This window comes from Actinoplanes sp. NPDC051346 (assembly GCF_040682215.1).
Taxonomy (GTDB): domain Bacteria; phylum Actinomycetota; class Actinomycetes; order Mycobacteriales; family Micromonosporaceae; genus Actinoplanes.
This window is the reverse complement of sequence record NZ_JBFBAJ010000011.1, coordinates 144,626-199,770: the sequence shown is the minus strand read 5'-3', so window position 1 is coordinate 199,770 and position 55,145 is coordinate 144,626. Positions and strand designations below refer to the sequence as shown.

Here is a 55,145-nt window from a genome sequence, read left to right as displayed (position 1 = left end):
GCGTCCCCATCGCTGTCGTCCCCATCGCTGTCGTCCCCATCGCTGTCGTCCCCATCGCTGTCGTCCCCATCGCTGTCGTCCCCATCGCTGTCGTCCCCATCGCTGTCGTCCACGCAGTCGTCGTCGCTGTCGTCCCCGTCGCCGTGGCCAACGCCGCTGGCGTCATCACAGCTGCCGCCGTCGCCACTATCGGAGCCGGGCTTGCCGTTCTCGTCGAGCGACCCGTCCTTCTCCGGTGGCCCGTTTGGACCGGAAGATCCGTTCTGGCCAGACGAGCGGCACTCACCGGCTGGGCCCTTCTCATGGTCTGTGCCAGCCGACGTGATGGCGGTGACAATGGAGGCCGCCCGAGCAGGACGGGACCTGACAGTCGTGGACCTGCCAAGGCACCTGGACGACGCGGCAACGGTCGCCCTCGGCGCGGCCGATCGCGCAATCCTGATCGTCCCCGCCGAGCTGCGCGCGACCGCCGCGGCGGCCCGGGTAGCAGCACGGGCCAGAATGCATTGCCCTCACCTGTCGGTCGTCGTGCGCGGCCCCGCACCAGGCCGGCTGAAGGCCCGGGAGATCGCCCGATCACTCGGACTGCCCCTGGCCGGCTCCCTGCGCCCGGAACAGTCGATCTGCCAAGGCATGGAACAGGGCGAACCCCCAACCGCCAGCGGCCGAGGCCCCCTCGCCGAGCTCTGCCAGCGCCTCATCGCCGAGCTGTCCTCAGCCGGAACGACGGAGCAGGCCTAACCACACCCGGGCGCGGCCTTGACTGGCTGGCACCCTCCCTTGCTCGCGCTCTGGCCGGCCGACACTCTCACCGGCTCGCGCTCTGTCTGGCCGGTACTCGCGCAGGCTCGCGCTTTGGCCGGCCGGCACCTCACCGGCTCGCGCTCTGTCTGGCCGGTACTCGCGCAGGCTCGCGCTTTGGCCGGCCGGCACCTCACCGGCTCGCGCTCTGTCCGGCTGGCACTCGCGCAGGCTCGCGCTTTGGCCGGCCGGCACCTCACCGGCTCGCGCTCTGTCCGGCTGGCGCTCTCACCGACCCGCGCTTTGGCGCGCTGGCACTCGCTGGCTCGTGCATGGCCGGCTGGCGCTCTCGCTGGCTCGCGCTCTTACGGCTAACACTCGCGCTAGGCCGCCTGGCGCCCCACTGGCTCGCGCTGAGGCCGGCTGGTACTCGCCTGGAGCCGGCGTCGCCATGCTGGTCATCACGCGAAGGCTCGACCGGACGCGGTCGACCTCGCCGCACTCGCCGCCGCGGCCTGCATGGCCGCCGGAATCGTGCGCAAGGCGGAGACGAGGCCGGCTCTTTGCCTCAGGGCGCGGCTCTTTGCCTCAGGGCACGGCGAGCGCTCAGAGTGAACAGCTAACCCGCACCTTCGGTACCCAAACTGAGCACCCACGAAGCAGTCTTCCAGACATCGTTGATCGAAGTGCGATATCCACAGAGGACCGGTTGTCCACAGGCTGGCGTTGGTCGGTTGAAGGCGGTTCGCCGTTCCGGCGATGGTGTGCGCATGTCCGTCAACTCCGTGCTTCCGGAGGGCGCCATGCCCGTTCAAGCTTTCATCTCACGTCGCTTTGGAAGGTTCCCTCAAGCTAAGTCTCGTGGTCGGTCCGTCGCCATCGACGCACTGTCCTTCAAAGACGCTGAGTGCTTCGATGCGTGACGTCATCGGCGGTACCGCACGGCCGGGCATCACCGAGAAGGTGCGGCGGAGGCTCGCGTTCGACGGCGTAGACCCCACGGCGGCCGCAGTGGTCACCGCGGTGCGGGAGGACCATTCGATCTCTCTGCTCGGCGATACTGCGGTGCGACGGCTCGCCGACCGTGTCCGCCAGCATCTGGTCGGTGCCGGCCCGTTGGCGTCGCTACTTGCCGACCCGGCGGTGACTGATGTTCTCGTCAACGGCACCGAGGTGTGGGTGGACCGCGGCGCCGGCCTGCACCGCACCACCTTGACGTTCACGGATCACGATGAGGTGCGCCGCCTCGCGCAGCGTCTCGCGGCCAGCTGTGGAAGGCGGCTGGACGACGGCCAGCCCTACGCTGACGCTCAACTGCCCGATGGCACTCGACTGCACGCGGTGTTGCCTCCGGTCGCCACCTTCGGGCCGTACCTATCATTGCGCACGTTCCGGCAGCGGCCATTTACCTTGAGCGACCTCATTCGGTGTGGAACGGTGCCGTCGGAGGCCGGCCCGCTGCTCGAAGCCGTGGTGGCGGCCCGGCTTGCCTATCTGGTCGTCGGTGGCACCGGTTCCGGCAAAACGACCTTGCTCGGCACGCTGCTCGGCCTCGTGCCTGCGACGGAACGGATCGTCCTCGTGGAGGACGCGGCCGAGTTGCGGCCCGCCCATCCGCACCTGGTGGCCCTGCAGACACGAACGTCGAACGTCGAGGGCGCGGGCGCGGTTCGGCTCACCGACCTGGTTCGGCAGGCGCTCCGCATGCGACCGGACCGACTGGTGGTGGGCGAGTGCCGAGGGGCCGAGGTAGCCGATCTGCTGGCCGCCCTGAACACAGGTCATGAGGGCGGCGCCGGCACTCTGCACGCTAATGCCCTGACCGACGTGCCGGCACGACTCGAGGCGCTGGGTCTCCTCGGCGGTCTACCCCGCGCAGCCCTGCATGCTCAAGCGGTCGCCGCGCTTCAAGTCATCATCCAGGTACGCCGCATCACCCGCGGCCGCGTCCTGGACTCGATCGGGGTGCTGCTACCGACGGGGGAGCAGCACCTCGCCACGGTGATCCCGGCCTGGCAAAGAGGGCGAGGCACCGGCCCAGGCGCACCCGCCCTCGCCCGCATGCTGACCGAGCGCGGCGTGGCAGTCCCTCCGCTCCTGAGCTCGGATGCGACTTCACCCACGCCATCGGCCGCGTTGCCGAGCTCCGCACCGTCGTCAAATAGGTCGTCGGTTTCGCCAGGTTCGTCGCGGGCCTCGACTGTGTTGTCCTGCCCACCCGGCTCATCGAGGGTGTTGTCTCGCTCACCCGGCTCATCGGGGGCGCCGACTGCGTTGTCCCGCTTACCCGGCTCATCGGGGGCGCCGACTGTGTTGTCCCGCTCATCCGGCTCGTCGGGGGCGTCGGCCGTGTTGTCCTGCCCGCCCGGCTCGCCGTGGTCATCTGCCCTGTCGTTCCCCGGGCTGGATCCGTCGACCGGTTCGTCGAGGACCGCCGGAGTGCAGTCATGACAGCGCCGGCGTGGCTTTCGGCCGTGTGGCTCTGGCTTGGTGTGGCGTGGCCATGGGCCCTGGCGGCAGTTTTGCTGACGGCCGCCGCAGTGGTCGCCGTGTGGCCCTTTAGGCGAGGCCTGAGCAGGCTGTCCGGCCGGCGACGCCGGACTTCGCCGGTCCCAGATCTTGCCGCCGTGGGTGCGCATGCGATCCGCTCGCCCCGGCTTTCGGTCAGCGCGGCAGCCGCGGCTGCCGCGGTATTCGGCATGGCCCTCGGGGGACCGGTAGGCGCATTCGTCGCCGGCATCTACGCAGCCCTGGCGGTCCGCGCGCTTATTCGCCGGGCCGTGCGTAGACACGCTGCCGAGGTGCGCGCTGAGACGCTCGACGAGCTCAGTGCCTTGGCCGCCGACCTGCGTGCCGGTCTGCCGCACCTTGGCGCGACATCTGCCAGTCTGCCCCGCCCGTCCGCAACCTCGGCTGGTCTGCCTCATCTGGCCGCTACCTCGGACGGCCTGTCTCGTCCGGCCACGCCATCGGCGGGTCTGTCCCGCCCGGCCGCAGCAAGGGCCGGCGGACGGCGCTCGATCGCATCCGTTGCCGGACTGGCGCGACCGGCCGGGCGTCCGGCCGAGCTTGCGGCGGCGGCCGTCCGCCTAGCCGAACGCACGGGTGCCCCCACCGCGGATCTCATCGAACGCATCGAAGCCGACGCCCGCGCCGCCGATCGGGCTCGCGCTACCGCTGCGGCGCAGGCGGCGGGCGCCAAGGCAACGGCCGTCCTGCTAGCCGCACTGCCGCTCGGCGGCGTCGCCCTCGGCTACGGCATCGGTGTCGACCCGCTGCGGGTCCTCCTACACACCCCGGCCGGTGCTGCCTGCGCGGTAGGCGCAACCCTGTTGCAGGTCGCTGGGCTGCTGTGGACTGACCGCCTCATCACGGGTCCGGCGGAACCCTCCGACGATCCGACGCTCGCACCCGGTGGTCCGCTGTCTCGCACCCTGCCTGCCGCAGTGGCGCCTTCCGCCGAGGCGGACCGGGACGCTGCCCTGGGCCGCCGGCCTGGCACCGTGGCTGGTTCTCCTATCGAGCCTTGGGATGCCGCTCCGGCTTGCTGGCCAACCAGCGTGAGCGGTTCTCCTGCCGTGGCTTGGGGCCCTCCTGCAACCGACGCGCCTGAGTCCGAGGCCGCGCGGTCGAGTGCCGCCGTGGTGCCTCCTGTCTATCGGTCGCGTCGTGAAGGGCCGCCGCGATGACCGCTTCCACTTGCGGCGCCGAATCGATCATTCGCAGGGGCGGCCCGGTGCGGATTCCCCTTCAGCCGTGCTGTGTTCTCGCGCTGCTTCGAGCCACGCGGATGCCGCGGCCGCCTATGTCCGTGGTCTGCCCGTCACGCGCTGGTCTGAACGCACTGATCGCCGCTGCCATCGGTGCTTCCGAAGGGGGCGCATGATGAGGCGCATCTTCATCGCCTTGGCCTGCGTGATGGCGGGCACCTGCTACGCCGGGCACTGGTGGGGAGTGCTGCCGGCGGTGGTCGCGGCGTACGGTATCGACCGCTGGCTGCGAAAGCAGGAGCCCGCCGCCGTGCGTGCCCAGCGCGCACGGGCTCAGGCGGACCTGCCGCTCGCCGCGGACCTTCTCGCCGCGGCGCTGCGTGCCGGCGCACCGGTCGACCGTGCGGCGTCCGCCGTGGCGGAAGCGCTCGGCGGTCCGCTGGGAGAACGCATCGACCGTGTCGGCCGCGCACTCCGTCTCGGCGCTGACGCGGAAGCCTGGACCCATCTAGCCGACGTGACGGGCTCGGCACGCCTGATCGCGGCTGCGATTCGGTCGAGCACCAGCGGCGGTGCGCTGGCGGGAGCCTTCACCCGCCTCGCCGACGACCTGCGGGCCGACCGCGCGGTCACGGCGGAATCGGCCGCCCGCCGCGCCGGCGTCCTGATCGTTCTACCGCTCGGGCTGTGCTTCCTCCCGGCTTTCCTGCTGGCCGGCCTGGCGCCGGTCGTGATCGCAGTTCTTGGCGACGTCCTGTGACGGCCGCCCGCTTTCGCCAGTCGCGGTCCGCTCGCCCGGCACGCCAGGGGTGGTGGCGTAAGCGTCAGGGGTGATGGCCCACGCAGAGCACCGAGCTGCTCGTTCTGCCGCTGGGCGGAATTGCTACTTACCGGCCTTCGGGCCGGTGCCAGTCGCCGGGAAGCGGCGACATCCACAACGAAGAGGAGTTCCCATGAATCGACTGATCGCCCGCCTCACCGGCCCGCGTGCCGACGAAGGAATGAACACGGCGGAATATGCTGTCGGCACCTTGGCAGCCGTGGCCTTCGCGGGCGTCCTGCTCAAGGTCCTGACGAGTCCGGCCGTCCAGCAGTCTCTCGCCAGGGTCATCAACGAGGCACTGAATTGAGATCGCGCCGGCAGCCTGGCTCGCCGCTGAGCCGTTTCCCAGCGGACGGTCTTTCGGCGGATGACCTTCCGATGGATGCTCGCTCGGGGGATGGTCTTCCGCGGGGGGAGACGTCGTTCCAGAGGGCGACCTCGACGGATGGTCTCCTGACGAGTGGTCTTGTGATGAGTGGTCTCCTGGCGGATGGCTCTCGCCGGGTTGACCTCAGATCTGGTGCTTCGTCGTCGACCGGCTCGCAACCAATCGTCCTGCTGGGTTCTGGCCGCGACGCCGCTGGCCGGGGACCGGCCGCTCCTGGTTGGTCCGCTGCCGCGATGACCGGCGGCAGAGCAGCCGGCGGCGGGCTGGCTGGCGGCAGAGCAGCCAGCGTCGGGATGGTGCGGGGCGTGATCGCCGGCAGCAGGACGGCAGCGCTGTCGTTCGAGCGTCGGCTGTCCCGCGACGGCGATCGGGGATCGTTCACCGCGGAACTCGCAGCCGGGCTGCCGGCGCTCATGCTTCTGTTGTTCGCCGGCCTTACCGCAGTCGGCGCGATGACCGCTCAGGGACGGTGTGTCGACGCCGCGCGTGAAGGTGCCCTCGCCGCGGCCCGCGGTGGCGCGGGCGCGGCTGAAGCGGCACGCATCGCTCCGTCGGAGGCACGCATCGAAGTCTTGGACGGCGTGGACACCGTGACGGTGACCGTCCGAGCTCCTCTGGAAGTCTTCGGCGGCCACCTCCCGATGATCGTTGTCGAGGCGACTGCCGTGGCCGCCCGGGAACAGGGCGGTCGGCCGTGAAATGGTCAGGCGGACGGCGCTGGAAATGGTCAGGCGGACGGCCCTGGAAATGGTCAGGCGGACGGTCCTGCGGGCGATCCTATGGCGGTCCAGTGGCGACCATGGAATCCCCGACTACGCCCAGCCGGTGCCCGCCGTCGGAAGGGAGCTCTCTGTGGGATCGGAGGCGTGATGTCCAGCTACGCGGTCACCCCTCGCGGGCGGCGGACCGTGGCGCCGCGTCGATCTTCGTGCTGGCGGTAGGGCTGGTCCTAGTTGCCGGTGGGGTTGCGGGGGCGGCGGTCGGCGCCGCGAGGGTTGGACGGCACGAGGCGCGGACAGCCGCCGACCTCGGTGCGCTCGCGGGCGCCATGCGGGCGATCGAGGGGAGGCAGGTGGCCTGCACGCGGGCCACCGAGCTTGTCACGGCCAATGACGGTCGTGTGACCTCCTGTCGCCTCGATGGCCTGGACGTCGTCATCGAGGTCGAGACGGACGTGACCCCGCTGCCGGGCCTCACGACCCACGCCTCGGCCACGGCGCGGGCAGGTCCGATCCGAGGCTGAACGAGTACACGTCGGTGGTCGCTCCGCCCACATCGTCGACGTGAAACGGCCACGGTCGGCCGGCTTTCCAGGAACCAAATCTGTCCAATAAGGAGGTAGCGATTAGGCGCTGAATTCGCCGTTCAACCGCCTCGGCGCGGATTGGTGCCCTACTTGTGCTGATCCTGGGCCGGTAACCGGGATGAGTCCCTCGTCGTGGCCGGTAGCGGTCAGTCGGCGGGAGTCCTGGTCCGACGAGTGCGCAGATCCGACCGAGAGAGATGCGTCCAGCTCAGGGCACCTATGGAGCGGATCGCTACCGTGTTTGCCATGACGTCGGACTTCACTGTTGCGCTGCGCGGCTACGACCGGGACCAGGTGGATCGGCTACTCGCCCAGACGGATGTGGCTCTCGCCTCATCGGATGAGGCACTGCGAGCATCGGCGCGGAATCTGCTGCAAAGTCCAGACTTGGTGGTAGTCCTACGCGGCTATGCGCGTGACCAGGTAGATGCCGCTATCCGGGATCGGTTGGGCCGGTTGGGTTTGGCAACCCCTGACAATCCGCCGCGTGGTTACGCGTCGTCCCCATTCGTCGTGGTGTTGCGTGGTTACGACATGGCGCAGGTGGATGACGCTCTCGGGCGGGTCGAGGCGGCTACACGGTCGGACGACGTATTCGCGCGGGCTGCGGCACGCGATGCGCTGCGTGTCGCCGACTTCAGGGTGCGGATTCGCGGCTACGACCGGGCCCAGGTTGACCGCGCCGTGCGAGAAGCGGTGAATCGGCTTTCGTGAGGCGTCAACAGGGACTTTCGTGAGGCCTCAAAAGGGGCCTTCGTGAGGAGGCAAGAAAGGCCCTCGTGAGGCGTCAAGAGGGAAATGGCCAGTCTCGAGTTCGTGGTCAGACCGCTGCCGCCCTCTTCCGGCGTGCGCCCATCAGCCCGTTGCGAGTCGTCCGTTCGCGTAGGCCGAGATCGGGTCCTGGCGTCAGGGGCGTGCGGCGGTGAGGGCTGCGTGGGCGGCGTCAGGGGCGTGCGGCGGTGAGGGCTGCGTGGGCGGCGTCAGGGGCGTGCGGCGGTGAGGGCTGCGTGGACGGCGTCAGGGGCGTGCGGCGGTGAGGGCAGCCTGGACGGCGTCCAGGACCGAGATCGCCTTTTCCTTGTCCAGCGGGTTGTTGCCGTTGCCGCATTTCGGGGACTGCACGCACGATGGGCATCCCGTCGTGCACCCGCAGGACGCGATCGCCTCGCGGGTGGCGCGGAGCCACTCCGTCGCCGTGCCGTACGCGCGTTCCGCGAAGCCCGCTCCGCCCGGGTGCCCGTCGTAGACGAACACCGTCGGGCATTCGGTGTCGGCGTGGTTCGCTGTCGACAGGCCGCCGATGTCCCAGCGGTCGCAGGTGGCGATCAGGGGGAGGAGGCCGATCGCCGCGTGTTCCGCGGCGTGCAGGGCGCCGGGGATGTCGGCCTGGGGCACGCCCGCGGTCTGGAGCTCGCGCGGTGAGATCGTGAACCAGACCGCCACCGTACGCAGCTCGCGCGGTGGCAGGTCCAGCGGGCGGGTGTCGATCACCTCGCCGGAGCCGAGGCGGCGGCGCTGGTACGAAACCACTTGGCTGGTCACGTCGACGTCGCCCAGGAACAGGCCCACCGGGCCGGCGTCGACGTATTCGCGGACCGCGACCACCGACAGGTCCGTCACGTCGCGGGCGTGGGTCGACCATTCCGGTTCCTCCGCGTGGACCAGCGCGACCGACTCGTCCAGGTCGAGGTCGTCGACCACATGGGAAGTCCCCTGATGGAGGTACACCGCGCCGGGGTGGAGCATGGCGTGAGAGGAGCCCTGGTCCACCGTGCCGAGCAGGCGTCCCGTCGCCGACTCCACCACCGCGACCGGCGCGCCGCCGGTGCCGCGCAGGTCGACGTCCGGGCGGCCTTGATGGGTCCAATACCAGCCGGTGGGGCGTTTGCGTAGGGCGCCCGACCGGGTCAAGGCCTCGACCGCCTCCCGGGCTGCCTCCGCGCCGAACAGGGACAAATCCGCCGGGCGCAGGGGAGCCTCCGCGGCGGCGCAGCAGAGCTGCGGCCCGAGCACGTACGGGTTGGTCGGGTCCAGCACCGTGGCCTCGACGGGCCGGCCGAACAGCGCCTCCGGGTGGTGCACCAGGTATGTGTCCAGGGGGTCGTCGCGGGCCACCAGCACCGCCAGCGCCTCGCCGCCCGCCCGGCCCGCGCGGCCCGCCTGCTGCCACAGTGACGCCCGGGTGCCGGGATAGCCGCAGATGAGCACCGCGTCCAGGCCGACCAGGTCCACGCCGAGCTCGAGCGCGTTGGTCGACGCCAGCGCGAGGAGGTCGCCCGACAGCAGCGCCTGCTCGATCGCGCGGCGGTCCTCCTTCAGGTATCCCGCCCGGTATGCCGCCACGCGGTCGCCGAGCCCCGGCACCGCCTCGTCCAGCGAGCGCCGGGCCATCGCCGCCACGACCTCCGCTCCTCGGCGTGAGCGGACGAAGGCCAACGTCCGGGTGCCAGCCACGACCGCGTCGGCGAGCAGGTCCGCCGTCTCGCTCAGCGCCGAGCGTCGGGTTCGTGTACCCGCCGCGTCGGCGAGCAGGTCCGCGTCACTCCGCCCGCAATGCAGCGACTGCCCGGAATGCAGCGACTGCCCGGAATGCAGCGACTGCCCGGAATGCAGCGACTGCCCCGAATGCAGGGTCTGCCCGGAACGCGGGGATTGCGCGCCTGCCGCCGCCTCGGCGAGCTGCTCCACGGTCTCCACCGCAGGAGGCAGCAACGGCGGCTCCCACAACGCGAACGTCACCGCCCCGCGAGGCGAGGCGTCCTCGGTCACCGCCGTCACCGGCAGCCCGGTCAGCCGCGCGGCCGCGTCAGCTGGATCGCCCGAGGTGGCCGAGGCCAGGATGAATGTCGGCGAGCTGCCGTACTGCGCGGCCAGGCGGCGGAGGCGGCGGAGCACGTGCGCCACGTGGGAGCCGAACACGCCCCGGTAGCTGTGGCATTCGTCGATCACGACGTACGCAAGGCGGCGGAGGAAGGGGGCCCACCTGGCGTGACCGGGTAGCAGAGCGTGGTGGAGCATGTCCGGATTGGTGAGCACGAAGCGTGAGTGTTGACGGACCCATTCGCGTTCCTCGCGGGGCGTGTCTCCGTCGTATGTGGCCGGCCGCACCCCGTCGATTCCGAGGCGGATGAGGGCCCGCAGCTGGTCCGCCGCGAGGGCCTTCGCGGGCGAGAGATACAGCACGGTCGCGCGTGGGTCGTCGAGCAAACGGCTCAATGCCGGCATTTGGTACGCGAGCGACTTGCCGGACGCCGTGCCCGTGGCGAGGACGACGTGCTGCCCGGCGTGGGCGAGTGACGCCGCGGTGGCCTGGTGTTCCCACGGCTGGAATCCATATGCGTCGCGTAACGGCTCCTGCACCCAGGGCGGCCACGGTACGGTACGCCCGGCGCGTGACGCGACGTGCTCGATGTGGGTGATCGGCGAGTCCTCGGCGGACGAGCCGCGCGCCCGCAACCGGTGCAGCAGTTCCGCAGGTCCGAGTGCGTCGATTGCGCCGCGCGCGGCCGGAATGCCCGGGACGGTCGTGGTCACGTACTGCACTCTGACATCGGTATGCCCGAACCTCAAACGGGTACGACGGTGGGTGCCCACGCGTCAGGGGATGACAGTCGGTGGTTAGATTCGCTGGGGAGATCGGCTGCCTGAGGGCTTGCCCGGAGGGAGGAGGACCGATGGAGCTTTCGCTGACGACCCGGACCGTCGGCGAGCACACGGTGCTCGACGTCGGCGGTGAGGTCGATGTGTATACCGCCCCGCGGCTGCGGGAACGCCTGGTCGAGCTGGTCGACGGCGGCTCCCGGCATGTGGTGGTGGATCTCGGCCGCGTCGAGTTCCTGGATTCCACCGGCCTCGGTGTGCTGGTCGGCGCGCTGAAGCGGCTGCGTGCCGCGCACGGCACCTTCGGCCTGGTCTGTGCCAAGGAGCCGTTGCTCAAGATTTTCCGGATCACCGCGCTCGATCAGGTGTTCCCTATCCACCCCTCGGTAGAGGCGGCCACCTCGACGTCGTCCGGCGATCGCGACGACAACCCCCCGGCAGCGTGATGGCCACGGTGCGGCTGTCGTTCTCCCCGGCGCCGGTGCACGTGCGTACGGCGCGGCTGGTCGGCGTGGCGGTGGCTCGGCGCGCGGGGGTCGCCGAGGACCTGCTTGATGAGGTACGTCTGGCCATCGGTGAGGCGTGCACGAGGGCAGTGGCTTTGCACAACCAGTACGGCCTGCCCGACCTCGTCATGGTGGAAATGTCCGACTCGGACTTGTATACGGTTCGGGTGATCGACCGTGCGCCGATCGAGGCGAGCGTCGGCCTGACCAAGCTGCCGCCGGACGAACTCGCCGACGAGTCGCTGACCGACGAGGCCCTGACCACCGGCGTGGGTTTCGCCCTGCTGGCCGGCTTTGTCGACGACCTCCAGGTGCGCCCGGTCGACGACGGCGCGGGCACCGAGGTCCGCATGGTCTGGCCCGTCACCCGCCGCTGACCACCAGCACCAACCCAGCACGCGGCAGCCAAGAGGTAAGAAGCCAAGAAGCTCGCCCATAGCGTCGCCGAAGCGCCCTGTGGCGCCGCAGAAGCAGCGTGCGCCACCGAGAAACAGCGCCCAAGGTATGCAAGCGCAAAGCCGGCGGCGCGCACAAGCGCGAAGCCAGCGGCCCCCGGAGGCACGCAAGCGCCAAGCCAGCGGCCCCGGGAGGAACGTAGGCGCAAAGCCGGCGGCCCCGGAGGAACGTAGACGCAAAGCCGGCGGTCCCAGAGGCGCGAGTGCAATGCAGTAGACCCAGAAGCGCACCGAAGCGCAAGAACCTGCTCGATCGGGCGAAGTACACGAACCGCGTTAGACGAACCGCGAAAGTCGACCGCAGAACAGCAACAACTCAAAAAACTCGGCCTGTCGCGCGCGAATCCCGCCCCGCCACGGCACAAAATGGACACACCCCGGCATGAGCGGCCGGGAAACCGCAGGTCTGTCGCGGTGGAGCCTAGAGGTTCATCAGCGTCGATGCCAACCGCTAACACAGCGGTAAACATCACCACGACACGGCCGGATGCAGGTGTGACCATTGCCACGTCTGGCCGCTACAGTACGCCGGTAATCAGCTACTGCTCCCCGGTTCCGCGCCCCGCGGGACCGGCTCTGTCGTCTCCCCGTTGCGGGGATGCGCCCGGCAGTCTCGTCCGCTACCGGGTGCGATCGGTCGTACAGGAGGACATTGATGTCCGGGACCTCTATGAGCCTCGCCGCGGAATCCGGCGGGGTATCCCTCAGCGGTGACAATGTCACATTTGTGGTTGTCGCAGTGGTGTTTGCGCTGGTCGCGCTGGCGTTCGCCGCGATGTTCGTGCAGTCGGTGCTCAAGGCCGGGCGCGGCACCACCAACATGCAGGAGATCGCCGGCGCGGTGCAGGAGGGCGCGTCGGCCTATCTCTTCCGGCAGTTCAAGACACTGGCGATCTTCGTCGTCATCGCGGTTGTGCTGCTGTATCTGCTTCCCGTGCACGGCTCCGGTGACAACGAGACCACGGTGAAGATCGGCCGGTCGCTGTTCTTCATCGTGGGTGCCGTCTTCAGCTCGTTCATCGGTGGCGCCGGCATGGCGCTGGCGACGCGGGCGAACCTGCGGGTGGCCGCGGCGGCCGGTGAGTCCGGTGGCCGGGAGAAGGCCATGGGCATCGCGTTCCGCACCGGCGGCGTGGTCGGCTTCCTCACGGTCGGTCTGGGCCTGTTCGGCGCCGCGCTGGTCGTGTGGATCTACCGCGGCGACGCGCCGACCGTCCTCGAGGGCTTCGGCTTCGGCGCCGCGCTGCTCGCCATGTTCATGCGCGTCGGCGGCGGCATCTTCACGAAGGCCGCGGACGTCGGCGCGGACCTGGTGGGCAAGGTCGAGCAGGGCATCCCCGAGGACGACCCGCGCAACGCCGCGACGATCGCGGACAACGTGGGCGACAACGTCGGCGACTGCGCCGGCATGGCCGCCGACCTCTTCGAGTCGTACGCGGTCACGCTGGTCGCGGCCCTGATCCTGGGCCAGGCGGCGTTCGGCCAGGACGGCCTGATCTTCCCGCTGATCGTCTCCACGATCGGTGTCGTCATCGCCATCGTCGGTGTCTTCATCACCCGGCTGCGCGCCTCGGACCGTAACGGCCTGACCGCCATCAACCGGGCGTTCTACATCTCCGCGGTGCTGTCGGCGATCATCGTGGCGATCGTCGCCTTCGTCTACCTGCCGAACACCTTCGCCGGGTTCGAGGACTCGACGCTGGACGCCGGTGTGCTCGCGAGCGGCCGCAACCCGCAGTTCGTGGCGATCGGCGCGGTCGTCATCGGCATCGTGCTGGCCGCTGCCATCCAGGCGCTGACGGGCTACTTCACCGAGGTCGAGCGGCGTCCGGTGCAGGACATCGGCAAGTCCTCGCAGACGGGCGCGGCCACGGTCGTGCTGGCCGGCATCAGCGTCGGCCTGGAGTCCGCCGTCTACTCGGCGCTGCTCATCGGCGCCGGCGTGTTCGGTGCGTTCCTGCTCGGCGGTTCGTCCATCACCCTGTCGCTCTTCGCGGTCGCGCTCGCCGGCACCGGCCTGCTCACCACGGTGGGTGTCATCGTGGCGATGGACACCTTCGGTCCGATCTCGGACAACGCGCAGGGCATCGCCGAGATGTCCGGTGACGTCGACGAGCGTGGCGCGCAGATCCTGACCGAGCTGGACGCGGTCGGCAACACCACGAAGGCGATCACCAAGGGCATCGCGATCGCCACCGCCGTGCTCGCCGCCACGGCGCTGTTCGGGTCGTACACGAACACGCTGTCGTCGTCGATGGCCGACGCCGGGGTCAGCGCGGACCGCATCGGCACGGAGATCCTCGGCCTGCTGAACATCTCCAACCCGCGCAACCTGGTCGGCCTGCTGATCGGCGCCGCGGTGGTCTTCCTCTTCTCCGGCCTCGCCATCAACGCGGTGTCCCGCTCGGCGGGCGCGGTCGTGATGGAGGTACGCCGTCAGTTCCGCGAGTTCCCCGGCATCATGGACCGCACCCAGCGGCCCGAGTACGGCCGGGTGGTCGACATCTGCACCCGGGACGCCCAGCGTGAGCTGCTCACCCCGGGCCTGCTGGCGATCATGGCTCCGATCGCGGTCGGTTTCGGGCTGGGCGCGGGTGCGCTGGCCTCCTACCTCGCCGGCGCGATCGGCGCGGGCACGCTCATGGCCGTCTTCCTGGCGAACTCCGGTGGTGCCTGGGACAACGCCAAGAAGCTGGTCGAGGACGGCGCGTACGGCGGCAAGGGCTCCGACGCCCACGCCGCGACGGTCATCGGCGACACGGTCGGCGACCCGTTCAAGGACACCGCCGGCCCGGCCATCAACCCGCTGCTCAAGGTGATGAACCTGGTGTCGCTCCTGATCGCCCCGGCGGTCGTGGCCTGGAGCATCGGCACCGAGCAGAACACCCCGCTGCGGGTCAGCATCGCGGTCGTCGCGGCGCTGATCATCGTGGCCGCGGTGATCTGGAGCAAGCGCAAGCCGATCTCCATGGGCGAGGAGGCCCCGGCCCCCGAGTCCACCCCCACGCGCGTCAGCGCCTGATCCGAAGTGGTCAAGAGGGCGCCCGGCACTCGCCGGGTGCCCTCCGCCGTGCGTTGGCCGTACGCTGCAATCCATGCGCACGGCCCGCACCATCCCCCTACTCATCGTCTGTTCGCTCTTCGTGACGCTGAGTGCTTGTTCGAGCGGCCCGGCTCCCCGCGCCTGGGCCGCATCCGTCTGCAAAGTGCTGTCCCCCTGGCGCACGGAGATCGGTACGCTCGCCACCCGCACCCAGCAGCAGATGACCGCCGCGACGACGCCCGCCCAGGCGAAGGAGAACCTCATGCGGCTCTTCGGCGGCGCCCAGGCGGCGAGCGAGAAGGCGAGAGCCGGGGTGCAGGACGCCGGCGTCCCGAATGTCGACGAGGGTAAACGCGTGGCGGAGAGCTTCACGGCCTCGCTGGGCGCGATGCGCGACGCGTACGGTCGGGCCAAGACCGGCATCGAGGCGCTCGCGACCAGCCCTTCGAAGGACTTCTACCACCGGGTCGGCACGGTCGTGGAGACGCTCAACACCGAATACAAGGCCAGCGAGCTGGATACCAGCAATCTGTCGTCGGTGGAGCTCAAGGAGGCGTTCGACGCCGTTCCGGAGTGCCACTGACCATGGCCGAGCCCGGGTGGCCGCTGATTCCGCGCGAGGTGCTGCCCGCGCCGGTCGAGCCCACCCGCCCGCGGCCGCGGCGGGCGGCCGCGACCACGCCAGCGGGGCGGCAGCTCTCGGTCTTCGGGGTCGAGGCCGTCGACCCGTCGCTGGCCGATCTGGCGGGTTTGCTCGCGGGCCCGGGACGGCTGGGCCGGATGGGGGGTACGGCGCGCGTCTCGGTGCGGGTCGACGCCGCCTGGCGGGTGCACGTCCTCGTGGGGGAGCTGGTCAGCCGCGGTCTGGTGGTCAACTGGCACCCGGTGCCGGAGGAGCCTCGGGAAGACCCGGTGGCGGAGCTCACGTTAGAACCGGTGGATGAGGAGCCGGTGAAGGCGCGGACGGTCGCCTTCGACGTGGCGACCGCGTACAGCAGCCGCCTGAACGGCCTGGCCCGGCGCTGGCCGCCGCCGGACGCAAGGATCTTCCTCGATGGGCCGAGGCTGCGGCTGTGGGCGGCCGCCGCCGGGGAACCCCGGCCGCAGGGCTACGCCCTCGGTCTGGATCCCGACGGGATTCTTGACAAGGCGGTCGACGAGGCATTGACGCGGATCGGTCTCGCCGGCACGGTCCAGGCCGGTCCGGCGTACGTGATCGCAGGTCGCAGGCGTCTCACCCGCCTCGCCGAAATTATCGGTGAACGGCCGGCCGCGGCACCCGAAAGACTGTGGCCGGGCGGCGCCGCTGCGTGATCTTCCCCGATTGTGTGCGACATGACGGCATGTTCCCGGTGTACGGTGTCGCCGTCGGACGCGTGCGGTGGCCGGGCCGTTACCATCCGACTTCTGTGTGCCCGGGGAATGCGAGCTAGTCCGGCGCGTTACGTTGAACGTCCGCGTGTCCGCCGTCCGCGACGGGCCGCGCCGAGTGAGTCCGATGTTTGGGAGTGCCGTGCCGAGCAACGCCAGGACGACCCGTCTGGTCATCGTCGAGTCCCCGTCGAAGGCCAAGACGATCGCCGGCTACCTGGGGCCCGACTATTTCGTCGAGGCCTCCTTCGGTCATGTCCGCGACCTGCCGAAGAACGCCGACGAGGTCCCCGAGAAGTACAAGGGTGAGTCCTGGGCGAGGCTCGGCGTCGACGTCGACAACGGCTTCCAGCCGCTCTACGTGGTCTCCAGCGACCGCAAGCAGCAGATCGCCAAGCTGAAGCAGCTCGCCAAAGAGGTCGACGAGATCTTCCTCGCCACCGATGAGGACCGCGAGGGCGAGGCCATCGCCTGGCACCTGGTCGAGACGATCAAGCCCAAGGTCCCGGTACGCCGGATGGTCTTCCACGAGATCACCCGGCCGGCGATCCAGGCGGCGGTCGCCAACCCGCGCGAGATCGACAAGGACCTGGTCGACGCCCAGGAGGCGCGCCGCATCCTCGACCGGCTGTACGGCTACGAGGTCAGCCCGGTGCTCTGGAAGAAGGTCATGCCGAAGCTGTCGGCGGGCCGGGTCCAGTCCGTGGCGACCCGCATCGTGGTCGAGCGGGAGCGCCAGCGGATGGCCTTCCGCACGGCCGAGTACTGGGACATCAACGCCCAGCTCGCCATCCAGGAGAAGGTCGAGGGGACGCGCTCGTTCTCGGCGACGCTGATCGCGCTGGGCGGCGACCGGGTCGCGACCGGTAAGGACTTCGAGCCGACCACCGGCCGGCTCAAGCCGGGTGCCGCGGTCGTGCACCTGGACGGCGACGGCGCCCGCGGGCTGGCCGCCCGTCTCGAGGACCGGCCGTTCACCGTTACCCGGGTCGAGGAGAAGCCGTACAGGCGCCGGCCGTACGCGCCGTTCATCACCTCGACGCTGCAGCAGGAGGCCGCCCGCAAGCTGCGGATGTCGTCGGCACAGACCATGCGCACCGCGCAGCGGCTGTACGAGAACGGTTACATCACCTATATGCGTACCGACTCGGTGAACCTGTCGGAGACGGCCATCGCGGCCGCCCGCCGGCAGATCGCCGAGCTCTACGGCGAGCGCAGCGTCCCGCCGGAGCCCCGCCGCTACACCGGCAAGGTCAAGAACGCGCAGGAGGCGCACGAGGCCATCCGCCCCGCCGGAGACACCTTCCGCGCCCCGGGCGAGCTGGCCAACGAGCTCTCCGGCGAGGAGTTCCGGCTCTACGAGCTGATCTGGCGGCGTACGGTCGCGTCGCAGATGACCGACGCGGTCGGCAACTCGATCTCCGTACGCATCCGGGCGGTCTCGACCGCGCAGGAGGAGGCGGACTTCGCCGCGACCGGCAAGACCATCACCGACCCCGGCTTCCTGCGCGCCTATGTCGAGTCGTCCGACGACGAGAACGCCGAGGCCGAGGACGCCGAGCGCCGCCTGCCCAACCTGGTCAAGGACCAGCCGCTGACCGCGGAGGAGCTCGCGGCCGTCGGTCACCACACCAGCCCGCCGGCCCGCTACACCGAGGCGTCGCTGGTCAAGGCCCTGGAAGAGCTGGGCATCGGGCGCCCGTCGACCTATTCGTCGATCATGCAGACCATCCAGGACCGCGGGTACGTGGAGAAGCGCGGCCAGGCCCTCATCCCGACCTTCATCGCGTTCGCGGTGATCGGCCTGATGGAGAAGCACTACCCCCGCCTGGTCGACTACAACTTCACCGCGGCGATGGAGAACGACCTCGACGGCATCGCCGGGGGCGAGAACGCCTCGCTGGACTTCCTCAGCGCCTTCTACTTCGGCAGCCAGAACGCCGACGCGGAGGACTCGATCGCCCAGGCGGGCGGGCTGCGCAAGCTGGTCACCGACAACCTCAGCGCCATCGACGCCCGGTCGATCAACTCGATCCCGCTCTTCGACGACGAGGACGGGCGGCTCATCGTGGTGCGGGTCGGCCGCTACGGGCCGTACCTGCAGCGACAGCAGCCGGAGGGCGCCGAGGAGTCGCCGAACGACCGCGCGTCGCTGCCGGAGGGCATCGCGCCCGACGAGCTCACCCCGGAGAAGGTCAACGAGCTCTTCCTGGGCGGCGGTGGCGAACGCAGCCTCGGCGACGACCCCGTGACCGGCGGCGCGGTGGTGCTCAAGTCCGGCCGCTTCGGTCCGTACGTGGAAAGTGGTGACCGTCGCTCGTCGCTCTTCCGCACCCAGTCGCCGGAGACGCTGACGCTCGAGCAGGCGTTGCAGCTGCTGAGCCTGCCCCGCGTGGTGGGCAAGGACGCCGAGGGCGCCGAGATCGTCGCCAAGAACGGCAAGTTCGGCCCGTACGTGCAGCGCGGCACCGACTCACGGTCGCTGCAGGGCGAGGATCAGCTCTTCACCATTACCCTGGACGAGGCGCTGGCACTGCTGGCCGCCCCGAAGATCCGCCAGCGCGGCGCGGCCAAGCCGCCGCTGCGTGAGATGGGCCCGGACCCGGCCACGCAGAAGCCGATGGTCATCAAGGACGGCCGGTTCGGCCCGTACGTGACCGACGGCGAATTCAACGCGTCGCTGCGCCGGGATCAGACGCCGGAGGAGCTGACGGTCGAGCAGGCGTCCGAGATGCTCGCGGAGAAGCGCGCCAAGGGCCCCGCCCCGAAGAAGAAGGCCGCCGCGAAGAAGGCCCCGGCGAAGAAGGCCGCCGACGGCGCCGAGCCCGCGAAGAAGACCGCCGCCAAGAAGGCCCCGGCGAAGAAGACGGCGGCCAAGAAGGCGACTCCGGCCAGGAAGGCCACCCCGGCCAAGAAAGCCACCCCGGCGAAGAAGGCGACCGCACGGAAGGCGGCCCCCGCGAAGGCGGCCGCCACCACCGAGTAGGACTCAGCTACCCAGCACGCGATCCAGGTAGGCGTTGGTGAAGACCCTGCCTGGATCGAGCTGGTCGCGCACCGCGAGGAAGTCGTCGAATTTCGGGTACGCCCGGCGCAACGACTCCGCATCCCGGTAGTGCATCTTGCCCCAGTGCGGGCGCCCGCCCAGCGACTCGCACACCGCCTCGAACGCCCGGAAGTAGGGCTCGTAGGGGCTGCCCGAGTACTGGTGGATCGCGATGTAGGCGGAGTCGCGCCCGTACCCGTGTGAGAGCCAGATGTCGTCGGGCCCGGTGAAGCGCACCTCGACCGGGAACTGCACCTTGAACGGCAGTCCCTCGATGATCCGCGGCAGTGCGGACAGCGCCTCGGTCACGCACTCGCGGGGGATCTCGTATTCCATCTCCACGAAGTGGACGCGGCGCGAGGTGCAGAACACCTTGTCGGACCGGTCGGTGAACGTGCGGGCCGTCAGGGCCCGCGCCGCGAGCGCGTTCATCGGCGCGACGGCCGACGGGAACCTCTGGCCCACCTTGCAGACGCCCTGGAACACGGTGTTGGACAGGAAATCCTCGTCCAGCCAGCTCCGGAACCTCGACAGCGGTCGGTCCGACGCCGGCACGTGGTTGTTGCGCTTGAGCTGCGCCCGGTCGGTGTAGGGATACCAGTAGAACTCGAAGTGGTCGTTGGCGGCGATGTGCTCGTCCAGGCCGGCGAGCACCTCCGCCAGCCGCACCGGCCGCTCGTCGGCGAGCAGGACGAAGGCCGGCACGCAGCGCAGCGTCACCTCGACGAGCACCCCGAGGGCGCCGATGCCGAGCCGGGCGGCCTGGAAGAGCTCGGACGACGAGTCGATGTGCAGGACCGCCCCGGAGCCGGTGACCAGGGTAACGGCTTCCACGCCGGAGGCCAGGGTGGAGTGTGCCCGACCGCTGCCGTGGGTACCTGTGGAGATGGCACCGGCGACCGTCTGGTGGTCGATGTCACCCAGATTGGGCATCGCCAGTCCGTGCTCGGCCAGCAGCTCGTTCAGCCGGAAGAGGGGCATACCAGCCTGAACCGTGACCAGATCACCAGCAACGGAGATCAGGTCGTTCAGCCGGTGCAGCACCAGCCGCTGGTCGTCGGCGACCGCGATGCCGGTGAAGGAATGGCCGCTGCCGACCGCCTTGACCCGGCGCCCGGCGGTCGCGGCCTCCTTGACCAGGGCCGCCACCTCCTCGGTGGTGCCGGGTGCGAGGACGTCGACGGCGACGGACTCTTGGTTACCGCCCCAGTTCCGCCAGCGACGGGAGGCGAGGGGAAGCATTTTGTCACTGGTCATTACGGTCCTGTCCTCCCGACGAGCGGACAGTCGCACAAAACCGGGGATGCCACGCGTCCCCCGCGTCCCGTCGATGCGCCTCGCTCGTTGATCCGAGTAACGTTCTTTTATCACTGCTGAGAGGGAGTGGCGACGCGTGTCGACACCAACCGTCACCACCGGACCGCTGCGGCGGGTGCCGGTGCAGGGCAGAAGCGTTGCCCGGGTCCAGCGCATGCTCGACGCCTGCGCCGAGCTGGTGGACGAGGTCGGGTACGAGGGCCTGACCACGACCCTGCTTGCCGAGCGGGCCGAGGTGGCCATCGGCTCGGTATACCAGTTCTTCCCGGACAAGCGGGCCATCGTCCAGGCGCTTGCGATGCGCAACATGGACGCGTATTTGCAGAGTCTGTCGGCGCGCTTCGGCAACGAGACCTTCGCCCACTGGTGGGACGGAGTCGACGCCGCGATAGACGTCTACATCCACATGCACCGCAGCGTGCCGGGATTCCGGACGCTGCACTTCGGTGACGTGGTCGACCTGCACCTGCTCGACGCCGAGCGGGACAACAACACGGTCATCGGCGACCGGATCGCCGAGCTCCTGGTGGACCAGTTCCAGCTGATGGACCTCGTGCGGCTGCGCTTCGCGCTGCTGATCGCGGTCGAGGCGGCGGACGCGCTGATCAAGCTCGCCTTCCGTCGCGACGCGGCCGGCGACGACGCCGTGCTGACCGAGGCGAAGGCGCTGATCCGCGAGTACCTGCACCGCCACGTCCCGGCCTGATTTTCTAGCCGAGGAACGCATGTCCCTCTCCCCGATACGTCGGGGCCGGCGTCGCGGTGTCGCCGTCGACGAGGTGCACCTCGTTGACGTGCTCGCACAGCTCGCCGGCCTTGGCGTGACGGAACCACACCCGGTCGCCCGGCCGGAGCTGGTCGGCGACCTCGCCGATCAGCGGCGTCTGCACCTCGCCGGCGCCCTCGTCGGAGCGGAATCGCAGCCCTTGCGGCAGCCACGGCGTCGGCTGCCGGGACGGCCCGGTCGGTCCCGAGGCGATCCAGCCGCCGCCGAGCACCGTGGCGATCCGCGGCGCCGGGCGCCTGACCACCGACAGGGCGAAGAACGCCGCCGGGGTCGGCCGCCAGGCCCGGTAGGCGTCGAACAGCGTGGGCCCGAACAGCCCCGAGCCCGCCGCGACCTCGGTCACCGACGGATCGGCGGCGGTGGCGGCCATGCTCCCGGTGCCGCCGCCGTTGACGAACTCCAGGTCGGCGTGCTCGCGTACCGCCCGGACCGCGGCCATCCGGCGCTTGAGCAGCTCCGGCAGGGCGCGGCGCTGGATGGCGCGGATCGCCCGCGCGCGCAGCGCCTGCCCGGGCGGGGCGTCACCCAGGCCGGCGATGTGTGCCTCGTACGCCATCATCGCGACCAGCGTGAAGCCCGGCCGCGCGACCAGCCGGCGGGCCAGCGCGCCCGCCTGCGCCGCGGAGTGCACGGGCGAGCGGCGTACGCCCACGTGCAGCGGGCCGGCGGGCCGCCATGAGGCGTCCAGCTCCAGGCAGATGCGTACCGGCGGGCGGCGGCCGGGGGCGGTGACCGCGTCCACCAGATCGAGGTGACCTGGGTCGTCGACCATGATCGTGATGGCGGCGGCGAGGGTCGGGTCGGCGGTCAGCTCGGCGATCGCCGTGCGGTCCACCGTCGGGTACGCGACCAGCACGTCGTCGCTGACTCCGGACCGGACCAGCCAGATCGCCTCGGGCAGCGTGTAGGCCATGACTCCCGACCAGCCCGGCCGCTGGAGCACCCGCTCGAGCAGGGCCCGGACCCGCACGGACTTGCTCGCCACCCGAATCGGCTTGCCGGCCGAGCGCACGCTCAGCGCCGCGGCGTTGGCGTCGAACGCGGCCAGGTCGACGGCGGCCACCGGCGTCTCGAGGTGGGCCGTGGCCCGGTCAAGACGTTTCTGTTGGGCGCTGCTCTCGGCGGTCACGCCAGCAACCTATCCGCTTGTCGGCCAATGCGAAATACCTTCATCTATTCGCCACCCGGACGAGCGCGCACGGTCATCGGGGTCCGCCCGTTAGAGTGCTTCGGGCAGTGACTACCGGGAGGTTAAGGGCCATCGACACCGAAGCCAGCACGGCACGCAAGGACGCCGGCCCCGTGGACCTCTCCGGGATCGCGGCGATGCGTTCCGTGCTGCAGATCCGCCCGTTCCGGCGGCTCTGGCTCGTCCTCAGCGCCGCCACGTTCGGCGACTGGATCGGCATCCTCGCCACCGCCCTCTTCGCCTCGCAGCAGGTCACCGGCAGCGTCGCGCAGGGAAGCGCGTTCAGCAGCACGATCGCCATCCGGCTCGTCCCGGCCCTGATCCTGGGTCCCATCGCGGGCCTGCTGGCCGACCGGTTCGACCGGCGCTACACCATGGTCATCTGCGACCTCCTGCGCTTTCTCGTGTACGGGTCGATCCCCGTCGTGGCCCTGGTCAGCGACTCCGGCGGCTTCATCGTGACCTGGGCGGTCATCGCGACCTTCCTCGGCGAGACGATCACCCTGATGTGGATCCCCGCCAAGGAAGCGGCGGTGCCCAACCTCATCCCCAAGGGGCGACTCGAGGCCTCCAACCAGCTCACGCTGATCACCACGTACGGCGTCACCCCGATCCTCGCCGCCCTGGTCCTCGCCAGCCTCGACGGGTTCCGCGGCTCCGTCGGCGGCCTGCCACCCTGGGCGTCGCCGGTCCAGATCGGCCTCTACATCAGCGCGCTCTCCCGGGCCGCCACCGCCGCGGTGGTGTTCTTCGGCATCAAGGAGATCAGCGCCGGCCGGCAGGAGCGCCAGCAGAAGAACGCCGAACAAAGCATGTTCCGGCAGTTCGTCGAGGGCTGGCGATACATCGGCAACACCCCGTTCGTCCGTGGCCTGGTGCTCGGCATGTTCGGCGCATTCGCCGGCGCCGGCATCGTCGTCGGCACGGCCCGCTTCTTCACCGCCTCGCTCGGCGCCGGCGACGCGGCCTTCTACCTGCTGTTCGCCACCCTGTTCATCGGCCTCGCGGTCGGCGTCGGGCTGGGCCCGACCATCGTCCGGGAGCTGTCCAGGCGCCGCTGGTTCGGCATCAGCCTGGTGCTGGCCAGCGGCGCGGTCGCCTTCCTCTCGGTCGCCTTCCACCTGTCCATGGCGCTGTTCGGGGCGCTGTTCGTCGGCGCCGGGGCGGGGATGGCCTTCCTCGCCGGTATCACCCTGCTCGGCGGCGAGGTCGACGACCAGATGCGCGGGCGGGTGTTCGCCGTCGTCCAGATCGGCGCGCGGCTCGTGCTGCTGCTCGCCATCTCCCTCGCCGGCGTCTTGGTCGGCCTCGGCAGCTCCCGCAAGGTCCAGCTCGGCGACCTCGACTTCGATATCTCGTCGACCCGCGTGCTGCTGCTCGTCGCCGGCATCATCGGCATCTGGACCGGAGTCAGCGCCTTCCGGCAGATGGACGACAAGCGCGGCGTGCCGGTCCTCGCCGACCTGCTCGGCGCGATCCGGGGACGTCCGCTCTCACCGGCCGAGCCGTTCACCCGTACGGGAATCTTCGTGGTCTTCGAAGGCGGCGAAGGCGCCGGCAAATCCACCCAGGTCACCCGCCTGTCCGAGGAACTGCTCGCGGCCGGGCACGACGTGGTGGTCACCCGCGAGCCCGGCGCGACCGCCATGGGGTCGCGGATCCGCAGCCTGGTCCTCTCCCACGGCGAGGTTGCCGACACCCCGTCCCCCCGTGCGGAGGCCCTGCTCTACGCCGCGGACCGGGCGCACCACGTGGCCACAGTCGTCCGCCCGGCGCTGGAACGGGGCGCGGTGGTGATCAGCGACCGGTATGTCGACTCGTCGCTGGCCTACCAGGGCGCCGGCCGTACGCTTCCGGTCCAGGAGATCTCCTGGTTGTCGTCGTGGGCGACCGGCGGTCTCAAGCCCGACCTGGTCGTCCTGCTCGACGTCGACCCGGGTGTCGGGCTGAGCCGGGTGGACAGCCGAGGCCAGGGCACCGACCGGCTGGAGAGCGAGTCGCGCGCCTTCCACGAGCGCGTGCGGTATGCGTTCCTCGACCTCGCCTCGGCGGATCCGAAACGCTACCTGGTCCTGGACGCGGCGCGACCGGCCGACGAGATCGCCGAGGCGGTGGCCGCACGATGCAGGACCCTGATGGGCGTCGGCGCCGACGACGCCGGACCGGAGTCCGATCCGTCCCGGACGATGGTGGTGTCCACCGGGGGTGACTCGTCGTCGACGATGGTGGTGTCGAGCGGGACGGATCCCGAGGAGACCATGGTTGTGCGGGTCGGTGCGAAGCCGGGCCCGGACGAGACGGTGGTCGTGCGGTCTGTGCGCGGCCCCGACGAGACCGCCGTCATCCTGCCCGCCGGAACGCCGACGTCCGCGTCCCCGCCTCCCTCGCCCGACGTCACTCAGGTGGTGACGGCGTCGGATGTGACTCAGATCGTGTCGCCGCCGGACGTGACCCAGGTCGTGTCGTCCTCGGACGCGACCCAGGTGGTGCCGCGAGCCGAGGATGAGCCGGGTGGGCGACCGCCGACCGGCGAGCGAGAATCGACGCCATGAGTGTGTTCGCCGACCTGGTCGGGCAGGACGAGGCCGTCGAGACGCTGAGCCGCGCCGCCGCGGCCGCCGCCCGGATCGTCGCCGGCGACACCGCCGGATCCGTCGGCGCGATGACCCACGCCTGGATCTTCACCGGCCCGCCGGGCTCCGGCCGCTCCGTCGCCGCCCGCGCCCTTGCGGCCGCTCTGCAATGCGAACGCGGCGGCATCGGGTGCGGAGAGTGCCACGGCTGCCACACCGCACTCGGCGGCACCCACGCCGACATCCGGTTCGTCGTGCCCGAGGGCCTGTCGATCGGCGTCAACGAGATGCGGGCGCTGGTCCTGCGCGCCGGCAGCGCCCCGTCCGGCGGACGCTGGCAGGCCGTCGTGATCGAGGACGCCGACCGGCTCACCGAGGCGGCCGGCAACGCGCTGCTCAAGGCGATCGAGGAGCCGCCGCCTAGGACGGTGTTCCTGCTCTGTACCCCGTCCACCCACCCCGACGACATCTCGGTGACGATCCGGTCGCGCTGTCGCGTCGTACCGTTGCGGCAGCCGTCGGCCGAGGCCGTCGCGGAAGCTTTGGTACGCCGGCACGGCATCGCCCCCGACGTCGCGGCCTGGGTCGCGGCGGCCGCCCAAGGTGACGTGGGTCGCGCCCGACGGCTCGCCACAGACCCCGACGCCCGCGACCGCCGGGAGGCGGTCCTCACCGTGCCGCGCAGGCTGACCGGCGTCGGCGCCTGCTTCGACGCGGCGTCGGCGCTGATCCAGGCGGCGGAGGCCGAAGCGGCGGCGGCCTACGCGGAGGCCGACAGCGCCGAGCGCGCCGCCCTCGAACAGGCCCTCGGCGCCGGAGGCACCGGCCGAGGAGCGGCGGGCGCGATGCGCGGGGCCGCGGGGCAGATCAAGGACCTCGAAAAGCGCCAGAAGTCCCGCTTCACCCGCTCCCAGCGGGACGCCCTCGACCGGGCCCTGGTCGATCTGGCCGGCTTCTACCGCGACGTCCTCATCACCAACCTGCGAGCGCCGGTCGGCGTGGTTCACACAGACACGGCCGCACAGTCGGCGGCAGCGGCGGGAAAGTGGACGCCCGAGAGCACGCTGCGACGCCTCGAGGCGATTCTCGCCTGCCGCGACGCCATCGAACAGAACGTCAAACCGAAGATCGCGGTGGAGGCGATGATGCTCAGCCTCTGGCGCGGCTAGGGGTTATCCACAGCGGACTCCACAGGGGATGCGTCGTGGTCGCCGGACCGGTACCTTCGGTGCCGTAACGCCACCAAGGCGCCACGCCCCGTAAGGAGCCGACGGATGCCGCGCGAGATCGACGAGACGTGGATCGACGAGGCGATAGAGCGATACCGCCGCCTCGACGTGCTTCGGGCGGAGTTCGACAAGGCCGTCGCGGCGCACGTCGTGACGGTCCACTCCCCGGACGACACGGTGGAGGTCCTGGTCACGGCGGCGGGCGACATCGCCGACGTCCGGATCAGGGGCGACCTGCGGCAGACGAACGCGACAGAGCTGGCACGAGAGGTGCAAGCGGTGGTCACCAACGCCAAGGAAGCGGCCCGCTGGGCGCGGGAGAAACTGCACGACGAGATCTTCGGCGCCTTCCGGACCGTGGGGGAGCGATGATGAAGCAGCTCGCGGAGAGCCTCGAGGCCACCGCAGACGCACTCACCACTGTGGAACGATCGCTGCCCCACCACGCGGTGTCCCCGGGAGCCTTCGGCGCGGACGACGCCGGCATGCCGGGTCGCCTCGGACAGCAGCTGCACGACCACTGGCGTGCGGTGCTCAGCGCCCGCTCCCGGGAGGCCGCGGACACAGCGAGGCGCCTGCTCGACATCGCGGCCGACATCCGCGCGACGGAGAAGACCTACGGCGAGACCGACGACGAGACGGCCCGCCGCATCCGACGGAGGACCTGATGGACCGGCTCGAACAGCTCCTCGCCACCGCAGGCCCCCTCCTGCGCCGCGTCGACGCGCTGCTCGCTGGCGGGGCGCCTCCCGACCATGAGGTGTGGCGGCAGCTCCGGCGCGTACGGCTGCTTCCCGGAGACGCCGCGCACGCGGTCGCCGCACTGCGCCCGGACGACCTGGGCGACGCGGCCCCGCAGTTGCGGGCGGAAGCCCGCACCTACGCGACCCTGGCGGCGTCGCTGCCCGCGCCGGAGGAATGGTCGGGCTCGGCGGCCGAGGCATACGACGAGGCCCGCAGGCGAACGGCCACCCACCTATCCGGCGGTGTGGACAGTTTGGACGATCGCCTTCACGCCTCGGCCGACCTGATCGACGCGCTCACCACCTGGATGCAATCAAGCCGAGAGTCGCTGGCACTGACCCTGGCCGAGACTCTGGGCTCCACGGAAGCAATTGCCCTGTCCGCGAACAACGGAGACATTCCGGCCCCCAGCGAGCTCGCGGCCGCGGCCGAGGTGGCGGAAACCGTCCTGCGAACCGTCGCTGACGCCTACGACCGCGGCGCCGATCTGCTGCATGCCTCATCGACGCTGGCCGAGCCGCTCGCCATGGCCCGCTAGCGTGACCTGCCGCGCGAGCCTGACCGGCCACGCGAGCCGAAGACGAGAGCGGCCGTACCGGCGATCAGCAGAGCCACACCGCTCAGCGCGATCACGTCCACTCGAGGTCCCGTGATCGGTAAACCCGCCCCACCCGCGGCGCCCGCGTCCGACACCCCGCCGGCTACCGATTCGGGTGCCACCGCGGCGGCCTCCATCACGCCCATGTCGAAGGCGAGCGCGACGCTGTCGCCGTACCCTGCCTTGGTGCGACCCTGGGATGAACCGTGCGTGACCGTCACCGATAGCGCGGTCGCTCTGGCCGCGATGGCGCGCCCGCGGGCGGCCTGCCGGACGTCGCCGAGAGAGATCCGCACCTTGGTTCCCGGCTCCGGGGTGGGTGTGATTTCCTGGTCCGGCTGGGGCACCTCGGGCACGCCCGGCACGTCTGGCAAGGGCAGCGATCCACCGGAACCCAGCACCTGACCGACGACCGGCAGCTTGCCGATCAGCCCGGTGATCCCGGGATCGTCCGCCTTCTGACCACCTGCGTCACCGTCCCGGGCATCCTCGCCCTCACTCTTGCTGTCGTTCTTGCTGTCGTTCTTGCTGTCGTTCTTGCTGTCGTCCTTGCTGTCGCTCTTGCTGTCGCTCTTGCCGTCTTCAACGTTGATCTCGATGGAGTCTCCGGCCGTGTCGAGCCGCTCGGTCTGGAAACCTCGCCCCGACACCTCAATCCGCGCCGGGATGTACCGGACCTCTCCACCATCCTTGATGGACATTCTTGCCCACAGCGAAGGCGCCTTGACGATCCTCACGCGCACCGCACCGTCCAGCAGCTCAAGGTCTCCGCCCCGCAAACCGGCCGCGGCCACGGTGGTCGCCGCCGCGCCGCGCCCCTCCAGCTTTGTCGTGCTCTCGCTCTCCACCTTTCCGGGTACGCGAACAAGCCCCGCACCACCCTCGGCGAGAATCCCGGCACCCCCCAGCCGCGCCGCGGCCCGGGTGACGTCCCCGTCCGCTGCACCGCAGGCCATGCCAGCGTCCCACTGCGCATGCGTGGTGAGCGATCCGTCGCCTAGGTTGATCGGCCCGACGTCAGCGGCCTTCGTTGCTCGCCGGTCAGCCTTCTTGTTGGTTGGCGGGGCCTGCTGATGCAAGATGTCGGACAGTCCCTTGGGCGCACCGCCACCCTCGACGTCAGTCATGCGTGCGACCGCCGCGGAACTGATCTGCGCCTGGGCGACCATCGCCGACTTGGCCTCGCCGACCCGCATCCCCTGGCCGCCAGCCCGCTTCGACCCGACGGCGAGGTGGGCGAGCCGCAGAATCTGGCTGCCGGACTGCGCCGAATACCGTTGCGCCTGCTCACAGGGAGCCGGCGCGGCACCCGCGGGCAGCGGCACAAACAGCAACCCGACAATGCCAGCCATACCGCCCGCGACAAGACTCCGTCGCCGTCCTGCGCCTGACTTGCCGCGAGAGCGCTCACTCAAGATCTCGTGTGCGCGGCCTTCTGGTTTGTCGCCGCTCGGTGCCGAGCGGGCGAGACCGTCGCTGGCCGGCGCTTCCCCGCCGACTCTTTCCTTGCCGACCGCCCGCGTGCCGGCGACTGCTCGCGTCTCCGCGACCGTGGGTATGTCGACTCGGGTGCCTGCGACTGTGCGTGTGCTGTCTCGGGTGCCTGCGACTGTGCGTGTGCTGTCTCGGGTGCCTGCGACTGTGCGTGCGCTGTCTCGGGTGCCTGCGACCGTGCGTGCGCCGTCTCGCCTTCCGGCGACTGTTCGCGCGACCGCTCGCGTCCCGGTGGTGGCCTGCGTCCTGGCGACCATTTCCGCATCAGTGGTCGTTTCCGCGCTACTGACCGCTTGCGTGCCGGCGATTGCCTCTCTGGCGGTGGTCGTTTGCCCGCCGATGATCAGCAGCTTTGCGGTGATCGCCGCCTTGCCGAGGGCTAGTTGGTCGTTGTCGGCGAACGCCTCGCCGCCAGCGGCCGAGCGCTGACCACCAGCGGTCGAGTGCTGACCACCAGCGGTCGAGTGCTGACCACCAGCGGTCGAGTGCTGACCGCCAGCGGTCGAGTGCTGACCGCCAGCGGCCGAGTGCTGACTGCCAATGGCTGGGTGCTGACTGCCGGCAGCTGGGCAGTGACCGCCCGCCGCCGAGTTCTCACCGCCAGCGGCTGAGCGTTCCGCGGCGGCCAATTTGCCGAGCTGCCACCCTCGGGTAAACGTGACGATGACGGGCGTTTCGGTCATCCAAGGTCGCGCGAAACGGGCAGGCCGAACAGGCTCCGCAAGATCATCCGGTACGGATATAGCGCGCATCAAAAGTCCTCCCCCAAGGATTGCCGCGGCGAGCGGCTCTACGGGACTGCCCAACGAGGTTCGATGCGGGAGGGTTGCGCAGATCTATGTAGTTCTGTGCCGTTTCGCACGCCCGGTCCGTCGCCGTAGGGTGGGTGCATGGGCATGCTGTGCGCGGTCAGCTTCACCCGATACGGGCGCCTCTACTACCTCGACCCTGGCGAGTTCTCGCCGCAGGTCGGCGACCGTGTGCTGGTCCCGACCGATGACGGTCCCGAGGTGGCGGAGTGCGTCTGGGCAGCGCAATGGGTCAGTGAGGACACCGAGGGTTTCCCCAAGGTCGCTGGTCTGGCCGACGAGCACGACCTGCGTCGGGACGACCTTCTGAGGAAACGAAAGGCCGAGGCGAAGGTCGCGGCCAAGAAACTGATCAAAGCCCATGAGCTGCCGATGAAGGTGGTCGCGGTGGACCACGTCTTCGAGCAGGGCGGGACGGGTGGAAACCGTACGACGATCTACTTCACGGCCCCGCACCGCGTCGACTTCCGCTCCCTGGTCCGCGACCTCGGCGCGACCCTGCACTGCCGCGTCGAGCTGCGTCAGCTCTCGGCCCGTGACTCGGCCCGCGTCCAGGGCGGCATCGGCTCCTGCGGCCGAGACCTCTGCTGCGCGACCTTCCTGACCGACTTCGAGCCGGTCACGATCCGCATGGCAAAGGACCAGGACCTCCCCCTCAACCCCCTACGCATCTCTGGCGCGTGCGGGCGGCTGATGTGCTGTCTCAAGTACGAGCATCCGCTGTATCAAAAGTTTCAGTCCTCAGCGCCGGCCGTCGGCACGCGAGTCACGACCCCGGACGGCGACGGCCGAGTGGTCGGCCACAGCGTCCCCAAGGACGCTGTCGTGGTGCGCCTGGACGCCGACGGATCGCGATGCTCCTGCAGCAGGGCATCGGTCTGTGGGCCGCGCCAGGCACACGACGAGCAGTACAACTGACAGATCCGCCGATCGCTCAGCGGCAAGCCCATGCACGGACCGCCTCGATCATGGCCAGTCCGTGTACGCGCAGGTTCACGGCGAAGGGGTCGAGACGCTGCGGTACGCGCCGCCGGTGCGACTCATCCGCCGCCACCTTTCAGCGCGAAACGTGAAGTGATTGGGTGGCGCGCTGTCCATGCCCGCAAGTTCGCCGAGACGCACGAGCACCCGCGCACTGGCGCACCTGCGAACCGCTAACCGGCGCACTCGCGCACTCGCGCACTCGCGCACCCGCGCACTCGCGCCCCCGCGCACTGGCGCACCTGCGCACCGCGAACCGCGAACCGGCGCATCTGCGCACTGGCGCACCCGCGCACCCGCCGTACAGGGTCGGTTGATCGCCGTCATCGCGTCGCTCGGGTGTCGCCTCTCGCTAGCGGGCTTCCGTCGTTGGTCCACTCGGCGCAGGTGCGTCCACCACGATCGGTGGTTCGATCGCGTGGACCCGCAGGGTCTCGGCCGGGTGGAACCAGGACGTGTCCGGTGCGCCATCGGGGTTCGGCTTCCACTTGTGGCAGATCTTGTCGACGCCCAGCGGGTGGATGGTGAGCGTGCCGTCGGCGGCGATGTGCATTCTCAGGAAGGACTTCGAGTCCTCGATGCCCTGTCCCGCGAACAGCTCGTTGACGTTTACGTCGAAGAGGCTGGCGATCAACAGGTACAACGCCAGGAGCTGGGTGGCCAGGAATGCGATCACCGGCCCGTACAGGATGGCCGCGACCACGAGCGGGCCCGGCCAGGACCAGTCGTGGAATGGCAGGCGCACCCACAGCCAGCTTCCCCCGGCAGCGAGGGCGATCTGGGCGAATCCGTGCAGCAGGCCCAGGATCCAGTGCCGGGCGTGTTTGTCCTGATTGGCGTCGGGCGGCTGGGCGAAGAGCACGGCGCCGAGCAGAATCAACACCATCATGAAGATCAACGGGATGCTGAACAGGCGCTGGAAGATCCCGGCCTGGCCGGCGGCGCCCGCCATCGCGAGCATGGTCAGGGTCTGGATGATGCCCAGCATGGTCGCGAAACCCGGGTTGCGGGCGGGGATCTTGCGGAAGGCTCCCCACGCCATCCGACGCGATTCGCCGGCACTCGGGAACCGGGTCGTCAGGTCGTAGTCCCTGCTGCGGCTCGCATTGCGGGTCAGCGTGTCCTTGGGCGGCACGGTCAGCTTCTCCGGCAAGTGGTGCGTCCCCAGCAGGTACGCCCCGCCGCCCCCGCAGGTGATGAGCTCGCGGTCTTCGCCGGAATAGCGGGCGTAGTGGTGCAGGTCGCCGGAGACGAGCACCCGCACCTGCGCCCCGGTCGGGGCCAGAATCGTCCGGATGAAGTAGTCGACGGAGTCGTACGCTCCGGGCTTCTTCGCGGACTTGACCCACGTCGGCGACGGCGTCATCAGAATGATCCGGTCCTCGGGCCCGAGCCCGACGGCCGCCTTCTCGAAGTAGACCAGCTGGGGATCGTCGATGTACGCCCCGAACTGCTCGTCGATCGCGAACAGCCACCAGTCCGCGGGCAACTCCACGGCAAAATACGACCGGCGCTGCTGGGTGCGCCACCCCCCGATGTTGCCATCCTTGCGGCGGGCGAAGAGACGCAGGAAAGCGGTCAACCCGTCGTACCAATCATGGTTGCCGGGTAGGGCGAAAAGCGCAGGTCGCGGACCGGTGGCCGGAGGCTCGGGAAGCGCGGCGCGGTAGGGGCCCTTCATTCGATTCTCATATCCGTCGCCGTTGGCGAGCGGATAGACCTGGTCGCCACCCATCACCAGCATGTGGCCGCGCGGCAGCGTCCGGCCGCCGACGTCGAGACCCGGCTGCGCCAGCAGGTACGCCACCGAGTACGTCGCGTCGAAACCGTCGCCGAGGTCCGACACGTAGTCCAGCCAGAGCTCGCCATAGGTGCCGGGCTGCTCGAACGACTCGCCGGGCAGAGCGTTCTGCAGCTCCCGCTTGTCGAGGTAGGCGCCGAAGAGAATCGCCATCAGCGTGCGCAGCCCGGTGTTGAGCAGCAGCAACGGCGCCAGCCACCCCACCGGCCGCTGTGGCGTGAAGCCGAGCTGCTGGGGATCCATGCTGACCGGACGACGCGCGGTCGAGGGCTCGGCCTCGGCGGACCGGCGCCGGGGGCGCGGGGCAGGCTCTGTGGTCACGCAGGAAGATTAGTCCCGCGGTGTGACAGGATCGGCCGGTTTCCGGCGCGTCTAGGAAGACCCCTCGCAGGAGGGGCGGTCGGCATACCGTACACTGACTGATCGTTGCCGCCTTAGCTCAGTCGGCTAGAGCGACGCACTCGTAATGCGTAGGTCGACGGTTCGATTCCGTCAGGCGGCTCAACTGGATAGTGGCAGTGACCAGGCGTTTCGCACTCTGTGCGGGCGCCTGGTTCTCGTTATGGGCAGGGTTGACTGGGCCCTTGTGAGCCCGAAGTGAGCCCGCCAACCCTCTGGCGGTCTGCCTAGGTACGAGTTGGGCTGCCGCTTCTGCTGCTGCGCGGGCTGCCTCCGGCAGGACGCTGGTGTAGGTGTCTGCCGTGAGCGACTGCGACAAATGGTCCCAACATATTCTGAATCACCTTCATGTCCGCGCCTGCTGCGTGGGCCGGGGTCGCGGCCCGTGCCGCAAGTTGTGTAGCCGGATCGGTGGTAGTCCCGTCGTCGAACTAGGCGCTCGAAGTGGTCGGAAAGCCACCCGGGCGCTACCCATGAGCCGTCCACGCGGGTGAGGACGCGACCGGTGTCGATCCATGCGTCGTTCGCGTCAAGCTGGGCCATGAGCTGTCGAGTGCGGTGCCACCGAAACGCCGTAACGGACTCCGCGTCGAGCGCGACGGATCGGCTACCCGCATCGCTCTTGGGCTCGCTCTCGTGGACTCCGCCCTCGTACTCGACAAGTTGCGTTGCCATGGTGATCGTGCGGGCGTCAAGGTCGACGTCTCCCATCGCAACCCGCATGCCTCGCCCCGGCACAAGCCACGGAACGTGATGAGGTGGAGGAGGCAGTACAGCGGGTTGCCGCTGATCGCATCCAAGAACCGGCAGATTCAGACAATCGATAGGAAACCCAGGTCGCGGTGTTCGAGGAGTGTTGGGGCTGGCGCTGCTGGGTCACCAGCCTGCACTGGTCACTTCATTCCGTCAGGGACACCGGCCTTGGGACGCCGAGGGGCGCCGCCACCTTCCGGAGCTCGCGGACGAGGTCGCGGACGGCCAGGGATTGACGGGTCGCCGCGGTGGTGACGTGCACGATACGACGGGTCGGTGGCCGTTCGCCCAACGGTACGGCCGTGACGCCGGCCGGCGGTGCCGTCAGGGTCAGACGCGGCAGGATTGCCATACCCAGACCCTGGGCCACCATGGACAGCACCACCCCGTCGTCGGCGACCTGCAGGGTGGCGGGCGGCAGCCAGTCCTGACGCGACCACCACTCACGGGTGTACGACGAGCAGTTCTCGGGCCAGTCGATCAGTGGCAGATTCCGCGACGACGGATGGCCGGCCGGGTAGACCAGTAGATAGGGCTCGATGAGCAGGGTGTCGGCGAGCAGCCCGGGCGGAGGGTCGGCGTCGTCGCCGAGGGTGGCGATCGCGAGGTCGGCGCGGCCCTCGGCGACCTCCCCGGCCGTCCCGGCGCCCAACTCGGGCACGATCATGACATGCGGGCTCAGGCCGGGATGCCGGGCGGTGAGCCGTTCCAGCGCGGCAGGCAGTAGGTGCAGGGCGACGCTGCGGAACGCCGCGATCGCCAGTGGCCCGCCGGTCGTGCCGGTAGCGGCGCCCTGAGCGTCGGCCCGCATCTGCTCCAGCTGGCGAAGAATATGTCCGGCGTGCACTAAGACACGCCGGCCCGCCGGGGTGGGGCGCGCACCCGCGCGGCCTCGTTCGAACAGGACGACACCGAGCTTGCGCTCGCAGGTGGTCACGGCGTACGAGACCGCGGACTGGGTAAGACCCAGCCGGCGGGCGGCGGCGGTGAAGGTGCCCGCCTGATCGACCGCGAGCAGTAGCCGCAACTCCGGCGGGGTCAGGTCGGCACTCGGCATCCCGCCACCCTACGAGGGCCATGAACCACATTCATAGATAGGGGCGGTCCCATCGACGCGCGACCCTGCCCGAAGCTGGCCGTCCCGCATAGCGTTCCGATCACCTTTCATGACCCGAGGGAGATCGTCATGCAACGCAGCTACACCGTCATCCGCCAGGTACGCCGCCCGCATGGCACACCGCGCCCGGCGGACTTTTCCCTCACTTCCCTACCGATGCCTCGCCCCGTCGCAGGGCAGGCGCTGGTCGAGAACATCTACCTATCCGTCGACCCGTACATGCGGGAGCTGATGGACGCCGGCGGATGGGACATGGGCGCCGGGCTGGAGGGCCGCACCATCGGCCGGGTCATCAAGTCGTACGAGCCGACGCTGCCGGTCGGCGCTCTAGTCTTCCACCGACACGGTTGGCGTACCCATGCATTGCTCGCTGCCGGGGAGGGCCGGCTGCTGAACGTGCCGGACGGGGTTCCGCTCAGCGCCTTCCTCGGCATTCTGGGTGGCACCGGGTTGACCGCGTACATCGGCCTCACCCGGATCGCTCATCTCCAGCCTGGCGAAGATCTGTTCGTGTCGGCTGCGGCCGGCGCGGTGGGCAGCGCTGTCGGGCAGATCGCTCGACTGCTCGGAGCTGGCACCCTCATCGGCAGCACCGGCTCCGCGGCCAAGGCTGAGCACCTCACCCACCGGCTCGGTTTCGACATCGCCATCGACCGGTCCCGCGGTCCGATCGCGGATCTCCTGGCAGAAGCCGTCCCCAAGGGCATCGACGTGTACTTCGACAACGTCGGCGGCGACCACCTCGCCGCGGCGATCGGCGCCTTGCGGGCTCACGGCAGGGTCGCCTGGAGTGGCGCGGTCGCACAGTACGACAGTCTCGACGCGCCGCCACCGGCCCCGCACAACCTCTTCGACGTGGTCGGTAAGAGTCTGCGCATCGAGGGCTTTCTCGTCCGCGAGTACACGGACGTCCAGCCGGAGTTCGAACAGTTCCTGCTCCCTCACGTCCGTAGTGGGCAGGTCCGGGTGGACGAGACCATCGTGGACGGGATCGAGCACACCGTCGAGGCGTTCATCGCCATGCTCCGGGGCGACAACACGGGCAAGATGCTCGTCCGCGTCGCCCAAGTGTGAATGCGAGACCATCGCCACCCGGAACGAGGAGAAGCTCGCGCCGGTCATCAACCGGCGAGTACCTGCCCGGATCACATGTCGTCAACGCCGTACGCGCCGCCTTCGAGGGACGCGTACCTTCCGACGAGAGAACGCCTGGAGGAAAGGGCGATCCGCAGCACCGTCGAGTTGGCGATCTCCTCTCCGGCCGGCGACGTCGCGCTCGCCGGAGCCGGGGTCATCCTCATCCTCACAGGCGCCTGGTATGGCCCGCTGCGCAGAAAGGCCTCGGCTCGCAACGAGGGCCGCCTGACCCGATGGCGGGATTCCGCGGTCGGACCCGAAGCCACCGCGGGCGGTGTCGTCGCTGTCGCCTTGTTCGCCGTACTCCTGGAGATCGCCACGATGTTCCCGTACCTGTCGGCCATTGAGGCCATCGGCGGGAAGCCGGTGGCTGTCCGCGCGGGTCTGCTCGCGCTGTACTGCCTGACCATGCTGGCGCCGGCCCTGCTCGCCACGGTGCTGCGGGTGGTCTCGGCGCACCTGGTGCAGCCGGCACTGCGCCGCACGGACCGGTGGCTGCGGGACGGGGCTCAGGAGAACACCGCCTGGGTGCTGGCAATCGCTGGCTTCCTCCTGATCACGAACACGTCCTGGTTCCAACAGTTCGCAGAGTCACGCGTGAACAACCCGTGACCTGCCCGCGCGGACGTCGCACGCCAATGGCCGACGGTGCCCCTCGTTTACCGCCGAAACCCCTGCCATGGGTCGGGCGGCTCAAGCAGAGGCCCTGGCCAGCAGTCGCTGGTCAGGGCCTCAGTTTGCCGTGCGGATCGGATCGCCGCTCAAATCAAGCCGGCGTCCGGGTCAGTACCGGTCGACCGTGGGGATCCTCGGGACGCTCGGGTCGTATTCTCCGGCGGAGACCTTCCATGCCCTCGCGTAAGAGCCGTCCTCGAACGATGCCTCGAGGGTGTCGTTGATGAAGTTCCGGAAGGCCTTGTCGCCCTTCTTCACGCCGATGCCGTACGGCTCGTCGGTGAAGGCGGTGCCGGCCAGCGCGAATTCGCCCTCGCTGGTCGCGATGAAGCCGGTGAGGATGACGTTGTCGCTGGTGACGGCGTCGACCCGGCCGCTCTTCAGTGCGGTTACGCACTTCTGGTAGGTGTCGAAGAGCACCAGCTGCTTCGTCTTGTTCTTGAGGTACTTCTCGATGTTGATCGCCGGCGTCGAGTTGATCACGGAGCAGACCTTCTTCGTGCCGTCCTCGAAGGATTCCGGACCGGTGATGTCGGTGTTGTCGACCTTCACCATGAGGGTCTGGCCGGCGATGTAGTAGGGCCCGGCGAAGTCGACGACCTGCTTGCGCTTGTCGGTGATCGTGTACGTCGCGACCACGATGTCGACCTTGTCCTGCTGGAGCACCTGCTCGCGGATGGACGACGGCGTCTCGGTGTACTCGATCTCGTCTTCCGGGATGTCGAGCTGAGCCGCGATGATTTTCGCGATCTCGACGTCGAAGCCGTCCGGCTTGCCGCGGAGTTGCTCGAGGCCGAAGCCGGGCTGGTCGAACTTGGTGCCGACGCGGAGCTTTCCCGCGTCTTTGAGCTTCTGCATGGTCGAGCCGGCTGCGAAGCTCTTGCTCTCGCCGGTGGAATCGGCATCGTCCCCGCCGCACGCGGACGCGGCCAGCGCCAGGGCCAGCGCCCCAGCCGCCGCGATGGCTCGGGTCTTGCGCATCGTCATGCTCCTAGTGCTGATACGGCGATCCGATGAAATTTGCTCGGGTTAGTCGATTTCGTCGAGAGAACTGTAAAGACCACGTCCCCGACGCGTCCTCGGCCAAACGGTGGATGCTCTTGGACCCGGCCCCAGGCCGGGCGTGGGTCCTCGGGTCGATTCCGCCTGAAAATCCTCGGACGCGCGGCCCTGAGCAGGTAAAACGCGGATCTGGGCCTCGAGTTTATCTATGTAGTTCTGAATCCCGCCGGCTGCTTGGCGCGATCAGGGATCACATTGCCGCATTGCGGGCGAGCGCCGCCACCCCGCCCACTCCTCATCAGGCGGGTCAAACCCAGGCCGTCGCTGCGAATCAGGTGTTCAGAAACGGCCCTGACCAGCGTTTCCGCCGTTCAGGGCCGTCCTGCGAGGGGGTAGCCGATGCCCCGCTCAGAGTGTCACTGTCAGCCGATGACGGTCGCAGCCATGGAAGCCTGGCTGTCGCTGGCCCGGTAGGCGACCACCTGGTAGCGGTTGCCCGGGGCCCACGCGCCGTCGGTCCAGCCCTCGGTGTTGGTGCCGGCGACGATGCCGACCCGGTCGATGAGGTGCTGCTGGTTGGCGAACGAGTTGTCGATCACGAGGAACGGCTCGGCCTTCACCGCACCGGTCGGAGCCACGAAGGCGTACGACGAGGTGACCCAGTTGCCGGTCGAGGCGAACGTGTACTTGTTCGTGGGCACCGCCACCTGCCCGAGCGCCTTGTTGGTGGCGTCGCGCCAGGTGATGCCGGCGCGGACCATCCGGCCGCCGCTGGTGACCGCCTTGTACGAGGCCACCGAGGTGTAGGTGGCGCCGGCCGTGACGGGGACCGCCGGGCCGTTGGCCGTGACCGTGCGGGCGGTGGCGCCGGTGGTGACGAGCATCGAACCGTTGCCGATCGCGGCGTCGCCGGTCTTGGGCGCGACGGTTCCGCCGGAGAGGGTCCATCCGGCGACGCCGGACTCGAAGCCGGACTGCGCGGCGGTGAGCAGGTTGCCCGGGATGACGGGGCTGCCGACCGGGTAGGAGGCCACCTCGACACCGTTGCGGTAGACCCGGTAGCCGGCGATCGGGCTGTACTTCGACGGGTCCTGGGGCACCGACTCAGACCAGGTGAACGCGCCGTTGGGGGCGGTCAGGTTGGTCGGCGCGAGGGCCGCGAAGGCGCCGTACTTGCGCTGTCCGCCGAGCGTCCGACTGGTGACGTTCCAGCCCTCGCCGTTGGCGTCGGTCAGCTGGATGTTGGTGACCGCGATCTTGTCGCTGCCGCTCGAACCGATCTGCATGCCGTACCAGGTGGTGGGCCATTCCTGGTCGTCGACGATCGTGTTGTGGTGCACCTTGTCGCCGTTGCCGATGCCGATCGCGATGCCGACGTGGTCGTAGCCGGAGTACGAGGTGGAGCTGGTGTCCAGGCCGACGTTGGTGATCAGGTTGCCGGTGATGGTGTCCGGGGCGTTCTTGTCCGCGGTGTTCGAACCGTTGATCAGGATCGCGCTCTTGGCGGTGTTCGTGATCACGTTGTCGGTGATCGTGTTGTTGCCACCGGGGTAGCGGGTGTGCGCGGGACCGTTGGTGTAGTCGTCGTAGTTGGCGGTCACCGCGGTGTTGAACGTGTCGCGGATCCGGTTGCGGGTGACCACGACGTCGCGGGTGTTGGTGACGTCGAGGTTCTCGCCCTCGTGGAGGTATCCGGAGTTCGAGTCGAGGACGATGTTGGCGCCCTTCAGGTCGTTGTCGCTGACGGTGCCGCCGACCACGGACTCCAGGTAGACGGAGCCGTAGCCCGCCACCTTGCGCAGGTCGGCGTAGTACCGGTTGGCGACGACCTTGTTGTTGCGGAACGTCACGTTCTCGGCGTGGGTGAAGTCGAAGGTGTTGCCCCGGATCGTCTGGTCGAACTGGTTGTGCTCGATCACGGTGCCGGTGTTGCCGCTCCCGCCGCCGATGTTGTCCTCGTCGCCGCTGCCGGCGCCACCCCAGTTGTCCCACCGGTTGTCGATGATGTGGACGTCGCGGGTCTTGATCACCCACAACCTGAAGTAGTTGAAGTTGGTGAACCGGACCTGCTGGATGGTCCAGCGGTGGCCGGCCTTGAGGCCGCCGCCGGCGTTGTTCTGCGTCGTGGCGTCGCTCTCGCACCCGGACTTGGTGTCCAGGATGGTCGGCTCTTTGCTTCCCGTCTCGGAGTAGGCGCCCTTGCCCTTGATGCACCGGCCGTTGAGGGTCAGGTCGGAGACCGCGTTGACACTGCCCGGCGAGGGGTCCGGATTGTCCAGGTCAATGTTCACCGAGGGCCGGACCATGAAGTTGTAGCTGAAGTTGCTCCACGGCGCGCTGTCGTCGATCTTGATGGCCGTCGTTTTGATGCTCGCGCCGCGCAGGTTGACGTTCGGCGGCAGCTTCAGCGGCAGGGTGACCGAGTACGTGCCCTCGCGCAGCAGCACCGTAGCCGGGACGGCAGGGGTGACCACGGTGCCGCTGGCGTCCACGACAGCGGCCTGTGCCCGGCCGCCGGCAAGGGTCAGCTCGTTCTGAAGGTAGCTCCAGTCGTCGCCACCGGACGGGAGGTCCATGAGCCGACACAGAACGTCCGTGCCGCAGTCGGTCAAGGGAGCCGGGCTGACGGTCGCGTCCAGCGAGTACGGCGCATCCGGCTGCGCGGTCGCGGCGGTGGCCGGACCCGTGCCGACGGGTAGCGCGGGTGAGGCCGCGGCGACCAGGACGGCCGGCAGCACGCGCAGCGCCTTCCGAAGCGGGCGTCGTGGTTGGTGAGTCAATTCCACTCCAGGGGTCAGTTCCCGGCCAGGGTCCGGCCGAGGGCTTCGGTCCTGAAGCAACGGCCGGCCTGACCGGAATCTGAGCCTCGAGAGGTTGATGTGGGATGCCGGACTAGTCGTTCTGCCGACTGGTCGGCGCGCTCCCTCCCCCTGTCGGGTGACGCCTGGCCGACAACCGGATGACCTCGTAGCTGCACCCGTCCTGCTCCGTCGGGTCCGCGTGGGAGGACTGACTTAGAGAGCTTCCGCGCTATCTGCCATATAGCAGACTGAACCATGGCGATCGGACTGGTGGCTGTGGTTGACTTGCGCAGGCAGTCAGGGCGAGTTCCGGATGGATGACGCGGCAGGTGGCGGCAACCGGCTGTCGCGTCGACCGGATCTCCGGCGTGAGGAGCGAGGCGGGAATTCTCTCCAGTCGCGGTCGCGCGGCCAGTTCCTTCCTTGCCGACAGTGCGGAAGGAGTTCGTACGGATGCGCACCTACTATCACGGTCCGGATGCAGTGGTGACCGAAAAGTATTTTGTCTGGCGCACCAATCCCGCCAAAGTTTTCGTCATCGAGGAATTGCGGGACATTGAGCTGGTACGGGGTCGGCCCGGTGGGTGGGGCACAGGCGAGGCCCTGGTCGCGGCGGCTGCCGTCGTCACTCTTGCGAGCGTCGGCTGGACCCTCGGGGGAGTGGTTGTCGCTTTCGTGGCCGCGACCCTGGGAAGCGCTCTGGCCGCGACTCTGGTGGCGACGCGTCGGCGGGCGACCCGATCGTGGTACGTGCAGGCATACCGGCACGGGGGGCGGGTAACCCTCTACTCGGCAGTGGACGCTCGCGTATTCAACCAGGTCACTCGGGCGCTCCGGCGAGCGGTGGAGGACTCTCGGCGCCCTCGTGACGTCCGCGGCTTGGCAGTGGCCTGATCACATGCTGTTTGCGGCTCGTGACAAATATCGTTTCGATGAATCTTGCGCGCCCGGACGCGCCATCTGATAAGACCATGGTTAGGCTGACGCGCGACCTCGCTGACTGCCTGCTGGCAGGCAGCGAGGTTGCATGTTGCATGCTGGACGCTATCCGACTTCGACGCTGAAGGACTCATGGCTGAGGTTGTCTCGCCTACCGTCGCACGCAGGCGCGTGCGTCTGGCGCTGCGCGAGGCGCGTGAGCAGGCCAATCTGACGCAGCAGCAGGTTGCGGACGAGATGGAGTGGTCGCTGAGCAAGGTCATCCGCATCGAGAACGGCGACGTGACCATCGCTCCCAACGACCTTCGCCCGCTACTCAACTTCCTTCAGGTGAAGGACAAGTCGGTGATGGCCGCGCTGCTCATCGACGCCCGGATCGCCAGGACGCGGCAACGGCAGGCCTGGCATCAGAAGCCGCAGTTTCGCGAGGTCCTCAGCGACGCGCATCGGAAATTGATCGAGTATGAGGCCGAGGCGACGGCGATCAGGTATTTCTCGATCTACTTCATTCCCGGACCTCTGCAAATTCCGGCATATGCCCAAGCCCTGATGCAGTTGTATGTCGGCGAGATGCCCGAGGACAGGATCCAGGGCGTGCTGGACGCGCGGCAACGCCGGCGAGAGGCATTACTTTCCCGGGTCGGCACCGTTGAACTGTTCGTGCTGCTGGACGAGTCGGTGCTGATGCGCCCGATCGGCGGGGCCGCCGTCTTCACGGATCAACTCCGGGAATTGCAGCGGCTGGCGGACGAAGGCGCGATCAAGCTTCGCATGGTGCCGTTCACGTTGGATGCGCCGGTGACCAACAATGCGTCGTTCGATCTTCTTTCCCTGGATGCGAACGACGAGGGAATGCTGCTGTATCACGAGAACGGCCTCTCCGACGAGGTGATCGAGTCCAAGACCACCACCATGCGTCACCGCAACCGGTACGACCGGGTGTGGCAGGAAGCTCTTGATGAATCAGACACAATCGACTTCATCCGCAAGAGGATAGACCTGGAATCGGCCGCCACAGGCCGCCGCCAGGAACCCCGATAACTATGAGCCCGCGTGCTCATAGTGGATCACGCGGGCAGGCTGCAGTGTGAGAGGCGAACGATGAACGGCGTCAGCGTGCCCGCGTGGCGAAGGAGCAGCAAGTGCGCGAACAGCACCTGCGTGGAAGTGGCCCGGGTTGAGGACGACTATCTGATCCGTGACTCGAAGAGGCCTGACCTTCCTGCCCTCTCGTTCACGAGAGAAGAGTGGGTGGCCTTCCGCGACGGCATGCTGGCGGGTGAATTCGACCTCTGAATGGATCACACCTCGTCGCACGGAAGACGTGTCAAAGCGGGCGTAGGGCGGTCAAAACCACCGCCCAAACAGCCCTATTAACCGCGATTCGGCACAGTCATCGTGGTTCACTCATTCTTGCCTCCTGCCGTGTGGAGCGGCTGTCGCCTACCGTGGATTCGGGAACCGACTCTCAAGGAGCAGGCATGAGTGACCGAACGGAGCAGACGGTTGTCTGGCGTCGAGCCAGCAGATGCGGAACCACCAGCTGCGTCGAGGTTGCCAAGATCGGACACGATTTCGTTGTTCGTGACTCCAAGAATCCACAGCAGGCGTGCCTGCGGTTCACGGCCGAGGAATGGTCCACATTCGCTTCCGCGGTCAAGCGGGGAGAATTTGACCTCCGCTGAGGGGGCCTCACCCCCGATCTCGTGAAGATTGCCTGATCAAGCGACCGCGGCGGCATACTTCTTCCGTGGGGAAGTCCGAGCCGTCACTTGATCCATACCGTTGCGAGCTCACCGGTCGAGCGCGGTACCAGGTGCTTCATGAAGCCGCTGAAGTGCTGCTCGACGAGCTGGCGGATGAATACGTGGTGGACCGGCGGGAGACCAAGGAACCCGTCGGTCCGTCGCCGTACGCCGAACACGTGCGTACCGTCAGGCTGATTCCCCGGCATCCGGCGGCCGGGCCGTTGTCGATCGCGTTCACCGACGACCCGGGCATCGTGCTGCGGCTCGGCCGGTGGTTCGTCGAAGCCTGGCCGCGCGACGAGGACGGCGACGCCGACCCGGCCGAACTGATCGCCGGCCTCCGGGCCCGGGTGGACGCCCATGTCGAGGGCGGGCTCTGGGAACGCATTCGCCGGGGAGTGGTGACTGGGTCCTGGTGCGAGACGCGGCTGATCGGCCGCGGCCTGCGGATCAGCCACCGGAAGCCGGTCGACGGCCGCGAGGCGCGCGACGCGCGCCGCGACGGCTTCGCGGCGGCCGTGCGGTGGGCACCGTGGTCGCGGCGCGCACCTCAGGGCACCGGCCGCCCCTGATATCGGCGCGTCGCCCGTGACATCGGCCCGCTCGGCCGCGGGGCGGACGCGGCGACGCTGGATAAACTCCGGTCGTGGTGGCGGACTGGGACGTGGCTGTGGTCGGTGCGGGACCGGGCGGCCTGGCAGCCGCCCATGCGGCGGCGTCGGCCGGGGCTAGAACGATCGTGCTCGAGCGCGCCGAACACCCCCGTTACAAGACCTGTGGTGGCGGACTCATCGGCACGTCGCTGTCCTGGGCCGCCGCCCGGGTGTCCGTGCCGGCCCGGGACACGGTCAGTGCGATCACGTTCACCGATCGCGGGCGCCGGGCCTTCACCCGCCGGGCGGCGGATCGGCCCCTGCTGACGATGGTGCGGCGGGACGACTTCGACTTCGCCTGGTATCAGGCGGCGGTCGCCGCCGGCGCTCAGGTTCGCCAGAACGCGCTGGTGCGCGCGATCGATCAGGACGCCACGGCGGCACGTGTCACCCTCGCCGGCGGTGAGGTGATCGCCGCCCGTATGGTGATCGGCGCCGACGGCTCGGCCGCGATTACCTCCCGCCATGTCGGGGTCACCTTCGACCAGCAGGATCTGGGCCTCGAGCTGGAGCTGGCGGCGACGGCCGAGGATCGCGCCGCATACCGGGGCCGGGTGGTGCTCGACTGGGGATATGTGCCCGGCTCCTACGGCTGGGTCTTCCCCAAGGACGACCAGCTCACGGTCGGCGTCATCATGGCCAAGGGCAGGGGCGCCGAGACGAAGCGGTACCTCTCGCGGTTCGTCGACGCGTTGGGCCTCACCGATCGTCCAGTGATCCGCGACTCGGGCCACCTGACGCGGTGTCGCCGAGCGGACGCGCCGCTGCGCAGGGGCAGGGTGATCGTGGTCGGTGACGCGGCGGGCCTGCTGGAGCCGTGGACCCGCGAGGGCATCAGCTTTGCGCTGCGCTCCGGAACCTGGGCCGGCGAGGTCGCGGCGCGGGCCCGGACGCCCGAGGACCTTTCCGGGTACGAGCTTCTGGTCGCCGAGCGGCTGGGGCCGGAGATGGCGGCGGGTCGCAGGCTGCTGCGACTGTTCACCAGGCATCCGCGGCTCATGCACGCGGCGATGGCGACGCCGCCGGGTTGGCGCGCCTTTCAGGCCTCCTGCCGAGGCGAGCTGTCGATGGCCGAGGTGTTGCGCCGGGCCCCGATCCGGGTCGCCGTCGGCTTGCTGAGCGGGTCAGCCTGACCGGCTGGCAGTGCGCGCGACCTCGAACCGACGTCGCGCGCACCCCGTGCACTTCAGATCACTCGAAGGCGAACTGCCCCTCGTTGACTCCTCGTACGAACGCCGTCCATTCCTCCGCGGTGAAACTCAGGGGGGCGATGGCGGGGCTCTTCGAGTCGCGGATCAGGTAGTTGTCCTTGACTCGAGCGACTTCGACGCAAGTTGCGTTGCTGCAGTAGCTGCTCTTGCGCCACTGGGTCGCCTCGATGGTTTTCAATATTCCACTCCGATTCTTCGTCCGCGTCATTACCGTCTTCGTGACAATTGGTGATCGTGTCGCCAACTCCCCGCCAGGCCTGCCCGGTGTGCGAGCGCGGCGGGGTCGTGGTGAGGAACGCGAAGTCGATCGTGTCGACTTCATCGATCGCTGTTCCGCAAGCTCGCTGGTCCGGGCGGGATCGCATGCCGGTTACGGCGTCCTGCCCGTCAGCGAAGACAAAGTGGTGCCGACCCTCGGCGACCTGATTCAGGGTGAGGGCGGTGGGCGTGAGTGTGTCGCACGAAGTCGTACGCACGATCGTGCGTACGGCGGTTGGCGAGACGACCTCAGCCATAGGTCCTTCGACGTCGAAGTGAGGCGGTGACGAGAAACAAAGTGCCACCTCGCTGGTTGCCATAAGGCACCCAGCGAGGTCGCCGCTTACTCTGCCACTGTCCTATCAAAACGAGCAAGGAGCCGTGCAAGTTTCATCGAAAAGAGACTTGTCACGCTCTCCAGTGGCCGTGAAGTGTCAGGCCGCCGCGAAGTCGTCCCAGGAGGACGGCGGCCGGGCGTCCTCGATCGCCCGGCGCAGGGCCCGGCTCACCTGGTTGAAGACGCGTGCGTCGGTGGACGCGTACAACTCCACGGTCTGCCCGCGGTAGGTCGCCTGCAGGAGCCATGACCTGGGCCGGTTTCGCCGCACGAGGGCCGCGGCGGCCAGACCGAAGCCGGCCAGGCCGAGGAAGCCGATCGCGTACAGCGGCGAGATTTTCCACAGCGGCAGGGCCGCTGCCAGCAGGATCGCCGTGCCCCCGGCCAGGGTGACGATGGGCGTCCCGGGCTCCTCGGCGCTGGTGATGCCGACATCGCGGAGGTCGCGGATCAGGAACGCCCTCGTCGACGTGGGTGTGCGGTGGACGAAGTGCTCGCTGGTCACCATCGCGTCCGGACCACGGTAGTAGAGGCGCATGACGAACTCCCCCTCCCGACTCCTTGCGAGGAGGAGGAAAGGCGAGCCACCATTGGCGCAGAGAGAATTCCCCGCCTCGCTCGTGTGTCACAGAGCTGAACTCGTGCGTCGCGAAGTGGAAAGCCGTCAACGGCACCCGGTTGCCGCCGGGTGCCGTTGCTTGTCCGCCTTCAGCTCCGCTTTTTCTTGCCAGACTCAGTACAGCACGCCACCCGGCTGTCCGCCACAATTCAATCTGCCATATCGCAGTCTGCGTACAGGCCGAGTGAGCCCTCAGCGCGCCAGCAGCGCCGGCACGAGCGCGAGGACACCGGGGATGACCTGCACGAACAGGATCCTGCGGTTGGCGGTCACGGCCCCAAAAATTCCGGCGACGATGACGCAGCACAGGAAGAAAATTTGGAACTCCACACTTCCGGTGACCAGGCCGTAGATCAGCCCGGCCGCCAGGAAGCCGTTGTAGAGACCCTGGTTCGCGGCCAGTGGAGCGCTCTCCGCCGCGAACTCGGCGGTGGTACCGAACGTGGCGCGCACCCTTTCTGTCCGCCACAGGAACATTTCGAGCACGAGGATGTACACGTGGATGAGGGCCACGAGGCCCACGAGGATCTTCGCGGCTGTCTCCATGGCCACACCCTAGCGATCATCGACGGATGTCACCGGATGGACCGCGCGTTTCATCGATACATCGGCCGGGTAGGCCGGGTGGGATCGAGCGACGATGCTGGGAGAAGGAGGGTCAGGGCATGGAGAGCCGACTCAGTATCGCCGGTCAGGCGGTGCAGCCCGTCCTCGTGATGTTTCCCCTGGGGCTCTTCGCGATCGCGGTGCTCTTCGACCTCGGTAATCTCCTCGGCGGCCCCGACATCTTCGGCGCGCTCGCCTACTGGAACGTCGTCGCCGGCCTGCTCGGCGGCGTCATGGCCGCGCTTGCCGGTGCGATCGATCTCATGCTCATGCCGCACGGCCCGGCGAAGCGGGTCGGTGTCCTGCGGAACCTCGCCAACGTGGGGGTGTTGATCCTCTTCGCGGTGACCCTCATGGTCCGCATGCGCAGCCCCGACCGGGTCGCCGGCGGCGGTCTGCTCGCGATCGAGTTCCTCGCCCTGGTCGGTGCGGTTCTCGGCGCCTGGTACGGCGGCGGACTCTTCCACCGCCGAGCCGCCACGTTTGCCCGCCCCCACCCCGGGAACCGAAGCTACTGAACGAGTCAGTGACGCCGAGAGGAAGGGGGCCGATCATGGCCACCTCGATCAAGGGCAAACGCGTGGCGTTCCTCGCGACCGACGGCGTGGAGGAAATCGAATACACCCAGCCTCGCAAGGCCGTGGAGGCCGCCGGGGGCAAGGCCGACCTGGTGTCCATCAAGGCCGGCGAGATCCAGGCCGTCAACCACCTGGACAAGGCCGGCACCTACCCGGTGGACAAGCAGGTGAAGGACGTGGACGTCGATCAGTACGACGCCCTCGTGCTGCCGGGCGGCGTCGCCAACCCGGACTTCCTGCGTACCGATCCGGATGCGGTCCGCTTCGTCCGCGCCTTCTTCACGGCGGGTAAGCCGGTCGCCGCCATCTGCCACGGACCGTGGACCCTCGTGGAGGCGGGCGTCGTCGACGGCCGCACGCTCACCAGCTGGCCGAGCCTGCGCACCGACCTCGCCAATGCGGGCGCGACCTGGGTCGACGAGCAGGTCTATGTCGATCAGGGCCTGGTGACCAGCCGCAAACCGGACGACCTGCCGGCCTTCTGCGACAAGATGATCGAGGAGATCGCCGAGGGGATCCACGACCGGCGAGACGCCGGCTAGGTCAAGCGGGCCGGGATCACTTCACCACCATGCGGCCGGTGCTCTCGAAGGACGCCAGATCCGCCAGTGTCTCCTCGATGATCCGCGAGTGCGGGCCCGGCAGCGCGTCGAGCGGGAAGAACCCGGCGTCGATCGACTCCTCCGTCACCTTCTGCAACTCGCCCTCCCAGCTGTGGATCCGGAAGGACATGAGGATCTGCTGGTAGGTGTGGCCCCACCCGTTGGTGAAGGTGTAGGCGCTGTAGAACGCGAACGGAGTCAGCTCTGTCGCGCGGAGGCCGGTCTCCTCCCAGACCTCGCGGATCGCGCAGTCCTCCATGCTCTCGCCGAGCTCCATCGCGCCCGCGGGGATCGCCCAGCGGTGGTTGTCGGAGCGCTGGATCAGCAGCAGCCGTCCCTGCTCGTCGAAGATCACCCCCCGCGCTCCGACGAACAGCAGCGTGTCGGCGTCGCCGACGGTGGTGCGTACCCGACCCAGATAAGACTCAGCCCACGTCAATCCCACGGGACCAGATTAATCATGCGGACTTCTTCGCCTGCTTCTTCACCGGCGTCGCCTTCTTGGCGGCGGTGGTCTTCTTGGCCGGGGCGGCCTTCGTGGCGGCCGGCTTGGCGGTGGCCTTCTTTGCCGTGGTCTTCTTCACGGGCGCGGCCTCGGCACTCTCACCGCGGGCCTTCTTCGCCCGCTCGACCGAGGCCTTCAGCGCGGCCATCAGGTCGACCGCGGCCGCCGGTGCCTCCTCAGCCTCCTCAGGGGCGATCACCTCCCGGCCCTCCACCTTGGCGTCGATGACCTCCTGCAGCGCCGCCCGGTAGTTGTCGGTGAACTCCTCCGGCTTGAAGCTGCCGGCCATCGAGTCGATCAGCGAGGCGGCCATCGCGAGCTCCGCCGGGCGGGTCTCGATGTCGTCGTCCAGAAAGCCGAAATCGGGAGTGCGGACCTCGTCCGGCCAGAGCATCGTGTTGAGGACCAGGACGTTGTCGTGGACCCGCAGGGTGGCGAGCTGCTCACGTTGACGCAGCGCGATCTTGACGATCGCGACCCGGTCGGCCTCGGCGAGCGCGTCGCGCAGCAGCACGTACGGCTTCGCGGCCTGCCCTTCGGGCTCCAGGTAGTAGGACTTGGCGAAGAGCAGCGGATCGATCTGATCGGCGGGCACGAACTGCAGCACGTCGATCGCCCGGGACGTGGTCAGCGGCAGCTCGGCGAAATCCTCGTCGGTGAGGATCACCATCTCGCCGCCGCCGAGGTCGTAACCCTTGGCGATGTCGTCGTAGCTGACCACCTCGCCGTCGATCGAGCAGGTGCGCTGATATTTGATCCGGCCACCGTCGGTGCGGTGCACCTGGTTGAAGCGGATGTCCTTCTCCTCGGTGGCCGAGAAAAGTTTGACAGCGATCGACACCAGGCCGAATGAGACCGCGCCCTTCCAGATCGCCCGCATTGTCGCCTCCTAGCCCCGTGAGCAGCCGCTCGATCAAGGATGGCATTACTGAGACGCCTGCGTAAGGAGTTCGTCTTTGCCTAAGGTGATCGAGTGCCGGGTGCGCCGCTGTCTCCCATGCTCGCCACGGCGGGACCGCTCCCGGTCGGCGCCGGATGGAGCTACGAGTTCAAGTGGGACGGCGTCCGCGTCCTCTCCTCGTTCGACGGCGGGCCGCCGCGGCTGTGGGCGCGTTCCGGCACGTCCGTGACGCTCGCCTACCCCGAGATCGGCTCCCTGTCCCTGCCGCCGGATTCGTTGCTCGACGGCGAGATGGTGGTGCTGGACGCCGCCGGGCGGCCGTCCTTCACGGCCCTGGCCGAGCGGATGCACGTGCGGGATACCGGCAAGGCCGCGCGGCTCGCGGTCTCACTGCCGGTCAGCTACATGATCTTCGACCTGCTTCGGTACGCCGGCGAGTCGCTTCTCGACCTCCCGTACTCGCAGCGGCGCGCTCGCCTCGAGCGGCTCGACCTGGGTCAGGGGCCCTGGATGGTGCCGCCCGTCTTCGCCGACGGGCCCGCCACCGCGGCGGCCGCCCGGGAGAACAGCCTCGAGGGCGTGGTCGCCAAGCGGCTGGACACGCCGTACGTGCCGGGCGCCCGCTCGAGCGACTGGGTAAAGGTCAAGTTCGATCGCACCGGCGACTACATCATCGGCGGGTGGCGGCCCGGGGCCCGCCGGCTCGGCGGGCTGTTGGTGGGCATACCGGGGCCGGACGGTGCGCTGCGCTTCCGCGGCCGGGTCGGCGGCGGCATCGGGGCCGCCTCGGAACGGGAGCTGCTGTCCGTGCTGGCGCCGATCGCCAGCACGAAGTCGCCGTTCGCGGCGGGTGCGGTGCCGAGGGAGGATGCGCGTGGCGCCCACTGGGTAAAGCCGGAGCTGGTGGTCGAGGTGCGCTACGGCAACCGTACGCCCGACGGGCGGTTGCGGTTCCCGCGCTTCCTGCGGCTCCGCCCGGACAAGACGCCCGCCGAGTGTGTGGAGGACGACGACGATGGCTGAGTCGCAGCGAATCGCCGTCCAGATCGAGGGGCGGGACCTCGAGCTGTCGAACCTCGACAAGCTCATGTATCCGGAGACGGGATTCACCAAGGGCGAGGTCGTCGACTACTACACGCGCGTCGCGCCGGTGCTGCTGCCGCATCTGCGGGATCGCGCGTTGACCCGGATCCGCTATCCCAACGGTGTCGACGGAGCCCACTTCTTCGAGAAGAACGCGCCCGGCGGAACCCCTTCCTGGGTACGTCTGGAAACCCTGCCCGTGCCCGGCTCCACCAAGTCCCGCGAGACCATCGACTTCGTGGTGGTGGACGAGCTGGCGACGCTCGTCTGGGTGGCGAACCTCGCCTCGCTGGAGCTGCATACCCCACAGTGGCGCATCGGCGAGCATCCCGACCTGATGGTGGTGGACCTCGACCCCGGAGCTCCGGCCGGACTCCAGGAGTGTTGCGCCGTGGCGATGCTGATGCGCGACCGGCTGGGCGAGGACGGGCTCAGCGCGTACCCGAAGACTTCCGGGAAGAAGGGCATGCAGCTGTGCGTGCCCATCTCCGGCACGCAGGATTCCGAGGTCGTCTCCGGGTATGCCAAGCGGGTGGCGGAAGAGCTGTCGAAACAGGTGCCGGGCTCGATCACGGCGAAGATGGCACGCGCCGTGCGGCCCGGGAAGGTGTTCATCGACTGGAGTCAGAACGCCGCGGCCAAGACCACGGTGGCGCCGTACTCGCTGCGGGCCCTCGCGTCCCCGACCGCTTCCACCCCGTTGACCTGGGAGGAAGTGGCGGCCATGGCGCTCGGGGACGAGCCCGCCCGGCAGCTCGGCGCGGCCGAGGTGCTCGAGCGCGTCGATGCGTACGGTGATCTGCTCGGAGATCTGCTGGAGCCCGGGCCGCCGGTGCCGTAGGCGTCTTGAGGCATCTTGCGACGCAAGGTACCGTGTGCCGCATGGCAGACGTCGCGCAGCTCTCGACCGGTCTGCGGCGCGGAACCCTCGAGTTCTGTGTGCTCGCCATGGTGGAGCACGAGGACCGGTACGGCACGGAGATCGTCCGGCGCTTCGGCGACGAGACACACCTCGCCGCCTCCGAGGGCACCCTCTACCCGCTGCTGTCCCGGCTGCGCCGGGTCGGCTGGCTCGACAGCAAGTGGAGCGAGTCGCCGTCGGGCCCACCCCGGCGCTACTACGCCCTCACCGACAGCGGCCGGTCGGCACTCGAGCACTTCCGTACCGAATGGGTTTCCTTCCGACAGACCGTCGACCGTCTCGTAGGGACCGGTGGGGAATGAGCAACGACCTGTACGACGCCGTCGTCGCCGAATACCTGCGCGAGGTCGAGCAGCGGCTGCACGGCCTGCCTGTGCTGCAACGCCGGGAACTGCTCGGCGACCTCGAGGCACACATCGCGACCGAGCGGGCCGAACGCGGCATCTCGTCGGAGACCGAACTGCTGCACGTCCTGGAGCGCCTCGGCACGCCGGCGGTCGTGGCCGCCGCCGCCTACGAGGAGGCCGGGCTGCCGCTACCGCCGGTCCCCGCGGCGTCGGTGGGATCCGCGTCGGGCTCGGGAAGCGTCACGTTCGCGGCCTCCTCCCGCTTCACCGGGCGGGCGGAGCGGACAGCCCCGATCGTCGGCACGCCGGTGCCGGCGTACGTGCCGCCGGCGCCCGCCCCGGTCATTCCGCCACCCGACGACCCGCCCGTGGGACGCCGGGGCCCGTTCCCGCCGAACGGACCGGGCCGGCCGGGTGGCTTCGTTCCGCCGCCGGGCCCGCGTCGGACCAGCGGCTTCGGCCCGCCGATGCCACCGACTTCCGGCAGGTCGGGCGGCTTCGGGCCGCAGGCTCCGGGCCGGCCGGGCGGCTTCGGGTCGCCGGCTGGCTTCGGGTCGCCGGTTCCGGGCAGCCGTCCCGGCTCCACCGCCTGGGTCCGGGTGCTGATCGCCGGCGCCGTCCTGCTGGCCGCGATCGTCGCGCTCGGCTGCCTGGCCGGCGCGTTCCTGTTCCGCGGCGCTGAGTCGGACTCCGTGTCCCCTGCTGTGCCCGCTCAGCCGATCGCGTCGATCGGCCCTGCCGATCCGCCCACCCTGCCCCCGCTGCCCACGCCGTAGTCGGGCGCTCAGTCGATGTGGGGCAGCGGCGGGCCGAGGACGTCGTCCGCGTCGACGATCGTGTACGCATACCCCTGCTCCGCCAGGAAGCGCTGCCGGTGCGCCGCGTACTCGGTGTCGATCGTGTCCCGCGACACCACCGTGTAGAAGTGGGCCTGCCGCCCGTCCGCCTTCGGCCGCAGCACCCGTCCGAGGCGCTGCGCCTCCTCCTGGCGCGAGCCGAAGGTGCCGGACACCTGGATGGCCACCGCCGCCTCGGGCAGGTCGATGCTGAAGTTGCCCACCTTCGAGATGACCAGCGTGCGCAGGGTGCCCGCGCGGAACTCGTCGAAGAGCCGCTCGCGCTCCTTGTTGGTGGTGGAGCCCTGCACGATCGGGGCGTCGAGATATTCGCCCAGCTGGTGCAGTTGGTCGATGTAGCCGCCGATGACCAGGGTCTGCTCGTTCGCGTGCCGCTGCACCAGTGCCCGGACCACGGGCAACTTCGTGCGGGCGGTGGCCGCGACGCGGTAGCGCTCCTCCGCCTCGGTCACCGCGTACGACATGCGCTCCGCGTCCGTCAGGGTCACCCGGACCTCGGTGCACTCGGCCGGTGCGATCCAGCCCTGCGCCTCGATGTCCTTCCAGGGCGCGTCGTAGCGCTTGGGCCCGATCAGGGAGAAGACGTCACCTTCGCGGCCGTCCTCGCGGACCAGGGTCGCCGTGAGGCCCAGGCGGCGGCGGGCCTGCAGGTCGGCCGTGAAGCGGAAGATCGGGGCCGGCAGCAGGTGCACCTCGTCATAGATGACCAGGCCCCAGTCCCGGGCACCGAACAGGTCGAGGTGGGTGAAGGCGCCACCGCGCCGTGAGGTCAGGACCTGGTACGTCGCGATGGTGACCGGGCGGATCTCCTTGCGCTCGCCCGAGTACTCGCCGATCTCCTCCTCGGTCAGCGACGTGCGGGCGACCAGCTCCCGCTTCCACTGGCGGCCCGCCACCGTGTTGGTCACCAGGATCAGGGTCGTCGCGGACGCCACCGCCATCGCGGCCGCGCCGACCAGCGTCTTTCCGGCGCCGCAGGGCAGCACCACGACGCCCGAGCCGCCCGCCCAGAAGCCGTCCACCGCCTCCTGCTGGTACGACCGCAGCTTCCACCCGTCCTCGGCGAGCGAGATCGGGTGCGCCTCGCCGTCGACGTACCCGGCGAGGTCCTCGGCCGGCCAGCCCAGCTTCAGCAGGGCCTGCTTGAGCCGACCGCGCTCGGAGGCGTGCACGACGATGGTCTCGTCGTCGATGCGGGCACCGAGCATGCCGGCGAGCTTCTTGCTCTTCGCCACCTCGATCAGGACGATCTTGTCCAGTCCGCGCAGGACCAGCCCGTGCGTGGGGTCGTTGACCAGCTGGAGGCGGCCGTACCGATCCATGGTGTCGGCGACGTCGACCAGCAGGGCGTGCGGCACCGGATAGCGCGAGAACTTGATCAGCGAGTCCACGACGCTCTCGGCGTCGTGGCCGGCGGCGCGGGCGTTCCACAACCCCAGCGGGGTCAGTCGGTAGGTGTGCACGTGTTCGGGCGAGCGCTCCAGCTCCGCGAACGGCGCGATGGCCATCCGGCACGACTGGGCGTCGGGGTGGTCGATCTCCAGCAACAGGGTCTTGTCGGACTGCACGATCAGGGGTCCGCCGCTCACCAGGTGCCCTTCCACGAACGAGAGAAGACCCTCCAGTCTGACACGGCCCGTCACTCGTGAAGGACCGCCGCCGTCACCCGGTGCAGGGCGAAGGTGTGCAGCGTCTCCGTCCGCTCGTCCTCCGCGCGCAGGTAGCCGGCGCTCAGCGACACCGGGCGTACCAGCCTCGACAGCGTCGCGCCGTGCGAATCGACGTACCCGACCCAGACCTGGGCCTTGTCCCGGACGGCCTGCTGCAGCACCGCCATCGCCTGGGTGTGCGCCTGCACGGACGTGAGGCCCGGCACGCTCTGCCCGTTCGCCGCCCGCACGGTGACGGGCGCGCGGCGGGCCGCGCGGGTGGCGAGGTCGCCGCGTCGGATCTGCTCGACCACCCCGGCCAGGAGGGGGCCGGCCAACGCGGGGGGCCCGGCCTGGTCGCCGATCCGAGAAGACACGGGGGTACGGGTGGGAGCACGCCGCACCTTGGGCCGCGACAGCACGGCCGCCCCCGCGGCGTCCTCGGCGACCGGGGCGAAGCCGGCGTCCCGCAGCACTCCCAGCAGCCGAGCCAACTGGAAGGGGCTGACCAGCACCGTCGATGCCAACCGGTGCAGGGAGGCGATGGACAGACGCTTGTCGGCCAGCACCTCCGCGACCAGGGCCTCGTCGTCGCTGCGCAGGTAGGAGCCGGCGGAACCGGCGCGCAGGCCGCCGTGTTTGCGGGCGGCGTCGTCGATCAGATAGGTGAGCGCCTGCGGCACCGGCGTGCGGGACCGGCGGCGCAGGAGCGCGTGCAGGTCGGTGGCCGCGTACCCGACGTCTAGGGCGCGTCGGACGCTGGCGGCGGTGACCCGGTGGACGCTCGCCCCGCCCGCCGACTCCAGCTCGGCGATGACATCGAGCTCGGCGGCGAGCTCCGGCTCGGGCGGCCCCGGCACCACCACCGACAGGTCCGCCTGCACGAGGAAGTGATCGACCGGTGCCGGCAGGAGAGAGTCGAGGGCGCGGACGGC

48 protein-coding genes, 1 tRNA gene and 2 pseudogenes (1 of these 51 cut by a window edge) are annotated in these 55,145 nt (G+C 69.4%); 36 read left to right on the top strand and 15 right to left on the bottom strand.

Annotated elements, in window-relative coordinates; all coding sequences use genetic code 11:
- Positions 1–306 precede the first annotated feature (306 nt).
- The 8 genes and pseudogenes from AB0M36_RS26400 to AB0M36_RS26365 all read left to right on the top strand — a co-directional run.
- Positions 307–741, top strand: a pseudogene (locus AB0M36_RS26400) (septum site-determining protein minD); the annotation flags it as partial.
- Positions 742–1,656: 915 nt separating this feature from the next.
- Positions 1,657–2,841 (top strand): annotated as a pseudogene (locus AB0M36_RS26395) (TadA family conjugal transfer-associated ATPase); the annotation flags it as partial.
- Positions 2,842–3,368: 527 nt separating this feature from the next.
- Positions 3,369–4,430, top strand: coding sequence for a hypothetical protein (locus AB0M36_RS26390; RefSeq protein WP_364162137.1), 1,062 nt, complete (start codon positions 3,369–3,371; stop codon positions 4,428–4,430).
- A gap of 193 nt (positions 4,431–4,623) precedes the next feature.
- On the top strand, positions 4,624–5,211 hold the full coding sequence (locus AB0M36_RS26385) for a type II secretion system F family protein (RefSeq protein ID WP_364162134.1): 588 nt from the start codon (positions 4,624–4,626) through the stop codon (positions 5,209–5,211).
- A gap of 193 nt (positions 5,212–5,404) precedes the next feature.
- Positions 5,405–5,581 carry a DUF4244 domain-containing protein gene (locus tag AB0M36_RS26380; RefSeq protein WP_364162131.1) on the top strand — a complete coding sequence of 59 codons (177 nt, stop codon included), beginning with the start codon at positions 5,405–5,407 and terminating at the stop codon, positions 5,579–5,581.
- Positions 5,582–5,967: 386 nt separating this feature from the next.
- Positions 5,968–6,360: a TadE family type IV pilus minor pilin gene (locus AB0M36_RS26375; RefSeq protein WP_364162128.1), complete on the top strand. Its 393-nt coding sequence runs from the start codon at positions 5,968–5,970 to the stop codon at positions 6,358–6,360.
- A 101-nt stretch (positions 6,361–6,461) separates the two neighbouring features.
- A complete protein-coding gene (locus AB0M36_RS26370; RefSeq protein WP_364162125.1) occupies positions 6,462–6,905 on the top strand; it encodes an Rv3654c family TadE-like protein in 444 nt (147 codons plus the stop codon).
- A gap of 309 nt (positions 6,906–7,214) precedes the next feature.
- A complete protein-coding gene (locus AB0M36_RS26365) occupies positions 7,215–7,682 on the top strand; it encodes a DivIVA domain-containing protein (protein ID WP_364162122.1) in 468 nt (155 codons plus the stop codon).
- A 303-nt stretch (positions 7,683–7,985) separates the two neighbouring features.
- Here AB0M36_RS26365 and AB0M36_RS26360 read toward each other — a convergent pair whose 3' ends face one another.
- Positions 7,986–10,502 carry a DEAD/DEAH box helicase gene (locus tag AB0M36_RS26360; RefSeq protein ID WP_364162119.1) on the bottom strand — a complete coding sequence of 839 codons (2,517 nt, stop codon included), beginning with the start codon at positions 10,500–10,502 and terminating at the stop codon, positions 7,986–7,988.
- 140 nt (positions 10,503–10,642) lie between these two features.
- Here AB0M36_RS26360 and AB0M36_RS26355 point away from each other — a divergent pair, with 140 nt between their 5' ends.
- From AB0M36_RS26355 to topA, 6 genes are all read left to right on the top strand, one after another.
- A complete protein-coding gene (locus AB0M36_RS26355) occupies positions 10,643–11,014 on the top strand; it encodes an STAS domain-containing protein (protein WP_364162116.1) in 372 nt (123 codons plus the stop codon).
- The gene (locus AB0M36_RS26350; RefSeq protein ID WP_364162113.1) at positions 11,011–11,451 is read left to right on the top strand and encodes an ATP-binding protein; all 441 of its coding nucleotides are present in this window, start codon (positions 11,011–11,013) and stop codon (positions 11,449–11,451) included. The genes AB0M36_RS26355 and AB0M36_RS26350 overlap by 4 nt, the downstream gene beginning before the upstream one ends.
- A gap of 733 nt (positions 11,452–12,184) precedes the next feature.
- Entirely contained in the window at positions 12,185–14,551 is a 2,367-nt protein-coding gene (locus AB0M36_RS26345) for a sodium-translocating pyrophosphatase (protein WP_364162110.1), read from the top strand.
- 73 nt (positions 14,552–14,624) lie between these two features.
- The gene (locus AB0M36_RS26340) at positions 14,625–15,155 is read left to right on the top strand and encodes a hypothetical protein (protein WP_364162107.1); all 531 of its coding nucleotides are present in this window, start codon (positions 14,625–14,627) and stop codon (positions 15,153–15,155) included.
- A 2-nt stretch (positions 15,156–15,157) separates the two neighbouring features.
- The gene (locus AB0M36_RS26335; protein ID WP_364162104.1) at positions 15,158–15,886 is read left to right on the top strand and encodes a hypothetical protein; all 729 of its coding nucleotides are present in this window, start codon (positions 15,158–15,160) and stop codon (positions 15,884–15,886) included.
- 199 nt (positions 15,887–16,085) lie between these two features.
- Positions 16,086–18,929, top strand: coding sequence for a type I DNA topoisomerase (gene topA / locus AB0M36_RS26330; RefSeq protein ID WP_364162101.1), 2,844 nt, complete (start codon positions 16,086–16,088; stop codon positions 18,927–18,929).
- Positions 18,930–18,932: 3 nt separating this feature from the next.
- Here topA and AB0M36_RS26325 read toward each other — a convergent pair whose 3' ends face one another.
- Positions 18,933–20,246: a D-arabinono-1,4-lactone oxidase gene (locus AB0M36_RS26325; RefSeq protein ID WP_364162098.1), complete on the bottom strand. Its 1,314-nt coding sequence runs from the start codon at positions 20,244–20,246 to the stop codon at positions 18,933–18,935.
- Between the two features lie 136 nt (positions 20,247–20,382).
- Here AB0M36_RS26325 and AB0M36_RS26320 point away from each other — a divergent pair, with 136 nt between their 5' ends.
- The gene (locus AB0M36_RS26320) at positions 20,383–21,012 is read left to right on the top strand and encodes a TetR family transcriptional regulator (protein WP_364162095.1); all 630 of its coding nucleotides are present in this window, start codon (positions 20,383–20,385) and stop codon (positions 21,010–21,012) included.
- A gap of 4 nt (positions 21,013–21,016) precedes the next feature.
- On the opposite strand, the gene AB0M36_RS26315 is transcribed toward AB0M36_RS26320, so the two are convergent.
- The gene (locus AB0M36_RS26315) at positions 21,017–22,222 is read right to left on the bottom strand and encodes an amino acid deaminase/aldolase (RefSeq protein ID WP_364162092.1); all 1,206 of its coding nucleotides are present in this window, start codon (positions 22,220–22,222) and stop codon (positions 21,017–21,019) included.
- 197 nt (positions 22,223–22,419) lie between these two features.
- On the opposite strand from AB0M36_RS26315, the gene tmk reads away from it, so the two are divergent.
- The 5 genes from tmk (at position 22,420) to AB0M36_RS26290 (ending at position 27,366) form a co-directional block, all read left to right on the top strand.
- Positions 22,420–24,834 carry a dTMP kinase gene (tmk, locus tag AB0M36_RS26310; protein WP_364162399.1) on the top strand — a complete coding sequence of 805 codons (2,415 nt, stop codon included), beginning with the start codon at positions 22,420–22,422 and terminating at the stop codon, positions 24,832–24,834.
- Positions 24,831–26,024 carry a DNA polymerase III subunit delta' gene (locus AB0M36_RS26305; protein ID WP_364162089.1) on the top strand — a complete coding sequence of 398 codons (1,194 nt, stop codon included), beginning with the start codon at positions 24,831–24,833 and terminating at the stop codon, positions 26,022–26,024. The genes tmk and AB0M36_RS26305 overlap by 4 nt, the downstream gene beginning before the upstream one ends.
- Positions 26,025–26,129: 105 nt before the next feature.
- Positions 26,130–26,456 carry a YbaB/EbfC family nucleoid-associated protein gene (locus AB0M36_RS26300; protein ID WP_364162086.1) on the top strand — a complete coding sequence of 109 codons (327 nt, stop codon included), beginning with the start codon at positions 26,130–26,132 and terminating at the stop codon, positions 26,454–26,456.
- Complete coding sequence (locus AB0M36_RS26295) at positions 26,456–26,752, top strand: hypothetical protein (protein ID WP_364162083.1); 297 nt, start codon at positions 26,456–26,458, stop codon at positions 26,750–26,752. The genes AB0M36_RS26300 and AB0M36_RS26295 overlap by 1 nt, the downstream gene beginning before the upstream one ends.
- On the top strand, positions 26,752–27,366 hold the full coding sequence (locus AB0M36_RS26290) for a hypothetical protein (protein ID WP_364162080.1): 615 nt from the start codon (positions 26,752–26,754) through the stop codon (positions 27,364–27,366). The genes AB0M36_RS26295 and AB0M36_RS26290 overlap by 1 nt, the downstream gene beginning before the upstream one ends.
- Here AB0M36_RS26290 and AB0M36_RS26285 read toward each other — a convergent pair.
- Positions 27,363–29,603, bottom strand: coding sequence for a hypothetical protein (locus tag AB0M36_RS26285; RefSeq protein WP_364162077.1), 2,241 nt, complete (start codon positions 29,601–29,603; stop codon positions 27,363–27,365). The genes AB0M36_RS26290 and AB0M36_RS26285 overlap by 4 nt on opposite strands.
- 207 nt (positions 29,604–29,810) lie before the next feature.
- Between AB0M36_RS26285 and ricT the strand changes: the two genes are divergently transcribed.
- Positions 29,811–30,647 carry a regulatory iron-sulfur-containing complex subunit RicT gene (gene ricT, locus AB0M36_RS26280; protein ID WP_364162074.1) on the top strand — a complete coding sequence of 279 codons (837 nt, stop codon included), beginning with the start codon at positions 29,811–29,813 and terminating at the stop codon, positions 30,645–30,647.
- Positions 30,648–31,062: 415 nt separating this feature from the next.
- Here ricT and AB0M36_RS26275 read toward each other — a convergent pair whose 3' ends face one another.
- Positions 31,063–32,754, bottom strand: coding sequence for a metallophosphoesterase (locus AB0M36_RS26275; protein WP_364162396.1), 1,692 nt, complete (start codon positions 32,752–32,754; stop codon positions 31,063–31,065).
- A gap of 185 nt (positions 32,755–32,939) precedes the next feature.
- On the opposite strand from AB0M36_RS26275, the gene AB0M36_RS26270 reads away from it, so the two are divergent.
- Positions 32,940–33,013 (top strand) — tRNA-Thr (locus AB0M36_RS26270).
- A 795-nt stretch (positions 33,014–33,808) separates the two neighbouring features.
- Here the strand turns inward: AB0M36_RS26270 and AB0M36_RS26265 are convergent.
- Positions 33,809–34,720, bottom strand: a complete 912-nt coding sequence (locus AB0M36_RS26265) for a LysR family transcriptional regulator (protein ID WP_364162071.1) — start codon at positions 34,718–34,720, stop codon at positions 33,809–33,811.
- 129 nt (positions 34,721–34,849) lie between these two features.
- Here AB0M36_RS26265 and AB0M36_RS26260 point away from each other — a divergent pair, with 129 nt between their 5' ends.
- Positions 34,850–35,854 (top strand): NADP-dependent oxidoreductase, encoded by a 1,005-nt coding sequence (locus AB0M36_RS26260; protein WP_364162068.1) that lies wholly within the window; start codon positions 34,850–34,852, stop codon positions 35,852–35,854.
- A 75-nt stretch (positions 35,855–35,929) separates the two neighbouring features.
- Positions 35,930–36,529: a GAP family protein gene (locus tag AB0M36_RS26255; protein WP_364162065.1), complete on the top strand. Its 600-nt coding sequence runs from the start codon at positions 35,930–35,932 to the stop codon at positions 36,527–36,529.
- A 171-nt stretch (positions 36,530–36,700) separates the two neighbouring features.
- Here AB0M36_RS26255 and AB0M36_RS26250 read toward each other — a convergent pair whose 3' ends face one another.
- Both AB0M36_RS26250 and AB0M36_RS26245 read right to left on the bottom strand, forming a co-directional pair.
- Positions 36,701–37,573 carry a glutamate ABC transporter substrate-binding protein gene (locus AB0M36_RS26250; protein ID WP_364162062.1) on the bottom strand — a complete coding sequence of 291 codons (873 nt, stop codon included), beginning with the start codon at positions 37,571–37,573 and terminating at the stop codon, positions 36,701–36,703.
- A 443-nt stretch (positions 37,574–38,016) separates the two neighbouring features.
- Positions 38,017–40,332, bottom strand: a complete 2,316-nt coding sequence (locus AB0M36_RS26245; RefSeq protein ID WP_364162059.1) for a hypothetical protein — start codon at positions 40,330–40,332, stop codon at positions 38,017–38,019.
- 516 nt (positions 40,333–40,848) lie between these two features.
- Between AB0M36_RS26245 and AB0M36_RS26240 the strand changes: the two genes are divergently transcribed.
- The 6 genes from AB0M36_RS26240 to AB0M36_RS26215 all read left to right on the top strand — a co-directional run bounded on the left by AB0M36_RS26240 (position 40,849) and on the right by AB0M36_RS26215 (position 44,868).
- Positions 40,849–41,289 (top strand): DUF6232 family protein, encoded by a 441-nt coding sequence (locus AB0M36_RS26240; protein WP_364162056.1) that lies wholly within the window; start codon positions 40,849–40,851, stop codon positions 41,287–41,289.
- A gap of 216 nt (positions 41,290–41,505) precedes the next feature.
- Positions 41,506–42,375, top strand: a complete 870-nt coding sequence (locus AB0M36_RS26235) for a helix-turn-helix transcriptional regulator (protein ID WP_364162053.1) — start codon at positions 41,506–41,508, stop codon at positions 42,373–42,375.
- A 12-nt stretch (positions 42,376–42,387) separates the two neighbouring features.
- Positions 42,388–42,630 carry a DUF397 domain-containing protein gene (locus AB0M36_RS26230; RefSeq protein ID WP_364162050.1) on the top strand — a complete coding sequence of 81 codons (243 nt, stop codon included), beginning with the start codon at positions 42,388–42,390 and terminating at the stop codon, positions 42,628–42,630.
- Positions 42,631–42,815: 185 nt separating this feature from the next.
- A complete protein-coding gene (locus tag AB0M36_RS26225; RefSeq protein ID WP_364162047.1) occupies positions 42,816–43,019 on the top strand; it encodes a DUF397 domain-containing protein in 204 nt (67 codons plus the stop codon).
- Positions 43,020–43,084: 65 nt separating this feature from the next.
- Complete coding sequence (locus AB0M36_RS26220; protein ID WP_364162044.1) at positions 43,085–43,654, top strand: DUF6226 family protein; 570 nt, start codon at positions 43,085–43,087, stop codon at positions 43,652–43,654.
- Positions 43,655–43,731: 77 nt separating this feature from the next.
- Positions 43,732–44,868, top strand: a complete 1,137-nt coding sequence (locus AB0M36_RS26215; protein WP_364162393.1) for a geranylgeranyl reductase family protein — start codon at positions 43,732–43,734, stop codon at positions 44,866–44,868.
- 58 nt (positions 44,869–44,926) lie between these two features.
- On the opposite strand, the gene AB0M36_RS26210 is transcribed toward AB0M36_RS26215, so the two are convergent.
- From AB0M36_RS26210 to AB0M36_RS26200, 3 genes are all read right to left on the bottom strand, one after another.
- On the bottom strand, positions 44,927–45,124 hold the full coding sequence (locus AB0M36_RS26210; protein ID WP_364162041.1) for a DUF397 domain-containing protein: 198 nt from the start codon (positions 45,122–45,124) through the stop codon (positions 44,927–44,929).
- Between the two features lie 514 nt (positions 45,125–45,638).
- Positions 45,639–46,079: a DUF6232 family protein gene (locus tag AB0M36_RS26205; protein WP_364162038.1), complete on the bottom strand. Its 441-nt coding sequence runs from the start codon at positions 46,077–46,079 to the stop codon at positions 45,639–45,641.
- Positions 46,080–46,352: 273 nt separating this feature from the next.
- A complete protein-coding gene (locus AB0M36_RS26200; protein ID WP_364162035.1) occupies positions 46,353–46,706 on the bottom strand; it encodes a DUF1304 domain-containing protein in 354 nt (117 codons plus the stop codon).
- A 119-nt stretch (positions 46,707–46,825) separates the two neighbouring features.
- Between AB0M36_RS26200 and AB0M36_RS26195 the strand changes: the two genes are divergently transcribed.
- Together AB0M36_RS26195 and AB0M36_RS26190 are read left to right on the top strand one after the other, a co-directional pair.
- Positions 46,826–47,284 (top strand): DUF2231 domain-containing protein, encoded by a 459-nt coding sequence (locus tag AB0M36_RS26195; protein WP_364162032.1) that lies wholly within the window; start codon positions 46,826–46,828, stop codon positions 47,282–47,284.
- Between the two features lie 35 nt (positions 47,285–47,319).
- Positions 47,320–47,886 (top strand): type 1 glutamine amidotransferase domain-containing protein, encoded by a 567-nt coding sequence (locus AB0M36_RS26190; protein WP_364162030.1) that lies wholly within the window; start codon positions 47,320–47,322, stop codon positions 47,884–47,886.
- A gap of 16 nt (positions 47,887–47,902) precedes the next feature.
- On the opposite strand, the gene AB0M36_RS26185 is transcribed toward AB0M36_RS26190, so the two are convergent.
- Complete coding sequence (locus AB0M36_RS26185) at positions 47,903–48,391, bottom strand: NUDIX domain-containing protein (RefSeq protein ID WP_364162027.1); 489 nt, start codon at positions 48,389–48,391, stop codon at positions 47,903–47,905.
- 13 nt (positions 48,392–48,404) lie between these two features.
- The gene (locus tag AB0M36_RS26180; RefSeq protein WP_364162024.1) at positions 48,405–49,331 is read right to left on the bottom strand and encodes a Ku protein; all 927 of its coding nucleotides are present in this window, start codon (positions 49,329–49,331) and stop codon (positions 48,405–48,407) included.
- A gap of 93 nt (positions 49,332–49,424) precedes the next feature.
- On the opposite strand from AB0M36_RS26180, the gene ligD (AB0M36_RS26175) reads away from it, so the two are divergent.
- Genes ligD (AB0M36_RS26175) through AB0M36_RS26160 form a run of 4 tightly spaced genes read left to right on the top strand, consistent with a single transcriptional unit; the run spans position 49,425 to position 52,480 of the window.
- Positions 49,425–50,375: a non-homologous end-joining DNA ligase gene (gene ligD, locus AB0M36_RS26175; protein WP_364162021.1), complete on the top strand. Its 951-nt coding sequence runs from the start codon at positions 49,425–49,427 to the stop codon at positions 50,373–50,375.
- A complete protein-coding gene (ligD, locus tag AB0M36_RS26170) occupies positions 50,368–51,276 on the top strand; it encodes a non-homologous end-joining DNA ligase (RefSeq protein ID WP_364162018.1) in 909 nt (302 codons plus the stop codon). The genes ligD (AB0M36_RS26175) and ligD (AB0M36_RS26170) overlap by 8 nt, the downstream gene beginning before the upstream one ends.
- Before the next feature lie 41 nt (positions 51,277–51,317).
- The gene (locus tag AB0M36_RS26165; RefSeq protein ID WP_364162015.1) at positions 51,318–51,659 is read left to right on the top strand and encodes a PadR family transcriptional regulator; all 342 of its coding nucleotides are present in this window, start codon (positions 51,318–51,320) and stop codon (positions 51,657–51,659) included.
- Complete coding sequence (locus tag AB0M36_RS26160; RefSeq protein WP_364162012.1) at positions 51,656–52,480, top strand: hypothetical protein; 825 nt, start codon at positions 51,656–51,658, stop codon at positions 52,478–52,480. Before AB0M36_RS26165 ends, AB0M36_RS26160 begins: the two co-directional genes overlap by 4 nt.
- A gap of 8 nt (positions 52,481–52,488) precedes the next feature.
- On the opposite strand, the gene AB0M36_RS26155 is transcribed toward AB0M36_RS26160, so the two are convergent.
- Positions 52,489–54,150 carry a DNA repair helicase XPB gene (locus tag AB0M36_RS26155; RefSeq protein WP_364162009.1) on the bottom strand — a complete coding sequence of 554 codons (1,662 nt, stop codon included), beginning with the start codon at positions 54,148–54,150 and terminating at the stop codon, positions 52,489–52,491.
- Between the two features lie 50 nt (positions 54,151–54,200).
- Positions 54,201–55,145, bottom strand: partial view of a helicase-associated domain-containing protein gene (locus AB0M36_RS26150; RefSeq protein WP_364162007.1) — the final stretch only. It continues 1,488 nt past the right edge of the window; 945 of the gene's 2,433 nt are visible here — the last part of the coding sequence; its start codon lies beyond the right edge, outside the window; the stop codon is at positions 54,201–54,203.

What these genes read in the sequence shown, in the direction of transcription:
- AB0M36_RS26355 (WP_364162116.1), top strand. Translation starts at nt 10,643, where the DNA reads ATGGAGCTTTCGCTGACGACCCGGACCGTCGGCGAGCACACGGTGCTC.
- AB0M36_RS26335 (WP_364162104.1), top strand. Translation starts at nt 15,158, where the DNA reads ATGGCCGAGCCCGGGTGGCCGCTGATTCCGCGCGAGGTGCTGCCCGCG.
- AB0M36_RS26260 (WP_364162068.1), top strand. Translation starts at nt 34,850, where the DNA reads ATGCAACGCAGCTACACCGTCATCCGCCAGGTACGCCGCCCGCATGGC.
- AB0M36_RS26345 (WP_364162110.1), top strand. Translation starts at nt 12,185, where the DNA reads ATGTCCGGGACCTCTATGAGCCTCGCCGCGGAATCCGGCGGGGTATCC.
- ligD (WP_364162018.1), top strand. Translation starts at nt 50,368, where the DNA reads ATGGCTGAGTCGCAGCGAATCGCCGTCCAGATCGAGGGGCGGGACCTC.
- tmk (WP_364162399.1), top strand. Translation starts at nt 22,420, where the DNA reads ATGCGTTCCGTGCTGCAGATCCGCCCGTTCCGGCGGCTCTGGCTCGTC.
- AB0M36_RS26340 (WP_364162107.1), top strand. Translation starts at nt 14,625, where the DNA reads ATGCGCACGGCCCGCACCATCCCCCTACTCATCGTCTGTTCGCTCTTC.
- AB0M36_RS26365 (WP_364162122.1), top strand. Translation starts at nt 7,215, where the DNA reads ATGACGTCGGACTTCACTGTTGCGCTGCGCGGCTACGACCGGGACCAG.
- AB0M36_RS26255 (WP_364162065.1), top strand. Translation starts at nt 35,930, where the DNA reads ATGTCGTCAACGCCGTACGCGCCGCCTTCGAGGGACGCGTACCTTCCG.
- AB0M36_RS26195 (WP_364162032.1), top strand. Translation starts at nt 46,826, where the DNA reads ATGGAGAGCCGACTCAGTATCGCCGGTCAGGCGGTGCAGCCCGTCCTC.
- AB0M36_RS26180 (WP_364162024.1), bottom strand. Translation starts at nt 49,331, where the DNA reads ATGCGGGCGATCTGGAAGGGCGCGGTCTCATTCGGCCTGGTGTCGATC.
- AB0M36_RS26275 (WP_364162396.1), bottom strand. Translation starts at nt 32,754, where the DNA reads ATGGATCCCCAGCAGCTCGGCTTCACGCCACAGCGGCCGGTGGGGTGG.
- AB0M36_RS26225 (WP_364162047.1), top strand. Translation starts at nt 42,816, where the DNA reads ATGAGTGACCGAACGGAGCAGACGGTTGTCTGGCGTCGAGCCAGCAGA.
- AB0M36_RS26385 (WP_364162134.1), top strand. Translation starts at nt 4,624, where the DNA reads ATGATGAGGCGCATCTTCATCGCCTTGGCCTGCGTGATGGCGGGCACC.
- AB0M36_RS26380 (WP_364162131.1), top strand. Translation starts at nt 5,405, where the DNA reads ATGAATCGACTGATCGCCCGCCTCACCGGCCCGCGTGCCGACGAAGGA.
- AB0M36_RS26370 (WP_364162125.1), top strand. Translation starts at nt 6,462, where the DNA reads ATGGAATCCCCGACTACGCCCAGCCGGTGCCCGCCGTCGGAAGGGAGC.
- AB0M36_RS26160 (WP_364162012.1), top strand. Translation starts at nt 51,656, where the DNA reads ATGAGCAACGACCTGTACGACGCCGTCGTCGCCGAATACCTGCGCGAG.
- AB0M36_RS26305 (WP_364162089.1), top strand. Translation starts at nt 24,831, where the DNA reads ATGAGTGTGTTCGCCGACCTGGTCGGGCAGGACGAGGCCGTCGAGACG.
- AB0M36_RS26200 (WP_364162035.1), bottom strand. Translation starts at nt 46,706, where the DNA reads ATGGAGACAGCCGCGAAGATCCTCGTGGGCCTCGTGGCCCTCATCCAC.
- AB0M36_RS26285 (WP_364162077.1), bottom strand. Translation starts at nt 29,603, where the DNA reads ATGACCGAAACGCCCGTCATCGTCACGTTTACCCGAGGGTGGCAGCTC.
- ricT (WP_364162074.1), top strand. Translation starts at nt 29,811, where the DNA reads ATGGGCATGCTGTGCGCGGTCAGCTTCACCCGATACGGGCGCCTCTAC.
- AB0M36_RS26165 (WP_364162015.1), top strand. Translation starts at nt 51,318, where the DNA reads ATGGCAGACGTCGCGCAGCTCTCGACCGGTCTGCGGCGCGGAACCCTC.
- AB0M36_RS26190 (WP_364162030.1), top strand. Translation starts at nt 47,320, where the DNA reads ATGGCCACCTCGATCAAGGGCAAACGCGTGGCGTTCCTCGCGACCGAC.
- AB0M36_RS26300 (WP_364162086.1), top strand. Translation starts at nt 26,130, where the DNA reads ATGCCGCGCGAGATCGACGAGACGTGGATCGACGAGGCGATAGAGCGA.
- AB0M36_RS26295 (WP_364162083.1), top strand. Translation starts at nt 26,456, where the DNA reads ATGAAGCAGCTCGCGGAGAGCCTCGAGGCCACCGCAGACGCACTCACC.
- AB0M36_RS26290 (WP_364162080.1), top strand. Translation starts at nt 26,752, where the DNA reads ATGGACCGGCTCGAACAGCTCCTCGCCACCGCAGGCCCCCTCCTGCGC.
- AB0M36_RS26205 (WP_364162038.1), bottom strand. Translation starts at nt 46,079, where the DNA reads ATGCGCCTCTACTACCGTGGTCCGGACGCGATGGTGACCAGCGAGCAC.
- AB0M36_RS26250 (WP_364162062.1), bottom strand. Translation starts at nt 37,573, where the DNA reads ATGCGCAAGACCCGAGCCATCGCGGCGGCTGGGGCGCTGGCCCTGGCG.
- AB0M36_RS26240 (WP_364162056.1), top strand. Translation starts at nt 40,849, where the DNA reads ATGCGCACCTACTATCACGGTCCGGATGCAGTGGTGACCGAAAAGTAT.
- AB0M36_RS26325 (WP_364162098.1), bottom strand. Translation starts at nt 20,246, where the DNA reads ATGACCAGTGACAAAATGCTTCCCCTCGCCTCCCGTCGCTGGCGGAAC.
- AB0M36_RS26265 (WP_364162071.1), bottom strand. Translation starts at nt 34,720, where the DNA reads ATGCCGAGTGCCGACCTGACCCCGCCGGAGTTGCGGCTACTGCTCGCG.